Annotated in this window: 38 protein-coding genes (2 of these 38 cut by a window edge); 26 read left to right on the forward strand and 12 right to left on the reverse strand. The window is 74.2% G+C overall.

Annotated elements, in window-relative coordinates:
• The 17 genes from AC6H2I_RS18725 to AC6H2I_RS18805 form a co-directional block, all read left to right on the forward strand.
• On the forward strand, positions 1 to 777 hold the 3' end of the coding sequence (locus AC6H2I_RS18725) for a hypothetical protein (RefSeq protein ID WP_497502205.1). 1239 nt of this gene lie to the left of the window's left edge; 777 of the gene's 2016 nt are visible here — the last part of the coding sequence; its start codon lies beyond the left edge, outside the window; it ends in the stop codon at positions 775 to 777.
• A 34-nt stretch (positions 778 to 811) separates the two neighbouring features.
• The gene (locus AC6H2I_RS18730) at positions 812 to 1216 is read left to right on the forward strand and encodes a hypothetical protein (RefSeq protein ID WP_497502206.1); all 405 of its coding nucleotides are present in this window, start codon (positions 812 to 814) and stop codon (positions 1214 to 1216) included.
• Complete coding sequence (gene sctQ / locus AC6H2I_RS18735; RefSeq protein ID WP_497502207.1) at positions 1213 to 2283, forward strand: type III secretion system cytoplasmic ring protein SctQ; 1071 nt, start codon at positions 1213 to 1215, stop codon at positions 2281 to 2283. Before AC6H2I_RS18730 ends, sctQ begins: the two co-directional genes overlap by 4 nt.
• Positions 2284 to 2327: 44 nt before the next feature.
• On the forward strand, positions 2328 to 2972 hold the full coding sequence (sctR, locus tag AC6H2I_RS18740) for a type III secretion system export apparatus subunit SctR (RefSeq protein WP_497502208.1): 645 nt from the start codon (positions 2328 to 2330) through the stop codon (positions 2970 to 2972).
• A gap of 26 nt (positions 2973 to 2998) precedes the next feature.
• Positions 2999 to 3262 carry a type III secretion system export apparatus subunit SctS gene (gene sctS / locus AC6H2I_RS18745; RefSeq protein ID WP_497502209.1) on the forward strand — a complete coding sequence of 88 codons (264 nt, stop codon included), beginning with the start codon at positions 2999 to 3001 and terminating at the stop codon, positions 3260 to 3262.
• 13 nt (positions 3263 to 3275) lie between these two features.
• A complete protein-coding gene (gene sctT, locus AC6H2I_RS18750; protein WP_497502210.1) occupies positions 3276 to 4073 on the forward strand; it encodes a type III secretion system export apparatus subunit SctT in 798 nt (265 codons plus the stop codon).
• A gap of 60 nt (positions 4074 to 4133) precedes the next feature.
• Positions 4134 to 5273 (forward strand): type III secretion system export apparatus subunit SctU, encoded by a 1140-nt coding sequence (gene sctU / locus AC6H2I_RS18755; RefSeq protein ID WP_497502211.1) that lies wholly within the window; start codon positions 4134 to 4136, stop codon positions 5271 to 5273.
• Between the two features lie 320 nt (positions 5274 to 5593).
• Complete coding sequence (locus tag AC6H2I_RS18760) at positions 5594 to 6253, forward strand: hypothetical protein (protein WP_497502212.1); 660 nt, start codon at positions 5594 to 5596, stop codon at positions 6251 to 6253.
• 38 nt (positions 6254 to 6291) lie between these two features.
• Positions 6292 to 6939: a hypothetical protein gene (locus AC6H2I_RS18765; RefSeq protein WP_497502213.1), complete on the forward strand. Its 648-nt coding sequence runs from the start codon at positions 6292 to 6294 to the stop codon at positions 6937 to 6939.
• 43 nt (positions 6940 to 6982) lie between these two features.
• Positions 6983 to 7465, forward strand: coding sequence for a hypothetical protein (locus AC6H2I_RS18770; protein ID WP_497502214.1), 483 nt, complete (start codon positions 6983 to 6985; stop codon positions 7463 to 7465).
• Between the two features lie 99 nt (positions 7466 to 7564).
• Positions 7565 to 7831 (forward strand): hypothetical protein, encoded by a 267-nt coding sequence (locus AC6H2I_RS18775; protein WP_497502215.1) that lies wholly within the window; start codon positions 7565 to 7567, stop codon positions 7829 to 7831.
• Positions 7832 to 7866: 35 nt separating this feature from the next.
• On the forward strand, positions 7867 to 8382 hold the full coding sequence (locus tag AC6H2I_RS18780) for a hypothetical protein (RefSeq protein WP_497502216.1): 516 nt from the start codon (positions 7867 to 7869) through the stop codon (positions 8380 to 8382).
• A 55-nt stretch (positions 8383 to 8437) separates the two neighbouring features.
• On the forward strand, positions 8438 to 8818 hold the full coding sequence (locus AC6H2I_RS18785) for a hypothetical protein (protein WP_497502217.1): 381 nt from the start codon (positions 8438 to 8440) through the stop codon (positions 8816 to 8818).
• Between the two features lie 59 nt (positions 8819 to 8877).
• Complete coding sequence (locus AC6H2I_RS18790; RefSeq protein WP_497502218.1) at positions 8878 to 9237, forward strand: hypothetical protein; 360 nt, start codon at positions 8878 to 8880, stop codon at positions 9235 to 9237.
• Between the two features lie 130 nt (positions 9238 to 9367).
• Positions 9368 to 9856, forward strand: a complete 489-nt coding sequence (locus tag AC6H2I_RS18795) for a type III secretion system chaperone (protein WP_497502219.1) — start codon at positions 9368 to 9370, stop codon at positions 9854 to 9856.
• Positions 9857 to 9944: 88 nt separating this feature from the next.
• Positions 9945 to 10991: a hypothetical protein gene (locus tag AC6H2I_RS18800; RefSeq protein ID WP_497502220.1), complete on the forward strand. Its 1047-nt coding sequence runs from the start codon at positions 9945 to 9947 to the stop codon at positions 10989 to 10991.
• Between the two features lie 105 nt (positions 10992 to 11096).
• A complete protein-coding gene (locus AC6H2I_RS18805; RefSeq protein WP_497502221.1) occupies positions 11097 to 11585 on the forward strand; it encodes a type III secretion system chaperone family protein in 489 nt (162 codons plus the stop codon).
• A 305-nt stretch (positions 11586 to 11890) separates the two neighbouring features.
• Here the strand turns inward: AC6H2I_RS18805 and AC6H2I_RS18810 are convergent, their stop codons facing one another.
• The 7 genes from AC6H2I_RS18810 to AC6H2I_RS18840 form a co-directional block, all read right to left on the reverse strand.
• Positions 11891 to 12124 carry a transposase gene (locus AC6H2I_RS18810; protein ID WP_497502222.1) on the reverse strand — a complete coding sequence of 78 codons (234 nt, stop codon included), beginning with the start codon at positions 12122 to 12124 and terminating at the stop codon, positions 11891 to 11893.
• Between the two features lie 41 nt (positions 12125 to 12165).
• A complete protein-coding gene (locus AC6H2I_RS18815; protein WP_497502223.1) occupies positions 12166 to 12951 on the reverse strand; it encodes a thioesterase II family protein in 786 nt (261 codons plus the stop codon).
• Positions 12944 to 24919, reverse strand: a complete 11976-nt coding sequence (locus AC6H2I_RS18820) for an amino acid adenylation domain-containing protein (RefSeq protein ID WP_497502224.1) — start codon at positions 24917 to 24919, stop codon at positions 12944 to 12946. Before AC6H2I_RS18820 ends, AC6H2I_RS18815 begins: the two co-directional genes overlap by 8 nt.
• A gap of 1 nt (position 24920) precedes the next feature.
• Positions 24921 to 28325: an amino acid adenylation domain-containing protein gene (locus AC6H2I_RS18825; RefSeq protein WP_497502225.1), complete on the reverse strand. Its 3405-nt coding sequence runs from the start codon at positions 28323 to 28325 to the stop codon at positions 24921 to 24923.
• A gap of 23 nt (positions 28326 to 28348) precedes the next feature.
• Complete coding sequence (locus AC6H2I_RS18830; protein ID WP_497502226.1) at positions 28349 to 32887, reverse strand: type I polyketide synthase; 4539 nt, start codon at positions 32885 to 32887, stop codon at positions 28349 to 28351.
• The gene (locus tag AC6H2I_RS18835; protein ID WP_497502227.1) at positions 32884 to 38244 is read right to left on the reverse strand and encodes an amino acid adenylation domain-containing protein; all 5361 of its coding nucleotides are present in this window, start codon (positions 38242 to 38244) and stop codon (positions 32884 to 32886) included. The genes AC6H2I_RS18830 and AC6H2I_RS18835 overlap by 4 nt, the downstream gene beginning before the upstream one ends.
• A 66-nt stretch (positions 38245 to 38310) precedes the next feature.
• The gene (locus AC6H2I_RS18840; RefSeq protein ID WP_497502228.1) at positions 38311 to 38553 is read right to left on the reverse strand and encodes an MbtH family protein; all 243 of its coding nucleotides are present in this window, start codon (positions 38551 to 38553) and stop codon (positions 38311 to 38313) included.
• A gap of 310 nt (positions 38554 to 38863) precedes the next feature.
• Between AC6H2I_RS18840 and AC6H2I_RS18845 the strand changes: the two genes are divergently transcribed.
• Positions 38864 to 40207 carry a PepSY-associated TM helix domain-containing protein gene (locus AC6H2I_RS18845; protein ID WP_497502229.1) on the forward strand — a complete coding sequence of 448 codons (1344 nt, stop codon included), beginning with the start codon at positions 38864 to 38866 and terminating at the stop codon, positions 40205 to 40207.
• Positions 40208 to 40361: 154 nt separating this feature from the next.
• Complete coding sequence (locus tag AC6H2I_RS18850) at positions 40362 to 40880, forward strand: sigma-70 family RNA polymerase sigma factor (RefSeq protein ID WP_497502230.1); 519 nt, start codon at positions 40362 to 40364, stop codon at positions 40878 to 40880.
• On the opposite strand, the gene AC6H2I_RS18855 is transcribed toward AC6H2I_RS18850, so the two are convergent.
• Positions 40819 to 42543, reverse strand: coding sequence for a cyclic peptide export ABC transporter (locus AC6H2I_RS18855; RefSeq protein WP_497502231.1), 1725 nt, complete (start codon positions 42541 to 42543; stop codon positions 40819 to 40821). The genes AC6H2I_RS18850 and AC6H2I_RS18855 overlap by 62 nt on opposite strands.
• An 83-nt stretch (positions 42544 to 42626) precedes the next feature.
• On the opposite strand from AC6H2I_RS18855, the gene fhuF reads away from it, so the two are divergent.
• The 7 genes from fhuF to AC6H2I_RS18890 all read left to right on the forward strand — a co-directional run bounded on the left by fhuF (position 42627) and on the right by AC6H2I_RS18890 (position 53550).
• Positions 42627 to 43352: a siderophore-iron reductase FhuF gene (gene fhuF, locus AC6H2I_RS18860; protein WP_497502232.1), complete on the forward strand. Its 726-nt coding sequence runs from the start codon at positions 42627 to 42629 to the stop codon at positions 43350 to 43352.
• A 151-nt stretch (positions 43353 to 43503) separates the two neighbouring features.
• A complete protein-coding gene (locus AC6H2I_RS18865) occupies positions 43504 to 44571 on the forward strand; it encodes a GNAT family N-acetyltransferase (protein ID WP_497502233.1) in 1068 nt (355 codons plus the stop codon).
• A gap of 10 nt (positions 44572 to 44581) precedes the next feature.
• Positions 44582 to 45859, forward strand: coding sequence for a lysine N(6)-hydroxylase/L-ornithine N(5)-oxygenase family protein (locus tag AC6H2I_RS18870; RefSeq protein ID WP_497502234.1), 1278 nt, complete (start codon positions 44582 to 44584; stop codon positions 45857 to 45859).
• 119 nt (positions 45860 to 45978) lie between these two features.
• Positions 45979 to 48138 (forward strand): TonB-dependent siderophore receptor, encoded by a 2160-nt coding sequence (locus AC6H2I_RS18875; RefSeq protein WP_497502235.1) that lies wholly within the window; start codon positions 45979 to 45981, stop codon positions 48136 to 48138.
• Between the two features lie 25 nt (positions 48139 to 48163).
• The gene (locus AC6H2I_RS18880; protein WP_497502236.1) at positions 48164 to 49141 is read left to right on the forward strand and encodes an alpha/beta hydrolase; all 978 of its coding nucleotides are present in this window, start codon (positions 48164 to 48166) and stop codon (positions 49139 to 49141) included.
• A gap of 80 nt (positions 49142 to 49221) precedes the next feature.
• A complete protein-coding gene (locus AC6H2I_RS18885) occupies positions 49222 to 50826 on the forward strand; it encodes a serine hydrolase (protein WP_497502237.1) in 1605 nt (534 codons plus the stop codon).
• Between the two features lie 108 nt (positions 50827 to 50934).
• Positions 50935 to 53550 carry a DUF2339 domain-containing protein gene (locus AC6H2I_RS18890; RefSeq protein ID WP_497502238.1) on the forward strand — a complete coding sequence of 872 codons (2616 nt, stop codon included), beginning with the start codon at positions 50935 to 50937 and terminating at the stop codon, positions 53548 to 53550.
• Between the two features lie 24 nt (positions 53551 to 53574).
• Here AC6H2I_RS18890 and AC6H2I_RS18895 read toward each other — a convergent pair whose 3' ends face one another.
• The 4 genes from AC6H2I_RS18895 to AC6H2I_RS18910 all read right to left on the reverse strand — a co-directional run.
• Positions 53575 to 54888, reverse strand: a complete 1314-nt coding sequence (locus AC6H2I_RS18895) for a glycosyltransferase family 61 protein (protein WP_497502239.1) — start codon at positions 54886 to 54888, stop codon at positions 53575 to 53577.
• A 91-nt stretch (positions 54889 to 54979) separates the two neighbouring features.
• The gene (locus AC6H2I_RS18900; protein WP_497502240.1) at positions 54980 to 55873 is read right to left on the reverse strand and encodes an ABC transporter permease; all 894 of its coding nucleotides are present in this window, start codon (positions 55871 to 55873) and stop codon (positions 54980 to 54982) included.
• 13 nt (positions 55874 to 55886) lie between these two features.
• Entirely contained in the window at positions 55887 to 56879 is a 993-nt protein-coding gene (locus AC6H2I_RS18905; protein WP_497502241.1) for an ABC transporter permease, read from the reverse strand.
• Positions 56880 to 56937: 58 nt separating this feature from the next.
• Positions 56938 to 57671: the end of a peptide ABC transporter substrate-binding protein gene (locus tag AC6H2I_RS18910; RefSeq protein ID WP_497502242.1), read on the reverse strand. The gene runs 952 nt beyond the window's last position; the window shows 734 of its 1686 coding nt (coding positions 953-1686); the start codon falls outside the window, past its right edge; its stop codon occupies positions 56938 to 56940.

Below are 57671 nucleotides of genomic sequence, written 5' to 3' on the forward strand. Positions count from 1 at the left end.
ACCAATGGCGCCATGCCGGGCTACATCAAACCCCCGTTGTTCGACTTCAATCTGCCGCGCGACATGCAGCCGACGAAGCTTGGCGCCATGCAGGACGTGGTGGACGCGGCGCTGAACGAACTCAACGCGGTCGCCAGCCTGTCGGGCCACAGCTACGCGGACCAGGGCAACATCCCGATCGCCAACCTGATCAACGCCCTCGGCGGCACGACCTCGGAGTATCCATTTCTTAGCGCGACCACCGCGACCATCGCCGGCCTCAAGTCGATCGATCCGACGAAGGTGGATGATGTTCTGAACCCGGAGCCGCTGAGCGACCAGGAGGTCGCCGCCTACCACGCCCTGGGCGACCAGATCGCCATGCTGAAGGAGATCGCGGCGGCCGACCCGACGCTGGGATCGATGACCCTGTCGGAGATCGACACCCTGTTCGGCGGCTCCATCACCGGCACCCCGGTGGAGCAGGACTACGGCAGCGGAACGCCGACGTCGGCCGAACCCTACCTCGACGAGTTCAAGTACCGCTACGCCCAGGGCACCGACTTCGACGCGATCCTCAACCACGTGTTCACCGACCTCGGCTCGATGAAGGATCTCAAGGCGTCCAGTTTCCTCAACATCTCGAAAACGACCCGCGAGAACCTCGGCAACATGACCCAGTCGGTGATGCTCGACGTCAAGGCCGCCCAGGCCAACCTGGAGAACGCCATCGAGATGATGGACAGCGTGTTCGAGGACCTGAAGAACGCCATGCGCGACCTCTTCGCCAAATGGTGATGCCCGTGCCCGCGGCGCGAAAGGAACGAACGGAATGACAACGGTCGCGGACGGCGACGAGCCGATCGCCGCGCTGGAGGCCGTGCGCCGGCTGGTCGGGGCGGCCTTCCTGGCCGCCCACATGGGACGGCGCGAGGACGCCGAGCGCATCCTCGCCGGCGCCGCGGCGGCGCGCCCCGGGGCGCGCTACCTGCCGGTCGCCCGCGGCTACCTCCACGTGCTGTTCGGCGAGCCGGAGGAGGCGTTGCGCGACCTCGCCGGACTCGCCGAGGGAGACGACGAGCTGGCGGCCGATGCGCTGCGGGTGATCGCCCTGGCCGCGGCGACCGCCGGCTACACCGGGCGGGCCCAGGCCGCGGAGGACCGGCTGCGCGCCATCGCCTCCGACGGGTCCGCGTGGCTGCCGGACGGCGCGCCGCCGCCCCGCCGCCGCCCATGAGCCGGCTGCCCCTGGCCGCGGAGGCCCGCCCGCTGGCCCTGCCGCGGGTGGCCGACGCCGCCCGCAGCACCGCGCTGGCCCGCCTGGCCCACGCGGTGGCCGAGCGATTCGGGTTCGCCCTGGAGGGGGTGGCGGACCCGCCGCCCGCCAGCGGCTGGGACGTGGCATTGCAGGTCGGCACGGCGCGGCTGCGCCTGCGGGTCGATGCGGCGGGCATGGCCTGGGCGGCGCCGCGCGTCCTGGCGCTGGCCGCCGACCAGCCCTTCGACGCGCCGCTGCTCGACGCGCTGCTGGAGGTGTCCCTGGCCGCGGGGCTGGAGGCGGTCGAGGCGATGCTGGGCACGCCCGTCCGGGTGCTGGCCGTGAGCGAATCGGCCACCCCGGCCGGCGCCACCGGGTCGGCGCTCGCCATCGTGCTCGTCGAAGGCGGTGCCCGCCTGCCGGTGTGGGTCTGGGTGGACGACGCGGCCCGCCTGCCCGCCGCGACCGGCCGCTTCGCCGCGGCGGGCCGGCTGCGCCTGGCCGGCCGCGTGTCGGTGGGTGCGCGCACCCTGGCGTTGGGCCGGCTGCGGGCCGCGGCGCCGGGCGACGTGGTGGTGACGGATCGGCCGTTCGCGGCGCCCGACGGGCGGCGGGCGGCCACGGTGTGGTTGGCGCGGGACGTCGGTCTCGCCGCCCATGTGACGGACAAGGGAGAGGTCATGGTCGAACGCAGGATTCCCCGCAGCGCGCCGGATGGGGAACGGCGCGTCGCTCGCCCCGGGCCGAGCGACGGCGGCGAGACGCCGGTGACGGGAGCCGCGCCAGAGGACGACGCGGCGGCGTCCGAACGGCTGCTGCCCCCCCGCGACCTCGACTCCCTGCCCGTCCGGGTCGAGGTGGACGTCGGCGCGGTGGAGATCGCGGTGCGCGAGCTGCGCGAGCTGACCCCCGGCACGGTGCTGGCGCTGGGCCGGCCGGTCGACGGCCCGGCGATCCTGGTGGTCAACGGCAGCCGCATCGGCACCGCCGAGCTGGTCGACGTGAACGGCACGCTGGGCGCCCGCATCCTCACCCTCGTGCGCTGACCGCGCCCGGCCAACCGCACCGCCGCCCGTCCAAGGACCCCGGAATGGACATTCCCAGCCCATTGACCCTGATCGCCGCGGTCGGGATCTTCGCGCTCGTGCCGATCACCGTCACCATGCTGACCAGCTTCGTGAAGCTCGCGGTGGTCATGATGCTGCTGCGCAATGCGCTGGGCGTGCAGCAGATTCCACCGAACATGGCGATCTACGGCATCGCCATCATCCTCACCGTCTACATCATGGCGCCGGTGCTGGTGGACGCCCGCGCGGTGGTCGTCGACAGCGGCCTCGACCTCAACGACCTGCCGGCCGTCGCCCGCGCCGCGGAGCAGATCCTGCTGCCGTTCAAGGCGTTCCTGACGACCCATGTCGACCCGTTGCAGACCGACTTCTTCGTCGAGGCGGCGACCCATCTCTGGCCGGACCACCACACCCTGGTGCCCGAGCCGGACAGCTACCTGATCCTCATCCCCGCCTTCGTCACCACCGAGCTGACGAACGCCTTCGAGATCGGCTTCCTCATCTACCTGCCCTTCATCGCCATCGACCTGATCGTCTCCAACCTCCTGCTGGCGATGGGCATGATGATGGTGTCGCCGGTGACCATCTCGCTGCCGCTGAAGCTCTTCCTGTTCGTCATGATCGACGGCTGGTCGCGCCTCATCCACGGCCTGGTGATGACCTACTAGGCCGCGGGCAAGGACGGAGAACCGGGATGCAGACCGAGACCCTGGTCACCCTGACCACCCAGGCGCTGTACCTGGTGCTGATGCTGTCGCTGCCGGCGATCGTCATCGCCTCCGTCGTCGGCATCCTGGTGAGCCTGGTGCAGGCCCTCACCCAGGTCCAGGAGCAGACGCTGAGCTTCGCGGTGAAGCTGATCGCCATCATCATCGCGCTGATGGCGACGGCCAACTGGCTGGGCGTGTCGCTCTACGACTACGCCATCCGCATCTTCGATTCGATCCCGGAAATCTGAGCGGGGTGCCAGGATGATCGCCGGCCTGCCCTTCGACATCTGGCTCAAGGTCGCCGTGCTCGGCCTGCCACGGCTGACCGTGATGTTCTTCGTCATCCCGCTGATCGGCAAGGGCAACATGCCGATCTGGCTGCGCACCGCCATCATCATCTCGTTCGGCCTGGTGCTCGCCCCCGCGCTGACCGGCAGCGCCGCCGCGGTGCCCTTCGGCAAGATCGAGTTCCTGGTGATCGTGCTGAAGGAGGCCCTGCTCGGCCTCTTCCTCGCCTATCCGCTGGCCGTCGCCTACTGGTCGGTGCAGGGAGTCGGCTACTACATCGACAACCAGCGCGGCGCGGCGATCGCCGACACCATCGACCCGCTGAGCTCCGAGCAGACGTCGAGCCTGGGCGTCCTGTTCAGCCAGGCCTTCGTCGTCTACTTCTTCGCCATCGGCGGCTTCAACCAGCTGCTGGGCTTCATCTACGACTCCTACCGGCTGTGGCCGGTGGAGAACCTGCTGCCGGCCATGGACGAGCGGGCGGTGGAATTCTACCTGGCCAGCCTGTCCAGCCTGCTGCGGCTGGTCGTCCTGCTGTCCGCGCCGGCCATTCTGCTGATGTTCGTGGCCGAGCTGTCGCTCGCCCTGGTCAGCAAGTTCGCGCCGCAGCTCAACGTCTTCTTTCTCGCCCTGCCGATCAAGAGCGCGGTGTCGCTGTTCGTGCTGGTGCTGTATGTCCGCATCCTGTTCGACCACCTGACCGAAAGCAACTTCGTGTCGATGGCCGACCTCCTGAAGATCCAGGACATCTTCCGGGAGTCGGCGCCATGACCGGCCCGGCCGGGCCCGGCCGGGGCACCGCCGCCCGGCCGCAGCAGGAGGACGACCGCCATGGCCGATGAGGGCAAGGGCGGGCAGAAGAGCGAGCAGCCCACCCCCAAGCGCCTGCGCGACGCCCGCAAGAAGGGCCAGGTCGCCAAGAGCAAGGAGGTCGTCGCCGCCCTGCTGGTGGTCGCCCTGGTGCTCTACCTGTTCGGGGCCCAGGACTTCATCGTCGAACAGATGTCGGCGCTGATGCTGGCGCCGGTGCGGGCCATGGAGATCGGCGGGCCCGGCGCCGCGCTCGTCATGGCCCGCGCCTGCCTCGACGTGATGCTGTGGATCGTCGTACCCGTCCTGGCCGTGGTCTGCGTCGTCGCCGTCGGCGCGCACATCGTCCAGTTCGGCCTGCTGTTCAGCGTCGAATCGGTGAAGCCCAACCTCGACAAGCTCAACCCGATGAGCCAGGCCAAGAACATCTTCTCGATGCGCTCGGTGGTGGAGCTGGTGAAATCCATCATCAAGATCCTGGTGCTCGGCGGGTTCTGCTATTACTTCATTTCGATCAATCTCCAGGACATGCTGATGGCGCCGCAATGCGGCAGCGCCTGCATCGGCCGCGTGTTCGAGAACATCCTCAAGGGCCTCCTCGGCGCGACCATCGCCGCCTACGTGGTCATCGCCGTGGTCGACTACGGCTATCAGCACTTCGACTTCATGAAAAAGATGAAGATGAGCAAGGACGAGGTGAAGCGCGAGTACAAGGAGGTCGAAGGCGACCCGTTGATCAAACGCAAGCGCCGCGAGTTCCACCGCGAGTTGCTGGCCAGCGCCGGCGACCTCGACATCAAGAACTCCTCGGCGGTGGTCACCAACCCCACCCACTTCGCGGTGGCGCTGCACTACCAGCGCGGCGTCACGCCCCTGCCCATCGTCACCGCCCGCGGCCGCGACAAGGAGGCGTTGCGCATCCGCCGCGTCGCCCAGCTCTACGGCATCCCCATCATCGAGGACCCGCCGCTGGCGCGGAAGCTCTACCACAAGGACCGCGTCGGCGATTACATCAGCCGCGACCTGATGGCCGAAGTGGCGCAGCTGCTGCGGCGCGTGCGCCTGAACTTCGGAGACGCGCCCCTGCAGGAGCGCGCGACCTACCGACTCGGGCCCCTGCTCAGCCCGCTCGACCAGTTGTTCAACCGCCTGGACCGCTGAGCGGAGCACAACGATTGCATTTTTATGTCATTTTTGTGCCGCCCCGCCGTCATCAGGGAGTTTTGTAAAATATCTTCCAAACGAATCCGGCTGGGCCTGGGCCGCGATGCCACGGCATTACGGAGCTCAGGCTCCGCGTTTCCTTGCGCATGGGGTTGCGGCGCTGTTCCATGGGAATTTTTTGTGTTGATCGATTTCCGCGCTTCACAATTCGTGGGCATGCAGGGTAAACAGCGTGGAGTGAAAGCCGCCGCTGCGGCGGCGTCCCGTATTCCGCGTTCGCACGGCGCCCCGGGGGTGGCCGGCAAGGAGGCAACGACATGGCCGTGTCCCTCGACACCAGCGCCGCGCTCGCCAACAGCGCGCGCATGGAGGCGCAGATCAAGGAAACGAACCTGCGCGATCTGGCGACGCACAACCCCATCGCCGCCGTCCAGTACGTGATGGCGCAGATGGCCGACATCGCCCAGCTCATGCAGGTCGACACGGTGCTCGCCATGTCGAAGAACGCCGCGCTGCTGGAGGAGCTCGACACGTTCATCCGCGAGATGGACAGCGGGAAGTACGCCATTCCCGAGGCCGACACCGCGCGCGAACTGTCGATGCATCAATTCAATTCAACCTCCGACGTCACCAATCTTAAGAAAGACGATGACAATCACTTCTCCGATGGAACCCAGATTTTTGAAGCGTTCATCAAAAGTTTTTTGAGCGAACACGGCGTGACGATCGGGTCGGGTGACGTGTACACCCAACTGTCCAATTACTTCGGCATCACGCCGGCGATGACCAAGGACATGAAGTTCGACCAGTTCAACGTCAATCTGACGACACGGCGCAACACGCTGTCCCAGGAGGGCACGACGCTGAGCCAGGACCACCAGTATTCACGGTCCAACGTCGACAAGGTGAAGCTGCAGATGAAGGATCTGATGGATTCTGCACACAACCTGTTGATGCAGTTTGCCCGCCTGAACTGACCCTGGGGCCTGCCCCCGACCGACGCTGCGAGGTTCCCATGTCGACCCAGGTCACCGGCCACGCCTTCTCCCCAACCTGGGAGGAGAACAAGGTTCGCGACAAGATGTACGAGGCCTCGCTGGGCCGGGGCGACGTCCAGTCGGCCCTGCGCGAGGTCTTGCGGCTGTGGACCGAACTGTACGGCGTGGACCTGGCGAGCGAGAGCAGCGAGATCAACGCCCGCTCCGAGGACGTGGATTTCCTGCGCCAGGTGCAGGAATGGCTGGCCGACGACTCGCTGTCGGCGGAGGAGGTCGAGAAGAAGCTCCTCGAGGCGCTGGAGGCGGGGGGCGCCGCGTCGCTGGTGAACCTCCACGCCGCCGCGCAGGCCGAGGCCGCCAAGGCGCCCGGTTCGTCGTTGTACACACCGGTGGAAACCGCCCAGACGAAGTTCGCGGCGGCGATGGGCGAAACCGATTTCAACGGCCTGTTCGGCATGAGCTGGGAGTCCTTTTCGGACAAGCTGGCCGGCGACCGCGACGGGCTGGCCGACACCCTGCAGAACCGGATCGAAACCGAGACCCGGCTGTCCGACCAGCAGAGCCTGAAGCTGCAGGCCCTGGTGCACAAGCTGGAGGAGACCACGGCGCTGATCAGCGACCTGATCTCGCTGGAATCGCGCCTCAAGCGCCTGGTCACCACGTGACGCCCGCGGCACGGCGCGGGCGGGCAGGAGAAGGAGACGAGCGATGACCGGCTGGACCGATGGAGACGACACCCCCGGGCGCGACGCGGGCGCGCCACCGGACATCGCCCAGGCCAACCTGGCGCGGATCGCCCTGCGCGATCTGGAAAGCACGATGGAACGGCTGATCGAGGTCGACGGCCGGGCGCTGTCCCTGGCGGCGCGCGCCGGGCAGATGTTCCTCGACGGCCAAGTGCCGGTCGACCGCCAGGAGGAACTGGTGACGGCCATGCAGCAGGTGATCGACACCAGCGTCGATGCGCGGACCGTGATCAAGGACGTCGGCCGCATGGTGGGTGTCACCAAGGCGGTCGCCGGGCGGCTGCCGCCGGCCGGTACGCCGGACACGGACGCCGGCCGGGATGGCGGCCAGGATGGCGGCGGCGACCAGGCGGGGGGTGTCCGGGATGGTGGCGACGGCGCGGCGGCGGAGCCGCAGCGCGACGCCGCCAAGCGCCAGCGGCGGCTGGCCCGCATGCGCCTGTGACCCCTGCGCCGGTGACCCCGGCCGTTGTGGCACGGGACCACCACTCATCGACCACGGACCACCCGGGCGGAATGCCGCCCCTTCACGAGGAGAAGCACCATGGCGGCGGACGCGGCGGGCGGCACCAGCGCCCCGATGAACCTGTCGGAGCACATGGGTGAGATCTACAACACCCTCCTGCCCCAGTACGAAAGCAGCTACGAGCAGATGATGGCCGAAGTCGGCAACCTCGACATGATGGACCCGCGCAGCATCCTCGACCTCCAGGTGATGTCGTCGATGGTGGCCAAGCCGCTGGAAATCGCGTCCAACCTGATCTCCAAGTTCGGCGAGACGTCGAGCCGTATCATCAACAACTACAACTGAGGCCGCGGCAGGCGGACGGATCGGCGGAGGACTTGATGGACGTCACACGCACGGGCACCACGGCCGACGCGTCGACCTGGGACGCGTTCCAGAAGCAGGCGGTCGAACGCGGCGACTACCACGCGATCGTCACCCGGATGCTGGCGACCTTGTCCCGGCAAACGGCCGAAAACGCCCAGTACCGTGGCCTGGCGGCCGACGACCAGCTCGCCGAGGCCGATCTGCTGCGCTCGCTCAAGGGCTGGCTCGCCGACCCCCAACTCGACGCGACGGCCATCAAACAACGGCTGGTGGAGGCGACGCGGGACGATGCCGGGCTTCTGGCCAAGGTGACCGGTGGCGACCTGGACGCCTTCGTCGGCGCCGTCGCCAGCGACCGCGACGCCACGCTCGACCGCATCGGCAACGATCTCGCCGCGGCCACGCGGGTGTCGGACCAGGGCATCCTCTTCATGCAGACCATCACGAACTCCCACCAGGAGCTCGACGTCATGCGGAGCACCATGATCGACAGCATGCGCAACCTGAACAAGATCATTCTCGGCGCGTGACGCCGGGGCCGCGGCGGCAGCGCACCACCTCCCCCAGGAACGGACGGGCCTTGGAATGAGCGAAGCACAGGACGACGGCGCCGCGCGGGCGCAGGCGGCGGTCATGCGGATGGCGGCGCGCGAGCTGACGGCCGACATGGACCGCCTGCGGGAGATGGAATCGCGCCTGCTCGCCGCCGCCGCGGCGGCCGGCGAACGGTTCCTCGACGGAGCCCCCGGCGCCCCGCACCCGGCCGAGTTGATCCCGCTGCTCGACGCGGCGCTGGAGACCAGCACCGCCACCCGCAGCACCCTCGCCGAGGCCGACCGGCTGGCGCGGCGCTTCACCGCCGCGACCCGCCCCCTGGCGGGGGTGGACGGCCCCTCCCCGGATGGTGCGGCGGCGCCGGAGAAGTCGGTGCGCCACCGCATCCACCTGTCGCGCATGCGGCTTTGACGGCCGACGCGCCGGCGCCTCCCTGGGCGCCGCCACCGACCTTTTCCTAGGATCGAGCGATGAGCGACCAAGCTTCCCATGCCGCCCCGGGCGCCCCGGCCACCGCTGGGGACGCCGCGTCCCCGGCCACGCCCGAGGGCGTGACCGCGCTGGCGGCGGCGCTGCAGACCCTGATCGAGGTCGACGGTCGTGCCCTTGCCACGGCGGCGCGGGCCGAGCAGCTGTTCAAGGACCCGCGCGTTCCCGCCACCGTGCGCCAGCAGATCGCCGAAGCCATGACCGCGATGGTCGACACCAGCCAATCGGCAAACCGTCTGGTGGAGGATCTCAAGCGGGCCCTCGACGGTGACTCCGCCGATGCCCCGCCGCGCAAGGACGCGACCCGACGCCGCCCGGCCGGCCCGCGGGTGCGGTTGTAGCGGCTGGCCGGCCGCCGCCATTGCCCGGTCACTTGCCCCCTGACAACGGCAATGCTACGTGTGCGACGTCGATGGCTTCGTTCCCATCGGGTGTGCCGCCAACCGGCGCGCGCCCACGACCACATCCCGCATGAGGAAGTACGGTGTGCACAGTTCCGAACGCCTTGACCTGATCCGCTCCGTCCTTGGCCTTCCCCAGCTGGAGTTCGACACCAACGGCCTCTGCGCCGTGGAAGCCGACGGCGGCATCACCCTGGCCTTCGTCGACGCCCCGGCGGAGATGAAGGTCTACTGCGTTCCCGTGACCCGGCCGGAATACGAGGGGATGGCGGACAAGACCGGGTTCCTGGAGATGCTTCTGGCCCTCAACTTCGCCGGCGATTTCACGTCGGCCTCGTTCCTCAAGACGTGCTTCCTTGAGGACGCCGGCGTGCCGGTCGTCGCGGGCACGCTGGCGCCCGGTGCCCTCACCGCGGAATCCCTGACCCGGCTGGGGCAGGACCTGCACACCATCGCCCGCCTGGTGCGGGCACGGGTCGTCGACGGTGCGATGGCGGTCGCGGCCAAGGACACCACCGCCAGGGACGTGCCGATCGACAGCCACGTCCTGCGGATCTGACGCCCCTCGCCGCACCACAGCCGCCACACCAGCCACGCCCGCCGCGGACGCACCGCACGCGTCCCGCCTGACCTGAGGATCTCGGCCCATGTCCCCTTCGCCCATCAACGCGCAGGCCTTCCTGAACCGGACGCAGCACCTGCCGGAGGAGACCCCGCTCGCCACCCTGACGCGGTCGGGCGCGGCGAAATCGGAGTCGAAATCGCCGCTGGCGGGTCTCTTCCGCATGGGGGGACGTTCGGCGGTCGAGCCGTTGCAGGTGATGACCCAGGCGCTGATCCAGAGCCGGACGCCGTCGCGGAAACTGCCGGAGGACGCCATCCACACCATGGCCGCCAACATTCTGCTCGATTTCGAGGCGCTCAACGGGGGTCCGGCGGAAACCCTGGGTGACCTGCGCACGCTCGTTGCCGCCACGACCGACGCCGCGGCGATGCGCGTGCTGACCTCTGGGGACATCTACTCGCAGGACCAGGCGCGCGGGATGGTCAGCGAAGCGATGGGCACGTTCGAACAGGTCCACGGCCACCAGCCGCGGACGGTCGAAGAGGTGGACCAGTTCATGCAGCCCATGGGGTTGCGCAACGACTTCATGCGCATCGCGCAGCAAAACGCCAACAACCAGCAACAGCAGCCTGTGAACGGCAACCGGGATTCGGCCGAATCGCTGTTCCTCCGGCATGGTGCCGAGATGCAGCGGGAGGCCCTGTCCTTCAAGGCGGAGCAAGCGCGGGTGCAGCAGCCGCAGGTGCAGACATTCCAGCAACAGACGCGGTTGCAGGAGCAGGTTGCCCCGGCGCCCCGGCCCGTCACCAGGGATGACGAGGGGCTGGGCATTCTGAACGTCGGGCCGCCCGAGACGGAGAGCCTGCGCTCGGAGGACGTCGGATCGCGGGCGGACGATTTCGATCACCTGGACGAGTCCCGGCTCAGCGAGTTCCTGACGCCACTGCCGGAACACGACCTGTTCGGGCGTCTCGATGGCGAGGATGACGACATTCCGCCGCCACCGCCGCCGCTGTCCGAGCTGGGCTCCGAGGACGGGAAATCCCTCGATGATGACTCGCTGCCGCCGCCGCCGCCGGGCCCTCCTCCCGGCAACGGCAACGCGCCCCGCGCAAACACCAACGGCTGACGCGGGCGCCCACCCGCAGCCCCTGCCCCCGGCGGTCAGACCGATGCCCGCCCGGGGGCAGGACCGCCTTAGGCCCCGGAATCCCGCACAGGACGGAAGGCGACGATGGATCGATCGGAACTTGAGGCGGTCATCGGGGCGGTGCTGGGCACCGGCGTGGCGGCGTTCGACGCGGACGGACTGCTCAGCGTCCAGGCCGATGACGGCATCGCCCTGACCTTCGTCGACGCCGCGCCCGAGCTGAAGGTCTACCGCGCCCCGCTGTCCCGCCCGGAATACGAGGCGATCGAGGACAAGCTGGGCTTGCTGGAGTCCGTCCTGGCCCTCAACTTCGCCGGCGAGACCGGAGGCGCTGCCTTCCTCAAGGCCAGCTTCCTCAAGGAGCTCGGCATCCCCATCGTCTCGGCCGGCCTGCCGGCTGGCGCCGTGACGGTGGACGGGCTGGACACCCTGTGCGGCGACCTGCACGCCATCGCGGTCGCCGTGCGCGGGGCGATCCTCGGCGAACCGATGAACGCGCCGGCACCAGAGGATGGTGCTGCGGCCGCGGCGACCGCCGATCCGGTCATGGAGTCCTTCCACCTGCGCCTCTGACGCCCAGGGTCCCGTCGCACGCGCTCCGGATACAAGGCCCCGCAAAACCCTCAGCTGGACAGCTCCCGCCGAGGCGCCGGATGACCCGCCGAGCATCCCCCGGGAGAGTGGACCGGATGATGCCGCCCGAATCTCGGCCTGCTCTGGCCGGACGGGGACACATCCAGGGGGTCGCACAAAATGCGCACCGGGCCCTCGTCGCGGCAGTCCTCAATGATCCGGACCCTCATTTCAGAGGCCCCGGGAAAATGGATACAGTTTTTTTGATATGTTCCGTTCCATGCGCACGCGATCAAGCTCGCGCTTCAGTCGAGCGATTTCCGCCGACGGATCGCCGACGGACAGGGGGGCGCCGCCTGCTTGCTGGGGAGGCTGCGGCGGCGCCCCTGTCCCGCCAACCCGCCGACGCCAGTTGCGCAGCATCGCGGGCTGATACCCGACTCCTTCGCCACGTGCTCCAGCGGCCGACCGCTGCTCTCCAGCAGCGCCACCGCCTCCCCTTTGAACTCGTCCGTGAAGAAGCGCCGTTTCGTCGTCATCGTCCACCTCTCCGCTCCCAGCGGGAGCTCGACAGAGGTGTTCACTGATTCGGAAGAGGGTCGGCGGCGACCGTCCCCAGCATGGCAGACACCCGGCCCAGGACCGCGGCGCGCCGCTGCGACAGGAAGAAGTGCCCGCCGGGGAAGAGGTCGACGGAGCAGCCGGCGCCGGTGATCGCAGCCCAGCCGTGGAGCGTGTCCCGCGGCGTCTCCGGGTCATCCACACCGCCGAACGCGGCGACCGGCACCGCGAGGGGGGCCGCCGGCGGGGCGTGGCCCCAGCTTTCCACCAGGGCGAAGTCGGCGCGCAGTGTCGGCATCAGCAGCGCGATCAGCTCCGGCGCCTCGAACACCGCGTCGGGCGTGCCGCCCAGCGCCCGCACACCGGCCAGGAACCCCCGGTCGTCGCGGTCGTGCAACCGGGGCGTCCGGCGGGGCTGGCCGGGCGCGCGCAGCCCCGACACGGCGAGCAGGCGCAGCCGCGCCGCCGCCGGTGCCGGCAGGGCGCCGGACAAGGCGTACGCGATGGCCGCCCCCATGCTGTGGCCGAACAGGGCGAAGGGACGGTCCATCACCGGCCCGAGCACGGCCAGCAGGGCCGCCACCAGGGGTTCCATCGCCGCGAAGGGCGGATCGCCGATGCGCTGCTCCCGGCCGGGAAGCTGCACCGGCACCACCTCGAGCCCGGGGGGCGACGCCTGCACCCATGGGCGGTAGTGGTTGGCACCGCCGCCGGCGTGGGGAAAGCAGAACACCCGGACCGCGGCATCGCCCCGCGGCGGGCCGAAGGGCAGCCACGGGTTCAGGGGCACGGTCCCGTCACGCATCGCTCAACACCCGCTCCGGCACGGCCAACGCCGCCGCCACCCCATGGACCAGCGCCCCGCTCCGCATGATCGCGAAATGGTCGGCCGCGACGGTGTCCGTCCGCCCCGATGGCCGGGCGATCTGCCGCCACAGGGCCGCCCGGTCGGCCGCCGGACGGGCGGCGGCCCACCAGCACCACGGCGACGCCCGCAGCGGCGCCAGGGCCGGCGCCGCCAGGGAGAGCGCCTTGAGCCGGCGGGCGACCAGGAAGACACGGGCGAGTTCGACGCCATCCATCGCCTCATAGGGGCCCGCTGCGGCGCCCGCCGGCCGGTTCGCCCGCAGACCGTCGAAGAACCCGGCCAGCGCGGCCTCCTCCCCGTCGCCCTCACCCGCAGGAGGCGGCATCGTCCCCGCCAGGGGCGTGCCGGGCAGCACCACGGACAGGAACCCGGCGAGGTCCTGCCGCCACTCCCCCTCCCCGTCCGCGGACGACGCCGGACGCCCGCCCGGCGGCACGTAGCTGTCCACCAGGCCGAGGAAGGCCACCGTCTGCCCCTCCCCCTCCAGGCGCGCGGCCATCAGGGCGGCCAGGGTGCCGCCCAGCGACCAGCCCAGCAGATGGTAGGGCCCGTCGGGCTGGGCCGCCCGGACCATGCGCACGTAGTCGGCCGCCATGGCGTCGAGGGAGGTGTCCCGGTGGCCGGGATCGGTGATCATGCGGCAGGGCAGGCCGAGGACCGGGCGCGTCCCCTGGAGGTGCCGGGCCAGCGGCTGGTAGTCGAAGACGGTGCCGAAACCGGCGTGGACGCAGAACAGCGCCGGCGCACCGGCGGCACCGGCGTTGAGCGGCACCGCGGCGTGCCCGGGGCCCGGGCCGCCTTCCAGCCCGAGCAGGCCGGCGATGGTCGGCCGCTTCAGGAGGTCGCGCAGCTTGATGTCGATGCCCGGGTCGCCGAGCGCACGGATGCGCCCGATCACCTTCAGGCTGAGCAGGGAATCGCCGCCCAGCTCGAAGAAGTTGTCGGTCTCGCCCACCCGCTCCACCCCCAGCACCTCCTGCCAGACGGCGGCGATCCGCCGGGCCCGGGGCGTCGAGGGTGGCACGTACGCCGTCCCCGTCTCCGGCGGCGGCGGCGGCAGGGCGGCCTGGTCCAGCTTGCCGCTGATCAGCCGCGGCAGGGACGGGACCGGCACGATGTGGGCGGGCCGCATGTGCTCCGGCAGCGCGCCGGCGAGGTGGTCGCGCACGCGGCGGGCCACGGCGGCCGCCCCCGGCCCCGGCGCCGGGACGACGTAGGCGGCCAGCCGGCGGCCCCGGGCGTCCTCCTGCACCACGACGGCGGCGTCCTGCACCCCCGGCGCCGACCGCGCCCGCGCATCGACCTCGCCGAGCTCGATGCGGAAGCCGCGAATTTTCACCTGATGGTCGGCCCGGCCGACGTATTCGATGTTGCCGTCCGCCATCCACCGCACCAGGTCGCCGGTGCGGTAGAGGCGCCCGCCGGGGGGGCCGAAGGGGTCGGCGACGAAGCGCTCGGCGGTCAGGCCCGGGCGGTTCAGGTAGCCGCGGGCCAGGCCGTAGCCGCCGATGTGCAGCTCCCCCACCACGCCGACCGGAACCGGCTGCAGGTCGCCGTCCAGCACATGGGCCGTCCGTTCACCGACCGGCCGGCCGATCGGGGCGTACGCGCTGGTGATGGCGGCGTCGGCCGGCGTCTTCCAGATCAGCGGCGTGACCACCGTCTCGGTCGGGCCGTAGCCGTTGATCAGCCAGCGCGGCGCCAGGTGGCGGCGCACCCGGTCGTAGGAGGCCCGCGGCATCGCCTCGCCGCCGAACACGTACAGCTCCACCGGCGGCGGTGCGCCGTCGCCCTCCGCCACCCATTCGGCGAGCTGGTTGAGGTAGGCCGGCGGGAAGGCGGCGACGGTGGCGCCGCTGCCGGCCAGCCGGGCGCAGGCCTGCCCGGCGGTCCACAGCTCGTCCTCGCGCAGCTCCAGCCGCGCCCCGGCGCCCAGCGCCGTCAGCCAGCGCTCGTGGGCGCCGTCGAAGGAGAAGGACATGAAGTGGAGTTCGCACGACTGCGGCCCCATGGCGTAGAGCGCCGCGGTCGCCGGGCAATGCATGGCCAGCGGCCCGTGCGCCACGGCGACGCCCTTGGGCGTCCCGGTGGAGCCCGAGGTGTAGATGACGTAGGCCAGGGCGTGCTCGTGCACCGGCACCGCCGGGTCATGGGCCGGCCAGGCGCCGTCGTCGGCCGCGTCGAGGCGGACCACCGGCACGCCCGCGGGCACCGGCACGTGCGCCCCGGCCCCGTCGGCGAGCAGCAGGGACAGGCCGCTGTCGCGCACCAGGAAGGCGAGGCGCTCCACGGGATAGGCCGGGTCGAGGGGCAGATAGGCGGCACCCGCCTTGAGGACGGCCAGGAACGCCGCGAGGATGCCGGGCGAGCGCCCCATGGCGACGCCGACCAGAGCCCCCGGCCGCACGCCGGCGGCGATCAGGCGGTGGGCCAGCCGGTTGGCCCGGCGGTCGAGCTCCCCCCGGGTCAGGGCCGAACCGTCCATGCGGACGGCGACCGCCGCGGGCTCCTGTCCGGCCAGCCGGGCGATGCGCCGGTGCATGGGCTCGTGCCTTCCCACGGCCGGAAGGTCCCGGGTGCCGTCGACCGCCGCCAGGGCCCGCCGGTCCTCCTCGGCCAGCCAGCCCAGCTCGGCCACCGGAGCCTCCGGCCGGGCGACCATGGCGCGGATCAGGTGCTCCATCTGGCGGCGCAGCGCGTGCACGTCTTCGGCCGCGAAGGCGGCGGTGGCGTAGCAGTATTCGATCTCCAGGGTCTCGCCGACGACGACCTGCAGGTCCATGGCGTAGCCGGTCAGGCCCTGGCTCGCCGGCGTCCCCAGGGTCAGGCCGTAGCGCCCGAGGTCGTCGAGGGCGCGGTCGACGGGAAAGTTCTCGAACACCAGGATGCTGTCGAACAGCGGCCGCCCCTGGGAGCCGACCCAGCGCTGGATGTCGGCGAGCGCGGTGTGCTCCACCTCGCGCAGCCGCAGGTTCAGCTCCTGCACGGCGCGCAGGTGGTCGCCGACCGTGCGCCGGCCCGCCGGCGGCACCGGCACGGGAATGGTGTTGATGAAGAGGCCGAGGATGCCGTCGGCCCCGTCGAGGTCGGGCGGGCGACCGGCCACGGTGGCGCCGAACACCACGTGGTCACTGCCGGTGCGGCACTGGAGCACCAGCGCCCACGCGGCCTGGACCACGGTGTTGAGCGTCACCCGCTCGCGCCGGGCGAAGGCCTGCAACGCCGCGGTCTCTCCCGCGTCGAGGCGGGTGTAGATCTTGCCGTAGGCCGGCCCGGGCGGCGGGGCCTCGGGCGGGCGCATGGCCGCGGCGAGCAGCGTCGGCCCGGCGAAACCCGCCAGCTCCCGCCGCCACGTCCGCTCGGTGGCCACCGGGTCGCAGCGCTCCAGCCAGCGGATGAAGGCGCCGTAGGCCGGGCCCGGCGGCGGCAGCGTCTCGCCGGCGTAGAGGCGCAGCCACTCGCCGACCAGCCGGGATTCCGCCCAGCCGTCCATCAGCATGTGGTGGCGCGTCCACACCAGCCGGTGCCGGCCGCCGCCGACGGCGACGATGGCGAGCCGCGCCAGCGGCGGCGCCAGCAGGTCGAAGGGCCGGGCCAGCTCCCGCTCCGCCAGCGCTGTCAGCTGTTCCTCAGCGTCCTCCGCGCCACCAAGGTCGAGGTGGATCACCTCGGCCGTCGCGGTGCGCCGGACCACCTGGAGCGGACGGTCCATGCCGGTGCGCCACAGCACGGCGGTGCGCAGCACGGGGTGGCGCGCCACCAGCGCCCGCCACGCGCGGTCCAGCCGCTGCGGGTCGAGGCCGCCGACCTCCACGCAGAGCTGGTTGACGTAGAGGCCGCTGCCCGCGGATTCCAGGGCATGGAACAGCATGCCTTCCTGGGTCGGCGACAGCGCGTAGGCGTCCTCGATGTCGGCCGGGTCGAGGCCGGGGGTCGCCAGGACCTCGGCGGGCAGCGGATCGGCGGGCAGCGGATCGGCGGGCAGCGGATCGGCGGGCAGCGCGCCGCCGGCCGGAGCCGCCGCCGCCGCCATGGCGGGGCCGTCCCCGCGCGCGACCGCGACCGCGGCCAGCTCGGCCACCGTCTGCCGTTCGAAGACCTGCCGCGGCGAGACGATCCAGCCGGCCCGGCGCAGACGGGCGACGATCTGCAGACTGAGGATGGAATCCCCGCCGAGCGCGAAGAAATTGTCGCGCCGCCCGACCCGGGGGAGGTCGAGCACCTCGGCCCAGACCCCGGCCACCAGGGTCTCCAGCGGTCCCTCCGGCGGTTCGTCGGCGGTGCCGGCGGGGCGTTCGGGCGCCGGCAGGGCCGCCCGGTCCAGCTTGCCGTTGGGGCTGAGCGGCAGGCGCTCCAGCACCGTCAGCGACGCCGGCACCATGTGGTCGGGCAGGGCCGCGGCCAGATGGCGGCGCACCGCCGCCACGTCCACCGTGGCCCCCGCCCGGGCCGTGACGTAGGCCGCCAGGGTGGCGCCGCCCGGCCCCGGGCGGGCGACCACCACCGCCTCCCGCACACCGGCCGCGTCCAGCAGCCGCGCCTCGATCTCCCCCAGCTCGACCCGCATGCCGCGGATCTTCACCTGGTGGTCCAGCCGCCCGAGGTACTCGATGACCCCGTCGGCCCGCCAGCGCGCCCGGTCGCCGGTGCGGTAGAGCCGTCCGCCGGACGCGTCGAACGGGTCGGCGATGAAGCGCTCCGCCGTCAGGCCGGGCCGCCCGAGGTAGCCGCGCCCCAGGCTGTCGCCCCCCAGGCACAGCTCCCCGGCCACGCCCATGGGCACCGGCTCCAGGGCGGCGTCGAGGATGCGCGCGGTGACCCCGGCGATCGGCCGGCCGATCGGCACCGCCGCTCCCCCCTCCTCCACGCAGGTCCAGTGGGTCACGTCGATGGCCGCCTCGGCCGGGCCGTAGCAGTTGTGCAGGGTCACCCACGGCAGCCGCGCCATGGCCCGCCGCCGCAGGTCCCCGGACAGCGCCTCGCCGCCGCTCAGCAGATGGCGCAGGGTGGCGCAGGCACCGCCGGCGATGGCGTCCCCGGCGTGGTCGAGGAAGGCCTGCAGCATCGACGGCACGAAGTGCACCACGCTCACCCCGTGGCGGCGCATGGTGTCGGCGAGGCGGGCGGGGTCCCGGTGCGCGCCGGGGGCGGCCAGGGCCAGCCGGGCGCCCTGCGCCAGCGGCCACAGGAACTCCCACACCGACACGTCGAAGCCGAAGGGCGTCTTCTGAAGCACCGTGTCCCCCGGCGCGATCGCGAAGGTCCGCTGCATCCACGCCAGCCGGCCGTGCAGGGCCCGGTGCCGGTTGCCCGCCCCCTTGGGCCGGCCGGTGGAGCCGGAGGTGTAGATCACATAGGCGAGGGTCTCGCCGTGCACCGCCACCGCCGGGTCATCGGCCGGGTCACCGGCCGGGTCGTCGGCCGGGTCGTCGGCGGCGTCCACCCCGTCGAGGTCGAGCACCGGCACCGCGGCCTCCGGCAGGCGGTCGCGCGCCGCCCCGTGGGTCAGCAGCAGGGCCGCCCCGCAATCGCCCAGCATGTGGGCCAGCCGCTCCGCCGGGTAGTCCGGGTCCAGCGGCACGTAGGCGCCGCCCGCCTTCAGCACCGCCAGCAGCGCCACCACCAGCGCCACGGAGCGCTCCAGGGCCAGCGCCACCCGCACCTCCGGCCCCACCCCCAGCCGGCGCAGCCGGTGCGCCAGCCGGTTGGCCCGCCGGTTGAGCGCCCCGTAGGACAGCCGCTCGTCCCCGAACAGCAGGGCGTCGGCCTCGGGCCGCGCCGCGGCTTGCCGCTCGAACAGGCGGTGGACCGGCTCCGCCGGGCCGGTGTCCTCCCCGTTCACGCTCCACCGCTCCAGCGCGGACCGTTCGGCCGGGGCGAGCGGCGACAGGGCGCCGACCGGCCGCAAGCCGTCGGCGGCGATCTCCTCCAGCAGGCGCACCACGCGGCCGGCGATGGCCGCCACGGTGTCGGGGTCGAAGGCCGCCCGCTTGTAGCCGAAGGCGAGGCCCAGCGTCGCCCCCGGCGCGACGGTGAGGGTCATCGGGTAGTGCGCCTCCTCGTGGTGGCGCACGTTGGCGAACCTCAGCCCGCCGGGCGCGGCCTCGCCCAGCACGGCGTCCAGGGGATAGTTCTCGAAGACGAGGATGCTGTCGAACAGCCCCTGGCCGCTCCGCCCGGCCCAGCGCTGGACGTCGGGCAGCGGCGTGTGCTCGTGCTCGCGCAGCGCCAGATTCCGCGCCTGCAGGTCGCGCAGCCAGGCGCCCACGGCCTGCGCCTCGGGCACCGGGCAGACCACCGGCAGGGTGTTGATGAAGAGGCCCAGCGCCGCATCCATTCCAGGCACCGCGGCGGGACGGCCGGCCATGGTGGCGCCGAACGCCACCGTCGCCTGCCCCGTGCAGCCCCGCAGCAGCAGCGCCCAGGCCGCCTGCACCAGGGTGTTGAGGGTGGTCCGCTGGGCCCGCGCGAAGGCACCCAGGCGCGCCGTCGCCTCCGCCGGCAGGACGACACGGTGGACGGCGTGCCCGGCCCCCCCGGCGGGCGGCGGGACGGCCTTGGCAAGGTGGGTCGGCTCCTCCAGCGGGGCCAGCGCGCCGCGCCAGAACGCCTCGTCCACCGCCGGCGGCCGCGCCCGCAACCACGCGACGTGGTCCCGGTAGGCCGCCCCGGCCTCCGGCACGGGCGCGCCGGCGTAACGGCGCACCACCTCGCCCAGCAGCCGCGACGTGCTCCAGCCGTCGAGCAGCAGGTGATGCACCGTCCAGATGACGTGATGGCGGTCCTCCGCCGTGCGCGCCAGGACGAAGCGCATCAGCGGCGGCCGCGCCAGGTCGAAGCCGCGGGCCCGCTCGGCCGCCGCCACGGCGTCGAGGGACCCGGCGGGGTCGCCCTGGCCGCGCAGGTCCGGTTCGGCGAAGGGCAGTGCCACGGCCCGGGCGACCCATTGCAGCGGCGGGTCGACGCCGTCGAGGACGGCGCTGCGCAGGATGGCGTGGCGGTCCGCCGCCGCCTGCCACGCCGCGCGGAAGCGGCCGGTGTCCATGCCGGCGACATCGACGCGGAGCTGGCTGACATAGGCCCGGCTGTCCGCCTCGTAGACGCTGTGGAACAGCAGGCCCTGCTGCAGCGGCGCCAGGGGGTAGAGGTCCTCCACGGCGGCGGCGGGGACCGGCAGACGGTCCAGCTCGTCCTGGCCCAGCGGCGCCAGCGGCACGTCGGAGGGCGTCAGCCCGCCGGCGGCGGTCCCGCAATGGACGGCCAGCGTGTCAAGTTCGCGTGACCAGTCCGCCGCCAGCCGCTCCATGGTGCCCCGGCGGTGCCGCACCCCGCTGAAGGTCACGGTCAGGGTCAGCCGGCCGCCGACCACGTGGGCGCCGGCCGACAGCGGGCGGTCGAGGGGGGCGTCCGCGTCGCGCTCCGCCCCCACCGGCTCCGGCGCCAGCGACCACCCCGCGCCGTCCTCCCCCAGGGCGAACTGGCCGAGATAGTTGAAGACCACCTGCGGGCGCGGCAGCGCGGCCAGCGCGGCGCGCTGGTCCGGCGTGCCGAAGCGCGCCAGCACGCCGAAGCCGAGACCCCCGTCGGGCACCCGCCGCAGGGTCTCCTTCACCCGCTTCACCGCCGCGGCCGGCGGCCCCAGGGGGTCGAGCGCCACGGGATAGAGGCTGGTGAACCAACCGACGGTGCGCGACAGGTCGACGCCGTCGACCAGCGGCTCGCGCCCGTGCCCCTCCAGCTCCACCAGCAGCCGCGCGTGGCCCGACCAGCGGCACAGCGCGCGGCCCAGCGCCGTCACCAGCAGGTCCACCGCCCGCGTGCGGTAGGCGGCGTGGGCGCCGCGCAGCACCGCCTCCGTCGCCTCCGCGTCGAGCGTCACCGCCACGCGGTCCTGGTCGCGCGTCCATCCGCCGCCGTCGGACTCCTCCCCCGGCAGGTCCGCCGGCAGCTCCACCGGCACGCCGGCGAGCTCCCGCCAGCGGTCCAGTTGCCCCGCCATGCCGGCGGCGCGGTCCCGGAGGAGACGGCCCCACTCCGCCACGCCGCAGCCGACCGGCGCCAGCACCACCGGCCGGCCGGCCCGGCGCTGCTCATAGGCCGTGCGCAGGTCGTCCAGCAGGATGCGCCAGGACACCCCGTCCACCACCGCGTGGTGCACGGCCAGGAAGAGGCGCCAGCCCGGCCCCTCCGCGCCGTCGCCGTCGCCGTCGCCGTCGCCGTCGCCGTCCGGCGCGATGCAGACGCCGCGCAGCAGCGGCCCCGTTTCCAGGGACAGGCTGCGCTGCGCGGCGTCGCAGAGCGCGGTGACGGCCGCGGCGTCGCCGGCGCGGCGGTGCCAGAGCAGATCGGCGGGGGGCTCCGCCGGCCCCGGCACCGCCCGCCAGCCCCCGTCCTGCCGGACGAAGCGGACCCGCAGCGCCGCGTGGTGGCGCACGACGGCGGCCAGGGCCTCGCCCAGGGCGGCCGCGTCCACCGGCGCGCGGCTGCGCAGCAGCACCGACTGGTTCCAGTGGTCGCGACGCGGCATCGGCCGTTCGAAGAAATCGGCCTGGATCGGCAGCAGCGGCGCGCCCGACCCGTCATCCGCGGTCGCCGCGGCCGCGACGGACGCGCCGTCATCGGCCGGCACCGCGACGGCGGCGAGCTCGGCCACGGTCTGGCGCTCGAACATGTGCCGCGGCGTCACCACCCAGCCCGCCTGGCGGGCCCGCGCGACGATCTGCAGGCTGAGGATGGAATCGCCGCCCAGCGCGAAGAAATTGTCGCGCCGGCCGACCCGCGCGATCCCCAGCGCCGCCGCCCACACCGCGGCCAGGGCGGTTTCCGCGCCACCGCGGGGGGCGTCGTATGCGGCGCCGGCGTCGACGTTCGGGGCCGGCAGCGCGGCGCGGTCGATCTTGCCGTTGGGGGTCAGCGGCAGGGCGTCCAGCGCGACGATGACGCCGGGCACCATGTGGTCGGGCAGCCCCGCCGCCAGCCCGGCGCGCAGCGCCGCGGCGTCCACGGCGCCCGTCCCGCCGACGACGTAGCCGACCAGCATCGCCCCGCCCGGCCCGCTGCGCACGGCGGCGGCGGCCTCGCGCACGCCGGGCAGGCGCAGCAGGTGGTTCTCCACCTCCCCCAGCTCGATGCGGAAGCCACGCACCTTGACCTGGGCATCGGCCCGGCCGAGGTATTCCAGCTCCCCGTCGGAACGCCAGCGCACGAGGTCGCCGGTGCGGTAGAGCCGCCCGCCGGCCTCGTCGAACGGGTCGGGAACGAAGCGCTCCGCGGTCAGGCCGGGCCGGTCGAGGTAGCCGCGCGCCACGCCCGCACCGCCGAGGTAGAGCTCGCCCGCCACGCCGGCGGGCACGAGGTTCAGGTCGGCGTCCAGGACGCGGGCGGTGCGGTCGCCGACCGGCCGGCCGATGGGCATGTTGGCGCTGGCGAAGGAGGCGCCGGGGCCGGCCTTGGCGATCATCGGGGTGACGACGGTCTCGGTCGGTCCGTAGCCGTTGATGATGCGGGGCGGCCGCAGCACCGCCTGGACCCGCTCGAAGCTCGCCCGCGGCATCGCCTCGCCGCCCACGGTGTAGGAACGGATCGGCAGGCCGCGCGCCGACTCCCCCATCAGTTCGGCGATCTGGTGGAGATAGCCCGGGGTGAAGCAGGCGATGGTGATGCCGTGGCGGGCGATCTCGGCGCAGGTGCGCTCCACCGACCAGACCTCGTCGTCGCGCGGCATCAGCGCCGCGCCGAAGGCCAGCGGCACCCAGGTGCGCTCGTGGGCCCCGTCGAAGCTGATGGAGGCGAACTGCAGCTCCCGGTCGTCGGGCCGCATCCCGTAGGCCTCGCCGATCGCCCGGACATGCATGGCGAGCGGCCCGTGCGCCACGGCGACGCCCTTGGGCCGGCCGGTGGAACCCGAGGTGTAGATGACGTAGGCGAGGCTGCCGCCGTGCAGCGGCACGCCGGGGTCGTGCGCCGGCTCCGTCCCCAGCTCCGCCCCGTCCAGGTCGAGCACCGGCACCGCGGTGGCCGGCAGGCGCGCCGCCGCGCCGCCGCCGGTCAGCAGCAGCGCCGCACCGCAGTCGCCGATCATGAAGACCAGCCGCTCGGCGGGGTAGCCGGGATCGAGGGGCACGTAGGCGCCGCCGGCCTTCAGCACGGCGAGCAGCGCCACCACCATCTCGACCGAACGCGCCACGGCGACGCCGACCCGCACCTCCGGCCCCACGCCCTGCCGGCGCAGCCGGTGGGCCAGCCGGTTGGCGCGGCGGTTGAGCTCGCCGTAGCTCACCCGCACGTCGCCGAACAGCAGGGCGTCGGCGTCCGGCCGCTCCCGCGCCCGCCGCTCCACCTGGCGGTGCACGAGGTCGGCGTCCGGCACCGGCGCGTCGGGGCGGGCCCAGCGGTCCAGCAGCACCCGCTCCCCGTCGTCGAGGATCGCCACCTCGCCGAGGCGGGCCTCCGGCGTCGCGACCAGCGCCCGCAGCAGGCGCCGGTAATGGCCGGCCATCCGGTCGATGGTGGCCGGCTCGAACAGCGCGTCGGCGCAGGTGAAGACGACGTCGACGGCGCCGTCGGCGCGCTCCACCGTGTCCAGCACCAGCTCGAACTGCACCGCCTGGTCGCCGGCGTCCATCGGCTCCACCGTCAGTCCGGGCAGGCGGCGCAACCCGTCGCCGTCGTCGCGGCGGTGGTTGTGCATCACCTGGAACAGCGGGTTGTGGCCGAGGCTGCGGTCGGGATGGAGGGCGTCCACCAGATGCTCGAACGGCAGATCCTGGTGCTCCTGGGCGCCCAGCGCCGCGGCGCGGGCCTGGGCCAGCAGCGCGTCCAGCCGGGTGCCGCCGTCGACACGGGCGGCCAGCACCTGGGTGTTGACGAAGAAGCCGACGACGCCGGCCGTCTCCGGGCGGTGGCGGTTGGCGATGGGCACGCCGACCCGGATGTCCACCTGCCCGGTGTGGCGGTGGAGCAGCCCCTGGAAGGCGGCGAGCAGCAGCATGAACAGGCTGGCCCCGGCCGAGCGGGCGCGACGGCGCAGGGACTCCGCCTCCTCGGGCGGCAGCACGACGGCGTGGGCCCGCCGGCGGTGCGCCGCGCCGTCGCGGGGATGGTCGGCGGGCAGCTCCAGCACCGTGCGGGCGTCGCCGACATGGGCGGTCCAGTGGGCGAGCTGGCGCTCCGCCTCCCCGGCCTCCAGCCACTGGCGCTGCCACGCGGCGTAGTCGGCGTAGCGGATCGGCGGCGGCGGCAGGTCGACCGGGCACCCGTCGACCAGCGCGGCGTAGCGGGCGGCGAACTCGTCGGCGATGATGCGCACGGACCAGGCGTCGGAGACGATGTGGTGCATCACCACCGCCAGCACATGCTCGGCCTCGTCCAGGCGCAGCAGGGACAGCCGCAGCAGCGGCCCGCGGGCGAGGTCGAAGGGCCGGCCGTTGAGGTCGGCGATGGCGGCGGCGACCCCGGCCTCGCGCCCGTCCGGCGGCAGATCGGCCAGGTCGGTCAGGGGAATCCCGACCGGCCCGGGGGGCAGGACGACCGCCTCCACCCCGTCCCCGCGCCCGTCGCCGACACCCTCGCGAAAGACGGTGCGCAGGGAATCGTGGCGCGCCACGATGGCCTCGAAGGCGGTGCGCAGGGCCGCCACGTCGAGCCGGCCGCGCAGGCGCAGGGCGCCGGCGATGTGGTAGGCGGTGCTCGCCGGGTCGAGGCGCCACAGGAACCACTGGCGCTGCTGGGCGTAGGAGGGCACCGACACGCCATCCGCGCCGTCCGCGCCGTCGCCGGCGGGCAGGATCGGCATCTGCGCCAGCGTCAGCCCCTGCGCCCGCATCTTGACGTAGACGGCGCGGCGCTGGTCAGCGGACAGCGCCGCGAAGCGCTGCGCCACGCGGTGGGCAACCGGCAGGTCCATCTCAGCTCTCCAGGGTGTCGATGAAGGCGTCCAGGTCGTGCAGCGCCTGTGCGGCGCCGGCCGGCGGGGCGTCGCCGCAGCGGCCCTGGAGGTGGGCGGCGAGTTCGGCGAGCGTCTGCGCCCGGAACAGCTCGTCGATGGCGACCGTCAGGCCGAGGGTGGCGTGGATGCGCGCCGCGACCTGCATGGCCAGCAGGGAATGGCCGCCGAGGGCGAAGAAGTTGTCGCGTCGGCCGATGCCGCCGCGGCCGAGCACGTCGGCCCAGATGGCGGCAAGATCGCTCTCCAGCGGCCCCTGCGGCGGCTGGCCCGGCGGCCGGGGGACCGCGGCGGTCTCATCCGGCGCCGGCAGGGCCGCCCGGTCCAGCTTGCCGTTGGGGCTGAGCGGCAGGCGCTCCAGCACCGTCAGCGACGCCGGCACCATGTGGTCGGGCAGGGCCGCGGCCACGTGCCGGCGCACCGCCGCCACGTCCACCGTGGCCCCGGCCCGGGCCGTGACGTAGGCCGCCAGGGTGGCGCCGCCCGGACCCGGGCGGGCGACCACCACCGCCTCCCGCACACCGGCCACGTCCAGCAGCCGCGCCTCGATCTCCCCCAGCTCGACCCGCATGCCGCGGATCTTCACCTGGTGGTCCAGCCGCCCGAGGTACTCGATGGCCCCGTCGGCCCGCCAGCGCGCCCGGTCGCCGGTGCGATAGAGCCGCCCGCCGGCCGCGTCGAACGGATCGGCGACGAAGCGCTCCGCCGTCAGGCCGGGCCGCCCGAGGTAGCCGCGCCCCAGCCCGACGCCCCCCAGGTGCAGCTCCCCGGCGACGCCGGCCGGCACGGCGTTCAGCCCGGCGTCGAGGATGCGCGTGGTCACCCCGGCGATCGGCCGGCCGATCGGCACCGCCGTTCCCCCCTCCGCCACGCAGGTCCAATGGGTCACGTCGATGGCCGCCTCGGTGGGGCCGTAGAGGTTGTGCAGCGCCGCCCACGGCAGCCGCTCCGCCGTGCGCCGCCGCAGCTCCTCCGGCAGCGCCTCGCCGCTGCACACGAGGTGGCGCAGGGTGGCGCAGGCACCGCCGGCGATGGCGTCCCCGGCGTGGTCGAGGAAGGCCTGCAGCATCGACGGCACGAAGTGCACCACGCTCACCCCGTGGCGGCCCATGGTGTCGGCGAGGCGGGCGGGGTCCCGGTGCGCGCCGGGGGCGGCCAGGGCCAGCCGGGCGCCCTGCGCCAGCGGCCACAGGAACTCCCACACCGACACGTCGAAGCCGAACGGCGTCTTCTGAAGCACCGTGTCCGCCGCCGTCAGGCCGTAGGCCCGCTGCATCCACGCCAGGCGGTTGTGCAGGGCCCGGTGCCGGTTGCCCGCCCCCTTGGGCCGGCCGGTGGAGCCGGAGGTGTAGATCACATAGGCGAGGGTCTCGCCGTGCACCGCCACCGCCGGGTCATCGGCCGGGTCACCGGCCGGGTCGGCGGCCGGGTCGGCGGCCGGGTCGTCGGCGGCGTCCGGCCCGTCGAGGTCGAGCACCGGCACCGCGGCCTCCGGCAGGCGGGCGCGCGCCGCCCCGTGGGTCAGCAGCAGGGCCGCCCCGCAATCGCCCAGCATGTGGGCCAGCCGCTCCGCCGGGTAGTCCAGGTCCAGCGGCACGTAGGCGCCGCCCGCCTTCAGCACCGCCAGCAGCGCCACCACCAGCGCCACGGAGCGCTCCAGGGCCAGCGCCACCCGCACCTCCGGCCCCACCCCCAGCCGGCGCAGCCGGTGCGCCAGCCGGTTGGCCCGCCGGTTGAGCGCCCCGTAGGACAGCCGCTCGTCCCCGAACAGCAGGGCGTCGGCCTCGGGCCGCGCCGCGGCTTGCCGCTCGAACAGCCGGTGGACCGGCTCCGCCGGGCCGGTGTCCTCCCCGTTCACGCTCCACCGCTCCAGCGCGGACCGTTCGGCGGGAGACAGCAGGTCGAGGGCGTGAAGCGCCCGCTCGGGGGTGTGGGCGAGGTGGTCGAGGATGCGGGCGTAGCGGTCGGCCAGGGCCGCCACCGCCTCCGGCGTGAAGAGGTCCGCGTCCCAGGTGAACGTGGCGTCGATCCGGCCGTCGCCACGCTCCGCCGTGTCCAGCGCCAGATCGAACTGGGCGGCGCGGCGCAGGTCGGCATAGCCGCGCAGCCGCAGCCCCGGCAGGGACTCCAGTGCCCCGTGGTCGTCCTTCAGGTGGTTGAACATGACCTGGAACAGCGGGGTCCGGCCGGCCTCGCGGGGCGGGTTCAGGGCCTCGACCAGCCGTTCGAAGGGCAGGTCCTGGTGGGCCTGGGCCTCCAGCACGGCGTCGCGGGTGCGGTCCAGGGCAACGGCCAGCGTCGTCTCCCCCGCCAGCTCGGAGCGCAGGACCAGGGTGTTGACGAACAGCCCCACCACCTCCTCGGTGCCGGCGTGGTGGCGGTTGGCGGTGGGCAGGCCGACCCGGATGTCGGGCTGCCCGCTCTCGCGGTGCAGCAGCGCCAGGAACCCCGTGAGAAGCACCGTGAACAGGCCGGTGCCGCGGGCCCGTGCCCGCAGCGCCGCGGCCAGCGCCGGCGGCAGCGCCATCACATGCCGCCCGCCGCGCCGGCCGGCCGGCCGCGGCCCGCCGCCGCCCGAGCCCAGCGCCAGCACCGGGTGCTCGGCGCCCAGCCGCCGCGTCCAGTGATCGAGCTGGCGCTCCGCCTCCCCCGCGGCCAGCCAGGCGCGTTGCCACACCGCCACGTCGGCGTAGGTCACCGGCGGCGCCGGCCATGCCGGTGGCCCCTCGCCACGGCAGCGGGCGGCGTAGGCGGTGGCGAAGTCCCGCAGGATGATGCCGCGGGACCACGCGTCGCCGGCGATGTGGTGCATCGCCACCGCCAGCCGGTGGTCGTCCTCGTCCAGCCGGATCAGGGCGGCCCGCAACAGCGGGCCGCGCGTCAGGTCGAAGGGGGCTTCGGCAAGATCGACGGCCAGGCGGTCCGCCGCCGCCTCCCGTGCCGCGGGCGGGCGGTCGCGCAGGTCGCTGCGGGCGACCACCACGGCGGCGGCCGGCTCCACCCGCTGGGTGGGCTGCCCGTCGGCGTCCTCGGCGATGGTGGTGCGCAGCGCCGGGTGGCGTGCCACCACGTCGTCCAGCGCCGCCTGCAGGGCGGCGGCGTCGAGCCGCCCTTCCAGGTGGATCGCGGCACCGAGGTGATAGGCCGTGTCCGCCGGGTCGCGGCGCCAGGCGAACCACAGACGCTGCTGGGCGTAGGACAGCGGCGCCGGGCCGTCGTCGGCGCGGCGCGCGATGGCCGGCCGGGCCGGCGTGGCGGCGGCGGCGTCGTCGGTCCCGGCGCCGCCGCGCAGCCGGCGGGCCAGCAGGGCCTGCTGGTGCGGGCTGAGCTGGGCGCGCCGGCGGGAGAGGTCGTCGAGCTGGGTCATGGCGTGTCCATGAGGGGAAACGGTCACTCGGCCGCGGCGGCCGGGTCCGCCCGCTCGATCTCGTCGAGCAGGCGGGTCTCGACCAGCGTGGCGAGGGCGGCGACGGTGGGTCGCTTGAGGAAGGGGGCGGGGTGCAGGTCGACCGCGTAGCGCGCCCGCACCCGCGAAAGGAGCTGGATGCCCAGCAGGGAATCGCCGCCGAGGTCGAACAGGTTGTCGTGAACGCCGATCTCGGCGATGCCGAGCATGTCGCGCCAGATCGCGGCGATGCCCTCCTGCAGCGCGTCCTGCGGCGCCTCGAAGGGGGTGGCGAGCGCCGGCCGGGCGTGCCCCGCGGCCCGCGGCAGGGCGTCCGCCGCCGCCTGGGCCAGGGGCTGGGCCAGCAGGTCGCCGCGCACCTGCTCCAGCCGCGCCTCCAGGTCCAGGGTCGAGACGATGACCTCGGCGGCGGTGCCGGCGACGGCCAGGCCGGCGAGGATGCGGGCGAAGGCGTGCGCACCCTCGGCGGGGGCGATGCCGACGCCGTCGGGCATGGCCATGTGGCCGGCCATGCCGACCTCGCGCCAACTGTCCCAGCCCACCGCCACCACGGGATAGGGCAGGCTGCCGGCGGCCCGCCGTGCGACGGCGTCGAGATAGGCGTTGGCCGCCGCGTAATCGGCCTTGCCCAGGCCGCCGGCCACCGTCGACAGGGAGGAGCACAGCAGGACGAAGTCGGGCGGCGCCTCGGCCAGCGCCGCCAGCAGCGCGTCGGTGCCGTGCACCTTGGCGGCGAACACCCGGTCGGCGCGCTCCGGCGTCGCCTCGGCGATCAGCCCGCCGCCCGCCTCGCCGGCGGCGTGGATCACCCCGTGCAGGGCACCGAAGGTCGCACGGGCCTGCGCCACGGCGTTCCGGACCTGGGCGGCGTCCGCCATGTCGGCCCGCAGCACCAGAACCTCGCTCCCCTCGGCCCGCACGGCGTCGACCGCCGCCCGCCGGGCGGCGTCGGGCGCGGTGCGGCCGACCAGCACCAGCCGTGCCCCCGCGCTGCGCGCGAGGTGGCGCGCCAGCACCAGCCCGACGCCGCCGAGGCCGCCGGTGATCAGGTAGACCCCGCCCGGCCGGACCGGCGCGGCCGACGGCTCCGGACGGCGGACGGGGGCGACGCCCTGCACCCAGCGGTGCACGCCGCGGTGGGCGACCACCGGCGCCGTTTCGCCCGACCAGACCTCGGCGGCGAGGCGCGCCGCAGCCGCCGCGTCGGGATCGGCCGCGGCGTCGACCAGACGGCAGGTGAGGTCGGGATATTCCTGGGGAATCACCCGGCAGGGTCCCAGCACGGTGGCGCGGGCCGGCGCGATGGGCTCCTGCCCGGTCACGCGCTCCACCCCCGCCGCCACCACGGTCAGCGCGACCGCCGTGTCGCCGCCGGCGCGGTGCAGCGCCTCGGCCAGCCCGCACAGGGTGTGGAAGCCGCGGGCCTGGGCGTCGGCGAAGGCGGCCGGCGCGTCCGGCGGGGTCAGCAGCCAGAGATGGACCGCGGCGGTGACCCGCCGCCCGGCACCGCCGACGGCGTCGAGCAGCCGCTCCAGGTCGGCGCGGTCGCCGGGTCGCACGGTGTACCCGCCGTCCGGGCGCGGCGCGAAGCCGTCGCCGGCGTGGACCACGACCGCGGCACCCGGCGCCGCCGCGGCCACGGCGGCGGTCGCCGCGCCGTCGTCGCCGAACACCAGGGCGACGCCCCCGGTCGCTCCCTCGCCGGTCGCCCCGTCACCGGCCGGCGCGGCGTCGGCGCGGCGCCAGGACGGCACGTAGAACCAGTCGTCGAGCGTCCGCGCGGCCGGGCCGGCGGCCGCGGAACGCGCCGGCGCGGACGCCGCCTGCGGGTGCACCCAGTAGGATTGCCGCTCGAACGGATAGGTCGGCAGCGGCACGCGGCGGCGCGGTGCGCCGCCCTGCACCGCCGGCCAGTCGACGGCGGCCCCGGCCGCCCACAGCCGCCCCAGCGCCAGCGGCAACCGGTCGGCCTCGGCCGCCGGGGTGGCGGCGCGCGGCTGGGAGGGGATGATGACGGCCCCGGCCGCCGCGGGGTGGCGCGCCGCGAGGCGGGCCAGGGTCTCGCCCGGGCCGACCTCCAGCAGCACGCGCCGCGGGTCGGCCAGCGCCTCCCCCACCCCGTCGGCGAAGCGCACGGTGCCGCGCAGGTGGCGGGCCCAATACTCCGGGTCGGTGGCCTCGGCGGCGGTGATCCAGGTGCCGGTGACGTTCGACAGGAAGGGGATGGCGGGCGGCCGGCGCACCGTGCCCGCCACCAGCGCCCGCAGCCCCTCGCAGGCGGGTGCCACCATGGCGGAGTGGAAGGCGTGGGACACCGCCAGCCGCTGCGCCGCGACGCCGTGCCCGGCCAGCGTGCGCTCGCAGGCGGCGATGGCGTCGGCCGGGCCGGCGAGCACGCAGCGGTCGGGGCCGTTCACGGCGGCAAGGTCGCAACCGCCGCCGACGAAGGGGGCGATCTCGGCCGCGCCCAGGTTGACCGCGAGCATGGCGCCGTCCGGCAGGTCCTGGAGCAGCCGGCCGCGGGCGGCGACCAGCCCCAGGGCGTCGTCGAGGGAGAACACCCCGGCGAGGCAGGCGGCGACGTACTCGCCGATGCTGTGGCCCAGCATGGCCGCGGGCCGCACGCCCCAGCTCATCCACAGCCGGGCCATGGCGTATTCCACGGCGAACAGGGCGGGCTGGGTCAGGGCGGTGCGGGCGAGCTGCGCCGCGGCGTCGGCCGCCGCCTCCGGGGAGGCATGGACCAGCGTGCGCAGGTCGACGCCGAGGTGGGGCCGCAGGCCGTCGCAGCAGCGGGCGAACGCCTCGCGGAACACCGGCTCCCCGTCGTAGAGCTCCCGCGCCATGCCGACGTGCTGGGCCCCCTGGCCGGGAAACAGGAAGACCACCGGCGCGGTCTCGCCCGCCGCGCCGTCCGCCCGGCACAGCCGGCCGGGCACCCGCCCGTCGAGGACGGCGCCGGCGTCCTCGCCGTCGCGCACCAGGGCGACGGCGCGGCGGGCGAAGGGCTTGCGCCCGACCTGGAGGGTGTGGGCGACGTCGGCCAGTGCCGCGTCCGACCCGCCGTCCAGATGGTCGCGCATCCGCGCCAGCGCCGCGTCGAGCGCCGCCGGGGTGCGCGCCGACAGCGGCAGCAGGTGCCAGGGCCGCGGCGCCGGGGCCGGGGCTGCGGCCGGCGGCGCCTCCTCCAGCACCACGTGCACGTTGCTGCCGCCGATGCCGAAGGAGCTGACGCCGGCGCGCCGCGGCGTGGCGCCGGCCGGCCAGGGGCGGGCCTGGGCGTTGACGTAGAAGGGGCTGGCGGCGAAGTCGATCCGCGGGTTCGGCTCGCGGAAGTGCAGGCTGGGCGGCAGGGTGCGGTGCTTCAGCGCCTGCACCGTCTTGATCAGCCCGGTGATGCCGGCGGCGGCGTCGAGATGGCCGACGTTGCTCTTGACCGAGCCGATGGCGCAGAACCCGGTCCGCGCGGTGCCGGCCCGGAACGCCTGGGTCAGGGCGGCGATCTCCACGGGGTCGCCCATGGTGGTGCCGGTGCCGTGCGCCTCGACGCAGGTGATGGTGTCGGGCGGCACGTCGGCCATGAGCTGGGCGGCCAGGATCACCTCCGCCTGGCCGTCGACGCTGGGCGCGGTGTAGCCCACCTTGGCCGCCCCGTCGTTGTTGAGGGCGGAGCCCTTGACGACGGCGTGGACCGTGTCGCCCTCGGCCAGCGCGTCGGCCAGCCGCTTCAGCACCACCAGGCCGACGCCGCTGCCGATGACCGTGCCGGCGGCGGCGGCGTCGAAGGGCCGGCAATGGCCGTCCGGGGACAGGATGCCGCCGGGCTGGTGGCGGTAGCCGCCGTCGTGCAGCAGGTTGAGCCACACCCCGCCGGCCAGCGCCATGTCGGAGTCGTGGTTCAGCAGGCTGCGGCAGGCGGCGTGGACGGCTGCCAGCGAGGTCGAGCAGGCGGTCTGCACGGTGACGCTGGGGCCGCGCAGGTTCAGCTTGTAGGAGACGGTGGTGGCCAGCGAGTCCTTGTTGTTGCCGTTCATCAGCGCCTGCAGCGCGGCGATGTCGCCGAAGTCGCCGAAGCGCCCGTCGGGCATCAGGTTCAGCAGCAGGTAGGTGTTGACCCCGGTGCCGGCGTAGACGCCGATGGGGTGGGGCCAGGACGGCGCGTCGTAGCCGGCGTGCTCCAGCGCCTGCCACGCCGTCTCCAGGAGCAGGCGGTGCTGGGGGTCGGTCTCCTCCGCCTCACGCGGGGTGTAGCCGAAGAACGCGGCGTCGAAGCGGTCCATGCCGGGCAGCACGGCGCCGGCCTTCACGTAGAGCGGATCGTCCAGCAGTCTGTCGGGCACGCCGCGGGCGCGCAGCGCCTCGTCGTCGAAGCGGGTGATGGATTCGACGCCGTCGCGCAGGTTGGCCCACAGGGCGTCGACGTCCTCGGCCCCGGGAAAGCGCCCGGCCATGCCGATGATGGCGATGTCGGTGGGAGCGGTGTCGGTGGAGGCGGTGTCGGTCGCGGAGGAGATGTCGCTCATGACTGCAGCGTCCGTGTGAGGGTCGGGCGTGGAAGGAAATGGCCGCGCTGGCGCCGGGCACGGTCGCGCACGCGCTCCGCCGCCAGGGCCACCGCGTCGGTGCCGTCGCCGAGATGGGCGGCCAGCGCGGCGACGGTGCTGTGGCGGAACAGGTCGACCAGCGCCACCCGCAGCCCCAGCCGCTCCACCAGCCAGCGGTGCAGCTTGATGAGCAGCAGGGAGTTGCCGCCGAGGTCGAAGAAGGTGTCGTTGACCCCGACCCGCGGCAGGTCCAGCGCCTCGGCCCACAGGGCGGCGATGGCGGTCTCCAGCGCCGTCGCCGGGGCGGCGGCCCCGGTGTCGAAGACGGGCGCCGGCAGGGCCTGCCGGTCGACCTTGCCGTTGGGCGTCAGCGGCAGGGCGTCGAGGACGACGAAGGCGTTGGGCAGCATGTAGTCGGGCAGCGTCGCCGCCAGCCCGGCGCGCAGGGCGGCGGGATCGGCCGCGGCCCCGCGGTGGGGGCAGACATAGGCGACGAGCCGGCCGCCGTCGCTGCCGGCATGGACCACCACCACCGCCTCGCGCACCCTCGGCAGGGCCAGCAACGCCGCCTCGATCTCGCCGAGCTCGACGCGGAAGCCCCGCACCTTCACCTGGTGGTCGAGGCGGCCGAGGTATTCGAGCTGGCCGTCGGCGCGCCAGCGCACGCGATCGCCGGTGCGGTAGAGGCGCCCGCCGGCGGGGTCGAAGGGGTCCGCCACGAACCGCTCCGCCGTCAGGCCGGGCCGGCCGAGATAGCCGCGCGCCACCCCGACGCCGCCGACATAGAGCTCCCCGCAGGCGCCGCGCGGCACCGGGTCGAGGTCGGCGTCGAGGACGTGGAGGGTCCGCGCCCCGACCGGCCGGCCGATCGGGGCGTAGCCATCCTCGACCTCCTGCCCGGCCCCGCCGACCCAGGCGGTCGGCGTGATGATGGTCTCGGTCGGGCCGTAGGCGTTGACCAGCCGCGCCCCGGGGAAGGCATCCCGGGCGGCGGCGTAGTCGGCCCGCGACCAGCCCTCGCCGCCGACGACGCAGGCGCGCAGCCGCAGGCCGGCCGTCGCCGCCAGGGGCGCCACCAGCCGCAGGTAAGCCGGCGGCACGTGGATGGTCGTCACGCCGTGGGTGGCGATCAGCGCCACGAAGCGGTCGCCGGCGAGCTGGTCGCGGCTGGACAGCACGATGGCGCCGCCGCCGCACAGGGGCGTCATCCACTGCTCCGCCGCGGCGTCGAAGCTGAGGGAGAAGAACAGGAGTTCCCGGTGGCCCTCGGCGACACCGTAGAGCGGCGCGATGGCCTCCAGGTGCATGGCGAGCGGCCCGTGGGCGACCGCCACGCCCTTGGGCCGTCCGGTCGATCCGGAGGTGTAGATGACGTACGCCAGGGACTTCCCGTGCAGCGGCACGGCCGGGTCATGGTCGGCCCCCGGCGCGTCGGCCCCCGGCTGGGGGGCACCGCCGTCGACCGCGATCACCGGCACACCGCCGGGCACCGGCAGCAGCGGGCGCAGCGCGGCCTGGGTGAGCAGCAGGGCGATGCCGGCGTCTCCCATCATGTGGGCGAGGCGGTCGGCCGGGTAGTCCGGGTCGAGCGGCACGTAGGCGGCACCGGCCTTGAGCGTGGCCAGCAGGCACACCACCATGGCGACCGAACGCTCCACGGCGATGCCGACCCGGGACTCGGGGCCGACGCCGTCGGCGATCAGGCGGTGGGCCAGCCGGTTGGCGCGGCGGTTCAGGTCCCCGTAGGTCACCGTGACACCGTCGTGCACCAGGGCGACGGCGTCGGGCCGGCGTCGCGCCCACGCCTCGAACCGGTGGTGCATCGGCGCCGGCGTGCCGGCGGTGGCGGCGGGAAGCGTGCGGAAGCCGGCGACCACCGGATCGTCGGCCAGGGCCACCGCGCCCAGCGCGCCCTCCGGCCGCTCGGCCAGCGCGCGCAGCAGGCAGAGGTAGTGCCGGGCCATGGCGTCCAGGGTCGCCGGCTCGAACAGGTCGGCGGCGTAGACGAAGGTGCCCCGCACCCCGTCCGCCGATTCCCGCGTCTCCAGGGTGAGCTCGAACTGCACGGTGTGCTGGAGCGCGTCGTCGACGGCGGCCCCCAGTCCGCTCAGCCGCGCGAAGGCGGAGAGGTCCTCCACCAGATGGTTGGCCGTGACCTGCACCAGCGGCGTGTGGCCGAGGCTGCGGTCGGGCCGCAGCATGTCCACCAGCTCCTCGAACGGCAGGTCCTGGTGGGCCAGCGCCTCGCGCAGGGTGCGCGCGGTGGCGTCGAGCAGACCGCCCAGGCGGGTGCGGCCGTCAAGCTCCGCGCGCACCACCACCGTGTTGACGAACAGGCCCACCACCCCGGCCGCCTGCGCGTCGGGACGGTTGGCGACGGGCAGACCGACCCGCAGGTCGGTCTGCCCGCTGTAGCGGTGGAGCAGCGCCTGGTAACCGGAGAGCAGGGCCGCGAACAGCGTCGTCCCGGCCGCCGCCGCCCGATGGCGCAGCCCGGCCAGCACGTCGGCCGGCACGACGAAGGGGTGGCGCCCGGCGGGATGGCTCGCCTCGGCCCGGCGCGGCCGGTCGGCGGGCAGCGCCAGCACCGGATGGGTGTCGCCGAGCCGGGCGCGCCAATACGCCCGCCGGGCGTCGCCCGCCCCGGCGGCGGCGCCCGCCGCCTGCCGGGCGGCGTGATCGGCGTGGCTCATCGCCGGCGCCGGCAGCGGGACGGCGGGCGCCTCCGGCATCCGGCGCGCCCGGTAGAGGCCGGCCAGCTCGTCGATGAGGACGCGCATGGAGACGCCGTCGCTGATGATGTGGTGCATCACGAACACCAGCCGATGGCGGTCGTCGGCCACCGGGATCAGCGCCAGCCGGAACAGCGGGCCCGTGACGAGGTCGAAGGGCTGCCCGTTGAGGCGCAGCGCGGCGTCCCGGGCGAAGGCCTCGCACCCGCCAGCGTCGAGGGCGGCGTCGAGGCCGCCCGGCCGTTCCATCACCACCAGCCCGGCCGCGGCGGTGGGCAGCACCCACTGGTCCACCGCGTCACCGGGTCCGCTGCGGAACCGGGTGCGGAGGGCGTCGTGGCGGGCGACCAGGTCGTCCAGCGCGCCGCCCAGCGCGGCGATGTCCAGGGGTCCGTCCAGCGCCAGGGATGCCGCGACGTGCTGCACCGTCCCGGCCGGGTCGAGCCGCCACAGGAACCACTGCCGCCGCTGCGCCGGCGACAGCGGCACGCCGCGCCCGGCGCGGTCGGCCAGCGGTGCCGGTGCCGGCCTCCCCCCGCCGCCGGCCGCCGCCGCCGCGCGCCGGGCGATCTCGGCGGCGCAGTCGGCCAGCCGGGGGTGATCGAACAGGACCGACACGGGAAAGGCGATGCCCCAGCGCTCGGCCACGCCCGCCGCCACCCGCATCGCCGCCAGCGAGTTGCCGCCGGCGGTGAAGAACTGGCTGTCGCCGTCCAGCGCCGCGGGGGCGGGGCGGCCGGCCTCGCGGCCGATCGCCTCGGCCCACAGCTCCGCCAGGGCGGCCTCCGTCCCGCCCATCGGCGGCGGAACCGCGGCGGCGGGCGGCGGCGCGTCGTCACCGCCCAGCAGGAAGCGGCCGCGCTCCCACACGGCGTAGGCGTCCAGCCCGCCGTCCCGCCAACCGTCCCGCCAGCCGGCGCGGCAGGCGCTGCGCTGGACCTTGCCGCTGGACGTCTTGGGCAGGCCGCGGGGATTCAGCAGCACGACCACCGCCAGCGGCTCGCCGCACGCCGCGCCCACGGCCTCGCTCAGGGATCGGACCAGGGCGGCGGTGGAGGTCCGCTTGCGGATCACCCGCGACACCTCGGCGGCGATGCCGATGCCCTCGCCGTGGGGCGTGTCCACGGCGAAGGCGGCGACACGGCCCTGCCGCGCGGCCTCGACGGCCCGTTCGACCGCCTGCTCGAGATCCTGGGGATAGACGTTCTGGCCGCGCAGGATGATCAGGTCCTTGCGGCGCCCGGCGATGTGGAGCTCGCCGCCGTGCAGGAAGCCGAGGTCGCCGGTGCGCAGCCAGCGCACGCCGTCGCGTTCGACGAAGGTCTCGGCGGTCTCCTGCGGCCGCTGCCAGTAGCCCAGCGTCACGCTTGGGCCGCTCAGCCAGATCTCGCCGACCCGGCCCGCCTCCAGGTCCGCCCCTCCGTCGGGATCGACGATGGCGACGCGGTGGCCGCTGCGCGCCCGGCCGCACGCGGCGATCGGTGTGCCGTCCGGCTGCGGCTCGGCCCGTCCCGCGGCCAGTGCGGTGGGCGAGAATCCCGTCACCGTGGCCCCCGCCCCCGCCGCGCCGCCGGTGGCCATCAGCGTCGCCTCGGCCAGGCCGTAGCAGGGGTGGACCGCGCCGGCGGCGAAGCCGGCCGGGGCGAAGCGCTCGATGAACGCCTCCAGGGTGTCGCGCCGCACCGGCTCGGCGCCGGAATAGGCTTGGCGCCAGCGCGACAGGTCGAGCCCGGCCAGGCGCCCGGCGGTGGTCCGCTCGACGCACAGGCGGTAGGCGAAATCGGGACCGCCGCTGACGGTGCCGCCGTGGCGTGCGATCGCCTCCAGCCAGCGCAGCGGCCGCTCCAGGAAGAAGGACGGGCTCATCAGCACGGCGGGGATGCCGCAGTGGAACGGCAGCAGCAAACCGGCCACCAGCCCCATGTCGTGATAGAGGGGCAGCCAGGAGACGAACACGTCGTCGCCGCCCATCGCCCACGCCTCGGCGAGGACGCGCTGGTTGGCCATCAGGTTGCCGTGGCCGACCATCACGCCCTTGGGCGCCGCGGTCGAGCCGGAGGTGTATTGCAGGAACGCCACGTCGTCCGGCGCCGGCCGGTGGGGCACCCAGCGCGCCGCCGCCCGCGGGTCGACCGCGTCCACCGCCAGCGCCACGGCGCCGCCCGGGAGCGGCGAGCCGGCCGACAGGAGGCCGAGCCCGGCGGTGGTGCCGAGGACGCCCGACGCCCGGCAGTCGGCGGCGATGCCGGCCAGCCGTTCGAGGTGGCGCTCGCGGCTCGAACTCGGGGGAAAGACGGTGACGGCGATGATGCCGGAGTAGAGGCAGGCGAAGAACGCAACCACGTAGTGGACGTCGTTGTCCAGCATCAGCATGACGCGCTCGCCGGGGGCGAAGCGGGCCTGCAGCTCGGCCGCCAGGGCCCGGACCCGGCGGTCCAGCGTCGCGTAGTCGTGGGCGGTGTCGCCGCCGGCGTCCACGGTGACGAGCCCGACGTCGCCCGGCCGGCCGGTGGCCAGGGTCCGCAGACGGTCGGCCATGGTGAGGGCGTGCGGCATGGGCGCGCGGGGGGGCGCCGTCGGGCGCAGCTCGGACGTGTCGGTCATCGTGCGTACCGATGCGAAGGTGGCGGGTTTTAAGGCGTCCGGCGATCCGGAGCGGTGCTGCGGCGGCTAGGCGCCGGTGCCGGCCGGGACGGCATCCCGGCCGTCCATCCAGCGGCGCAGCGACGCCGGGCGCATGTCGGTCCAGACCGTCTCGATGTGCTCAAGACAAGTCTTCTTGTCGCCGAGCACGCCGGTGTCGCGCCAGCCGCCGGGCACGGCCTTCCATTCCGGCCAGATCGAATATTGCTCCTCGTGATTGACCAGCACGCGGAACCGGGCGTCCTCGCGGTCGAAGCAGCTTGTCGACACGGCACTTCCCCATGGCTGAAACGGGGCGGGGGTCGCTTCGCGCCCCGCACAACCAATGAGACGAACCAGCCGACGGGACGTTTAGGGGATTCCCGTCGCCGCCAGCGGCCATGGCGAGCGGCCGCGTCGCGGCGGCGACAGCCTGCCCGATGAGCAATTGATTCTCATAATCATTCGCATTATGGTGCGCGGGCACATCCCCCGGGGGATTTTGTGGTGGCGGCCCCATCCGTTGCCTGCCGCGGCGAGGGACCTGCCGTTTCGGGAGCGCGCACCGGTGTCCAACAAGACAATCAAAGCATGGTGCTTCGTGCACACATGGAGCAGCCTGGCCTGCACCGTGTTCCTCCTGATGTTGTGCGTCACCGGCCTGCCCCTGATCTTCTACGAGGAGATCAGCCACGCCACGGGACGGGCCGCCGATCCTCCCCTGCTGGCCGGCCCCCCGTCACCGCTCCCGTTGGATTCTCTCGTTGCGGCTGCGCGCTCCCGTCGCCCCGGCGAGGTGCCCCAGTACCTCGGCTTCAACAGCGACGGCGAGCCGCTGGTCTATGTGACCACCGCGCCCTCGGCCGGCGCGCCGGCCGAGGATGCCCATGTCCAGACCCTCGATTCGCGCACCGCCGCCACCATCGACGTGCCGCCGTTCGACGAGGGGATCATGTGGATCCTCTACACGCTGCACCGCGATCTGCTGGTCGGGCTGCCGGGCATGCTGCTGCTCGGCGTCGTCGGCCTTCTGTTCGCCGTGTCGCTGGTGTCCGGCGTGGTGGTCTACGGTCCGTTCATGCGGCGACTGCCTTTCGGCACCGTCCGCCGCCAGCGCAGCCGCCGCCTGGCATGGCTCGACCTGCACAACCTGCTGGGCGTGACCACAGTGGCCTGGGCCCTGGTGGTGGGGATGACGGGCGTGGTCAACACCCTGTCCACCCCCATCCTGGCGCTCTGGCAGAACGACCAGCTTCACAGCATGCTTGCGCCCTACCGGGACCAGCCGCCGCCGGTGCGCCTCGCCTCGGTGGACGCGGCGGTGGCCACGGCGCGCGCGGCGGCGCCGGGGATGGTCCCGTCCTTCGTCGCCTTTCCCGGCACGCCCTTCACCAGCGCCCACCACTACACCGTGTTCCTGCGCGGCGAGTCGCCGTTCACGGCGCGCCTGCTGACGCCGGCGCTGGTGGACGCCGGGACCGGCGCGCTGACCGACCTGCGCGCGCCGCCCTGGTACGTCTCGGCCCTGCTTCTGTCGCAACCCCTGCATTTCGGCGACTACGGCGGGCTGCCGTTGAAGATCCTGTGGGCGGTGCTCGACGCGGTCGCCATCGCCGTGCTGGGCAGCGGGCTGTATCTGTGGCTGGCGCGGCGCGGCGGCCCGGCATCCCAGGCGCCCGACGCCTCGGGCGTCGCGGCCGGAGCGGTGCCGCCGTCAAGGCCGGCGGACGGGCCGCAACGCTTCCACCACGTCTTCAGGATCCCCGCGGCACTCGCCGCCACCAGCGTCGTCGGCCTGCTGGTCGCGCTGGTCGGCGACGGCGCGCTGGACGCCGCCTCGTGGCTCACCCTGTCGGTCCCTCTCGCGGTGATCGCATGGGCCCTCGGGCGGGGCGGCGGGCGGGGCGGCGGGCGGCGCACCACCGTTCAACCGCACAAGTCGTAGGGGTTTATCCCGAGGGGCGCATCAGCGGCCCCACGGCGTCATACGCGGGTATGGATGCCCGAGGGTTCAATTTTTCTTGGTGGCGCGGCCCGCACCCGCGCTGTAAAGTGCGACTAAGAATCATTTGCATTTCGCGACGCCAGGAGGTGCTTTCGTGCCACTCGACCGCGACATCCCCGATCTCGCCGAAACGTTTCTTGGCAACCGCCCGCAGCTCTGCCGCGCCGCGCGCAAGATCGTCGGAACCTGGGAATCGGCCGAAGACGTCATGCAGGAGGCTTATTTGAAGGTGACGGAGCGGGCGCACAGCGGCGCCCGCCAGCCGGTCGCCTTCTGCTTCCACGTCGTGCGCAACCTGGCGATCGACCACTGGCGCCGCCAGGCCCTGGAGTCCAACGTCTTTTCCGAGGAGGACGAGGGCCAGCACACGCCAGCCCGCCAGGGCACGCCGGAGCAGATCGTCATCGACCGCCAGGCCCTTCTCCTCGTCGGTCAGGTGCTCGAGGGCCTACCCGCCCGCACGCGGGAGGCCTTCGAGATGCACCGCCTCAACGGACTGACCCAGCGGGACATCGCCGTCCAACTCGGCGTGTCGCCCACGCTTGTCAATTTCATGATCCGGGATGCCCATGACGCGCTGGCCCGCCTTCGCCGCCAGGTCCTGGCGGAATGAGCGCCCAGGCCGCCGGGCCCGCCGCCCTGGCGACACCGGGGGCGGCCGTTTCGACGGCCACGACCTGCCCCTCCTCCATGCGGATCAGCCGGTCGGCCTGGTCGAAGTAACGGTCGTCGTGGGAGATCACCAGGACGGTGCGGCCAGCCGCCTTCAGGTCGGGCAGGATGGTGCGGTAGAACACCTCCTTGAACAGGGGGTCCTGGTCGGCCGCCCATTCGTCGAAGACCAGGAAGGGGCGGTCCTCCAGGCAGGCCTCGACCAGCGCCAGCCGCTTGCGCTGTCCCTGGGACAGGTCGCGGGTGGTGAACGCACCGTCGCGGACCGCCACCTTGTGCTGCAGTTGCAGGGCCGCGATCAGGCGGTTCGCCCGCGCGTCGCGCGCCGCGCCGCCAACGCCGAGCAGCCGGTCGAACAGATGGAAGTCGGCGAAGACCGCCGAGAAGGTCTGGCGGTAGCGGTCGCGGCCGGCGTCGTCGACCATCGCGCCGTTCAGCAGGATCTCGCCCCCCTCGGGGCGGTACAGCCCGACCAGCAGCTTGGCCAGCGTGGTCTTGCCGCTGCCATTGCCGCCCACCAGGAAGACGACCTCGGCAGGGTCGAAGGACAGGTCGACCGGGCCCAGGGCGAAGACCTCGTTGTTGCCCTCGTGGAAATAGCGGTGGCGCACCCCCCGCAGAGCCACCCGGACCGAGCGGGCCGGCGCCGGCGCCGCCGGCGCCCCCTCCTCCCCGCCGGGGGCCGCCGGCATCTCCCGGGTGATCGCGTCGATCCGCGCCGCCGACACCTTGGCCAGGTTGGCCCGCGGCAGATAGAGCAGCAGCGATTCCAGCGGGGTCATGAGGTAGACGAAGACCAGGGCGAAGCCGGTCATGACGTGGGCCTGGTCCGGCACGGTGCCCACCAGCGCGAACAGCACCAGCCCGATGAAGGCGTAAACCAGGAACGTCCCCCAATTGGCGGAGATCAGGAAGATCGACATGCCGGTGGTGCGCCGCCGCCGCACCGCCTCGATGGTGCGGTCCAGCACGTCGCCGGCGAACGCCTCGCGCTTGGCACGGCTCAGCCGCAGCTCCTTGGCGCCGTCGACCAGGGAACGGAAATGGCCGAACAGCCGGTCCTGCTCCCGGGCCGCGGCGTCGAGGTGGCGGATGGCCACGAGATGGGCGGCGTGGTAGCCGAGCGAGCCGACGACCAGCACGCCCAGCGCCGCCAGGAACACCGTCCAGGACAGCCATGCCATGTAGACGAGGCAGCCCAGCACCACCACGGCGTTGATCAGGATCACCGGCGCGGTGGCGAAGAACGCCGCCACGTTGGCGCTGTGCTCCGACAGGGCGGAGTGCACCCGCGGCCCGCCGATCTCCTCCAGCCGCCGGAAATCGGCGGCGACCACCCGCGCGGCGATGAAGCGGCGGACGTCGGCGTGGGCCTGCTGGCCCAGGCGCTCGAACAGGACCGACGAGACCATGCGGCTCACCACCGCCGCCACGACCGTCACGGCGAAGGGCGTCAGCAGGGCGAGGCGCGCGTCCGCGCCGCCCGCCGTGAGCGCCGTGTTGATCTGGGCGACCAGCAGCACGCTGCACACGCCCGCGACCACACCCGCCAGGGCCGCCCCCAGCAACAGCCGACGGGACCGCTTGATCAAATACGCGAGCACGGGACGCCTCCGGGAAAGGGAACACACCAAGGCGACGAACCGCGCCCGGGAATGTTTACCGCCCGACGGCCGGGCGACCGCCCGTGATCGCGCTGCTGGCCCCGGTGTTCCGCGGCGCCTGGGCGCCCTATGGCGAGACGCTGGCCTGCGCCGCGGCGGCGCCGGAGGACGCCCGGCCGGTGTCGGCCCTGCTCGACGAGTCCCCCCGGCTCGGCCTCCTGCTGGCGCGGCACGCCCGGTTCCTCGGCGGGGGCGACCCGCGGGCGGTGGCCTCGGCGTGGAGCATGGCCTACCTCCACGCCCTGCTGCCGCCCGTGGTGGCCGCGCTCGCCCTGCTCCGGCACGCCGTTCCCTGCACCGCCGCGGAGATGCGCGTGGCCTTCGACGGGGACGGCCGCCCCGCCGGCTTCCACATCGCCGACCTCGGCCGCCCCCGTCCCGGGACGGACACCCCCACCCGCTTCTCGCCGCTGCTGCACGGCCACCTCCAGCCCGTGTTCGCCGCGCTGGCACGGCAGAGCCGGCTGCCGGCGAAGGTGGCGTGGTCGAACGCGGCCCGCGACGTGGCGCTGATCCTCGACCACCTGCTGGCGGAGCACGGCGACCACCCCGGCCTGCTGGAGGACCGCCGCCATCTGCTGGACGTGCCGGTCTGGCCGGACGGCCGGGCCAATCCCCTGGGCGCCGCGCCGCGCGACGGCGCCGCGGCGCCGCCCCGCCACCGTCACTGCTGTCTCTACCACCGGCTGCCGGGACGGTCCCGGTGCCCGGCGTGTCCCCTCGCACCCGAGGCCCGCACGCGGCGGTGACAAACGGCCTAAACAACGCGTCCGGTCATTCGTCATACACCAGGGAGGGCGTGGCGCCGGTCCAGGCGGCCCGCCCCCCTTCGCCCGAATCCGACCGATCCGATTGACGGGAGTGCCTGCGCCGGTGGTCAGTGCGATTGCTTCATCTCCGGTGACCGCGGCCACGGGGGCACCGTTCCTGTCCTTCCCGGACGGGCGGCGCGTCCACGCCGTCGCCGACGCGGACGGCGTCACGGTGCGGTCGCCGGACGGCGCGGCGCGGCGATGGACCCTCGCCGCGGTCGCCGGCGGCGGGCCGCGCCGCCCTCCCCTGCTGGCGCCGGCAGCCGCGGCCGGGCCGCCCGACACCGGCGAGGCGCTGGCCGCCCTCGACGCCGCCTTCGCCCGCCGGCCCGACATCCCGGCGCTGGCCCTCGACCTGCCGGACACCCTGCTGGCCGAGCTGGCGGTCGCCGGAGTCGCGACGGACGAGGGCCGCCCCGCCACGGTGCACCAGGAGACCTTCTTCCAGCAGCCCGGGATGTGGCTGCCGGCGCCGCGGCCCCCCTACCCAGTGCGCCACGTCACCACGCCGGCACGCCGCCATCCGGTGCGCGGGCCCAAGCCCCGCGGCACCGTCTACCGCCGCCACATCCCCTGGCTGGGCGCCACCTTGACCCTGCGGACGGTGGACCCGGAGCGCGATCTCGCGGATGTCCACCGCTGGATGAACGACCCCTTCGTCGCCCGTTTCTGGGAGGAGGCGGGCGACCTCGCCCGGCACCGCGCCTACCTCGAGGCCAACGCCGCCGACCGCCACACCCTCGGCCTGATCGGGTGCTTCGACGACCGGCCCTTCGGCTATGTCGAGGCGTACTGGGCGCGCGAGGACCGCATCGCCCCGTTCTGCGACGCCGCCGACCACGACCGGGGCTGGCACGCCCTGGTGGGCGAGCCGGCGTTCCGCGGCAAGGCCTTCGTCGCGGCGTGGATGCCCTCGGTCTCCCACTACCTCTTTCTCGACGACCCGCGCACCCGGCGGATCGTGATCGAGCCCCGCGCCGACAACGACCGCATGATCCGCAGCCTTGCGACCTGCGGCTATGCCCTGCTCAAGGAATTCGACTTCCCGCACAAGCGCGCCATGCTCGGCGTGCTGCTGCGCGAGCGCTTCTTCTTCGAGCGGCTGTGGGTCCCGCGCGGCGCCGTCGCGCCGCCACCCCCGCACCCTTTTGCCTGAGGACCTCGCCATGCATGTCCACGATCTCGTCGGAATTGGCTTCGGCCCCTCCAACATCGCCCTCGCCATCGCCCTCGAGGAGTTGGCCGCCGCCGGCCATCCCATCGACGCCGTCTTTCTGGAGAAGCAGACGGAGTTCGTCTGGCATCGCAACATGCTGCTCGACGACACCCATCTCCAGATTTCCTTCCTCAAGGATCTGGTCACCCTGCGCAATCCCCGCAGCCGCTTCACCTTCATCAACTACCTTCACGACAAGGGGCGGCTGCAGGACTTCATCAACCTGAAGACCTTCTATCCGAGCCGGCGGGAGTTCAACGACTACCTCGGCTGGGCGGCGGCACAGCTCGACGACCACTGCGTCCACGGGGAGGAGGTGATCGAGGTCCTGCCGGAGGAGCACAACGGGGTGGTGTCGGTCCTGCGCGTGCGCAGCCGCGACCCGGACGGCGCGGTGCGCGAGCGCCGCGCCCGCAACCTGGTGGTCGGCATGGGCGGCGCGCCGAGCGTGCCGGCGTGCTTCCATCACCTGAAGGACGATCCCCGGGTCTTCCATTCCAACGCCTACCTCGCGGAGATCGCCGGCCATGCCGCGGCGAAGCGCATCGCCATCGTCGGCGCCGGCCAGAGCGCCGCGGAGATCTTCATGGACCTGCACGGGCGCCCCGGCGCCCCCGCCGTCGACCTCATCATGCGGGCGCGCGCCATCCGGCCCTCCGACGACAGCCCCTTCGTCAACGAGATCTTCAACGCCGAGTTCACGGACTACATGTTCAGCCGCGACGCCGGGGAGCGGGCGGCCCTGCTGGACGAGTTCTGGCACACCAACTACGCGGCACCGGACCTGCCCCTGATCGAGCGGATCTTCGACGTCTTCTACCAGCAGCGGGTGACCGGCGGGGACCGCCACCGCTTCCGGCGCCGCCACGAAGTGGAAAGCGCCGACGCGGCGGAGGATGGCATCCACCTCGCGCTGCGCGATCTCAACACCGGCCGCCGGGTGACCGCCGCCTACGACGCGGTGATCCTGGCGACCGGCTACGCCCGGGACGGCCACGCCACCCTGCTGGCCCCGCTGTCCGGCCATCTCGACGGCATGGAGGTCGACCGGACCTACCGCCTGAAGACCCGCCCGGGCTTCCAGCCCGCCATCTTCCTGCAAGGGGCGTGCGAGAGCAGCCACGGGCTGAGCGACACGCTGCTGTCGGTGATGGCCGTGCGCACCGGCGAGATCGGCGAGGCGCTGCGATCCGGCCCACGCGTCGCGCACGCCCAGGCGGCCGAGTAGTCGGCGGCCGAACAGTCAACGGACGCCACGTCCCCATTTCCCTGAACCGGCAGCCGTCCCTGCCAAGACGATCCTTGAGGTTGATATCGATGCGTACAGTTCCTGCACCGCGACGGGTTGTGACCTTCACCCTGGGGGCGGCCCTGCTCGGGTCCACCGCCGTGACGCCCGTCCTCGCGCAATCGTCCGGGCCGACGCCGAACGGGGCGATCACCCTGCCGCCGGTCAGCGTGACCGGAGACGCGCCCAGGGAATCCGCCACCGGCCCGGTGGTCGGTTACACCGCCACCCGCAGCGCCACCGGCACCAAGACCGACACCCCGCTGGTCGAGACGCCCCAGGCCGTCTCCGTGGTGACCCAGGACGAGATCAAGGCGCGCGGCGTCACCAACCTCAAGGAGGCGGTCGCCTACACCCCGGGCGTCGTCCCGTCCGCGTCCACCGATCTGCGCGAGGATCTCGTCACCTTCCGCGGCTTCCCCTTCGACTGGGCATCGTTCTACCTCGACGGCTTGCAGATGCCGTCCTCGACCTACGCCATCAGCACGGTGGAGCCCTACGGGCTGGAGCGCGTCGAGATCCTGAAGGGACCGTCGTCCATGCTCTACGGCCAGAGCTCGGCCGGCGGCATCCTGAACGCGGTGTCCAAGCGGCCGCCCCAGTCACCCCTGCGCGAGGTCGAGCTGACGGTGGGCAACCACAACCGCTACCAGGGGGCCGCCGACGTCGGCGGCCGCTTCGTGGAGGGCGGTGACCTGTCGTTCCGCCTGACCGGGATGATCCGGCGCGCCGAGACCGACATCGACTACGTGCGCGACGACCGCATCTACATCGCGCCCTCGGTGTCCTGGCGCCCGTCGGAACGCACCACCGTGACGGTGCTCGGCAGCTACCAGTACGACGATCTCGGCGACAGCGGCGGCACCCAGGCGTTCCTGCCGGCCTCGGGCATCGCGCTGTACAATCCCAACGGCAAGATCGACCGCTCCACCTACGGCGGCGAGCCCGACTTCGACTTCTATAAGAAGAAGCAGTTTTCGGTCGGCTACGAGGTCGACCACGCCTTCGACGACACCTGGTCGATCACCCAGAACCTGCGCTACCGCAAGGTGGACGTGGACTACCAGACGGCCTATGGCGGCACCCTCGACCCCGCCGACGCCAGCCGGCGCACCCTGAGGCGCAGCGCCTTCGGGTCCTTCGGCGGCGCCGACTCCCTCGGCGTCGACACGCGCGTGCAGGCCAAGTGGCAGGTCGGGCGGGCGGCCAACACCAGCGTGGTCGGCGTCGACTACCGGCACACCAAGGTGGAGGAGCGCAACTACTTCGGCCCCGGTCCGTCCATCGACATCTTCTCCCCCGTCTACGGCGCGCCGATCGCCCTGCCCGCCCGGCCGAGCACCGACCAGACGGTCAAGAGCGACCAGATCGGCATCTACGTCCAGAACCAGACGAAGATCGACGAGCGTTGGCTGGTCACCCTCGGCGGCCGCTGGGACAAGGCCGAGACCGACGTCACCGAGCGCTCCACCCCCTACGCCTACAGCAGCACGGACTACGCGCTGACCGGCCGGGTGGGTCTGGGCTACCTGTTCGACAATGGCGTGTCGCCCTATGTCAGCGCCGCGACGTCCTTCACCCCGACCCTGGATCCCAACGCCTACGGCGATCCGTTCGAGGCGCGCACCGGCCGGCAGTACGAGGCCGGCGTCAAGGTGCAGCCGCCCGGCACCGACAGCCTGTTCACCGCCGCGGTCTTCCACCTGACCCAGCAGAACGTGCTGACCGACGATCCCGACCAGGTGAACCATCCCTTCGGCAAGGTGCAGACCGGCGAGTACCGCTCCCGCGGTCTGGAACTGGAGGCCAAGGCGTCCGTGACCGACGAGCTGCGGGTGATCGCCTCCTACACCTTCGTCGACGCGGAATACACCGAGAGCAACTCCACCAACCTGGGCAACGCACCCAAGGGCATTCCGCGCCACAGCGGCGCGGTGTGGCTGGACTACGCGATGCCGGAGGGGCCGGTCCAGGGGCTGTCGATCGGCGCCGGCGCCCGCTACGTCGGCGAGCGTCCCAACACGGACACCACCGCCGGCCGCTTCATGCAGCCGAGCTACACGCTGTTCGACGCGGCGCTCCGCTACGATTTCCAGGAGTCCCAGCTGGCGCTCAACGTCAACAACCTGACCGACAAGGAATATTACGATTGCTGGGCGGCGCGGTGCTGGTACGGCCAGGGGCGGACGGTGCTGCTGACCCTGCGCCACCACTGGTAGACGACCGGAAGCGGGAGATCGCCCGGTGCCCCTGCATCCCGACCTGGCCGCGTTTCTCGACCTCGCCGCGGCCGGCATGGCCGGCGGGCAGATGCCCCTCCACCTGCGTCCGGTGGCCGACGCCCGGGCCGCCTACGACGCGGCGAGCCGGGCGTTCGACGACGGTCCGCCGGCCGGGGTGACGGTCCGGGACCTGGTCCTCGACGCCGCGGCCGGCGTGGCGGGCCGGCTGTACCGCCCGGCCGGCGGCGCGGCGGAGGGGGCGCCGGTGCTGCTCTACTTCCATGGCGGCGGCTACGTGCTCGGGGGGCTGGACTCCCACGACGGGCTGTGCGGCGGCCTCGCGCGGCACGGCGCCTTCGCCGTGCTGTCCGTAGCCTACCGGCTGGCGCCCGAGCACCGTTTCCCGACGGCCTTCGACGACGCCCGGATGGCCCATCGCTGGCTGCTCGACCACGCCGGCGACCACGGCCTCGACCCGCGGCGGATCGCCGTCGGCGGCGACAGCGTCGGCGGCACCCTGGCGACGGCCCTGGCCATCGCCGCCCGTGACACGGGCTGGCCGCTGCCGGTGGCACAGGCCCTGCTGTATCCCTGCACGGCCGCGTGGCAGGACAGTCCCTCGCACCGCGCCCTGGCCCGCGGCCACCTGCTCGAGGCGGACACCCTGCAATGGATGTTCGCCAGCTACCTGCGCGGCGACGCCGACCGGCTCGACTGGCGCTTCGCGCCGCTGCAGGCCGACGACCTGGCCGGCCTGCCACCGGCCGTCGTTACGCTCGCCGAGTACGACCCCCTGGTCGACGAGGGACTCGCCTACGCCCGACGCCTGGAGAGCGCCGGTGTGACGGTCCGGGTCCGGGTCTATCCCGGGATGACCCACGACTTCGCCCGTCTCGGCCAGATCGTCGAGGACGCCGACCAGGCCCGGCGCGACATCGCCGGCACCGTGGCCCAGGCGTTCCGCGAGGCCGGCGGCGCCGGTTCCACCCCGACCGGTTAGCGCCCGGGCGGGGGCGCCGTCCTTGCGAACGGCGGCCGGGTCCCGGACAATCGCCGGCGAACCGAGGACAAGGATCCGCCATGCGCCGCCGCCGCCCCTTCTTCGCCACCCTGCTGCTGTTCGCCGCGGCGCTGACGCCGCCGGCCGCCGCGGCCGATCCGGCCGGCGCCCTGCGGCCGACGCCGCCGGCCTTCGTGCCGCCGCTGGCCGGGCCGGAGGCGGTCGCCGGCGCGGTCGCCCGGCTCGACGGCATCGTCGCCGACGCCATGGCGCGCACCGGGGTTCCCGGCGTCGCCGTGGCGGTGGTGCACGCCGACACCGTGGTCTACGCCAAGGGCTTCGGGGTGCGCGCGGCGGGCCGGCCGGAGCCGGTGGACCGCGACACCGTCTTCGCGCTGGCCTCGGTCTCCAAACCGATCGCCGCCACCATCGTCGCCGCCGAGGTCGGGCGCGGCCGGCTCGCCTGGGACGAGCCGGTGCGCCGCCATGTGCCCGCCTTCACGCTGGGCCCGCCGCAGGTCGCCGCAACGGTGTCGGTGGCGGACCTGCTGAGCCACCGCTCGGGGCTGCGCACCAGCTCGGGCGACCTGCTGGAGGATCTCGGCTACGACCGCGCCTACATCCTGGACCACCTCGGCCAGCAGCCCCTCGACGCCTTCCGGTCCAGCTACCACTACACCAACTTCGCCTTCACCGCCGGTGCGCTGGCCGCCGCCGCCGCCGCCGGCACCGACTGGGAGACGCTGGCCGAGACCGCCCTGTTCCGGCCCCTGGGGATGACCCGCTCCAGCTTCCGCCACGCCGACCACCGCGCCCGTGCCAACCGGGCCCGGCTGCACGTGCGCCGCGGCAGCCCCGACGCGCCGCGCTGGGAGGCGGTGCACGAGCGCGACGCCGACGCCCAGGCCCCCGCCGGCGGCGCCAGCGGCTCGATCGACGACCTCGCCCGCTTCCTGCGCCTGCACCTCAACGGCGGCACCGTCGACGGCGTGGCGGTGGTCGACCCGGACGCGTTGGCGACCACCCACCTGCCGCACCAGCGCACCGGGCCGCCGCGCGCCCCCCTGGGCCGCCCCGGCTTCTACGGGCTGGGCTGGAACGTCGGGTACGACGACCACGGCCGGCTGACGCTCGGCCATTCCGGCGCCTTCTACCTCGGCGCTGCGACCCATGTGTCGCTGATCCCCGGCGAGGGGCTGGGGATCGCCGTCCTCACCAACGGCGAGCCGGTCGGCGTGCCCGAGGCGATCGCCCGGGCCTTTCTCGACACCGTCGACCACGGCGCCCCGACGGTCGACTGGCTCGGCCTGTTCGGCCGGAGCTTCGCGGCGATGCGGGCCGCCGAAGCGGCCGCCTTTCCCTACGGGCCGCCACCCGCCGATGCCCGCCCGCCGCGGGCCCCGGCGGGCTACGCCGGCCGCTACGCCAACCCCTACTACGGACCGGCGCGGGTGGCCGAGGCGGAGGGCGGCCTGGTCCTGACCCTCGGCCCCGAGGCGGCGCCCACCGCCTTCGCGCTCACCCACCATGACGCCGACACCTTCACCTTCGCGCCGATCGGGGAAAACGCCGTCCCGCGCGCCGGCGTCGCCTTCCGCCGCGCCCCGTCGGGCGCCGTGGCGGCGCTGACCATCGACTTCTACGACCGCACCGGCCTCGGCACCTTCGTGCGCGAGGTCCCCTGATCCGGCCCCCGATCCGCCGCCCGGTCCCGCCACCCTGATGACCGCCGCCGTTGCCGGCGCGGGCGGCGGCGGGCAGGATGGCGCACACGCACCGCCGCGGGGAGGCCCATGGAGCTCGTCGTCCTGATCGCCATCGTTCTGGCCGCCGTGGAGCTGCGGCGCCAGCGGGCGCGCCTGTCGCGGCTGGAGCACGCCAACGCCGAGCTGCGCGCGCGGCTCGACGCGGTGGTCCCCGCGCTGCCGGACGACGCGGCGGCGGCGGGCCACCCGGCCGGCGTCGCGCCTCCGTCTGAAGCACCGCGGGCCGACGCGGAGGGGACGGAAGCGGAGGGGACCCGCCCCGTGGCGAGCGGCGCGGTGGCGGCGACGGAGCCGGCCCCCACCACCGCCCCGGCGCGCGACGGCTTCGGCGGGCTGGAGACGCGGCTGACGGGGCGGTGGCTGGTGTGGATCGGTGGCGTGGCGCTGGCGCTTGGCGGCGCCTTCCTGGTCCAGGTCTCGATCGAATCGGGGCTGCTGTCGCCCGGCATCCGGATCGCCCTCGGGCTGGCCCTGGCGGCGGGCATGGTCGGCGTGGGCGACTGGCTGCACCGCCGGCCGCCGGCGCGCGGCGTCGGCCCGGTCGGCGCCGGCCATCTCGCCCCGACCGTCACCGGGGCCGGGGTGGCCGCGGCCTACGCCGCGGTGTGGGCGGCCCATGGCCTCTACGGGCTGGTGGCCCAGACGGTCGCCTTCGCCGGGCTGGCCGGCGTCTCCTTCGCCGCCCTGGTGCTGGCGCTGCGGCACGGCCAGGCCATCGCCGCCCTGGGGATCGTCGGCGCCTACGCGGTGCCGGCGGTGGTCGGCGGCGACTCCGACGACGGGATGGCCCTGTTCGCCTACCTCGCCACCGTGTCGGCGGTGGCGGGGCTGACCGCTCGCTGGCGGGGGTGGAGCTGGGCCGTCCCCACCCTGCACTGGGGTGGCGCGGCCTGGGTGCTGGTCTGGCTGGTCAGCCGCGGCGGCGACGGTGCCCCCTGGCCGGCGGCGCTCTACGTCGTGCTGGCCACCGCGCTGGCGGCCGGGCTGCGGCGGCGGCCGGCCCCGCCCGACGGCGCCGCAACCGGCTGGTGGACGCGGCTGCGGCGCCTCGACGGCGCCGGCCTGTCGGTGGCGCTGGCCGCCCTGGTGTCCGGCGCCCTGGTGATGGTGGCCGCCGACGACGACGCGCTGGCCACGGTGGCGCCGGCCGTCGCCCTGGCGGCGCTGCTGCTGGCCGACGACCGGGCCGGTGCCCGCGCCACCGGCGGCGGGGCGATGGCGGTCCTTCTGCTGCTGCTGGCCGGCGGCATCCTCGACACCGACGGGGCCGGCGGCATCGCCTACGCCCTGTGCGCCGCGGCCGGGCTGACGGCCGCCACCTTCGTCGCCGCCCACGGCAGCGCGCGTGCCGGCTGGTTCACCCTGGTCGGCGGCGCCGGCAGCCTGCTGCTGGTGGCCGCCGGCTACGGGGTGCACGCCGCCGGGGAGCCCGATGCCGACTGGGCCCTGGCCGCCGCCGCCCTGGCCGCCCTGCACACCGCGGTCGCCGGCTACGCCGCCCGGCTGCGCGACCACCCGCCCTGGGCGGCGGTGCTGGCCGGCTACGCCACCGCCGCGCTGGCCGCCCTGGCCCTCGGCGCGGCCCTGCTGCTGCGCGACGTCGGCCTGACGGTGGTGCTGGCCTGGACCGTCGCGGCGGCGGCGGCGGTGCACCGCAGCGTCCCGGTCGCCGGGCTGCGCGGCGTCGCCCTGGCGCTGGCGGCGACCGTCATCGTCCGCCTCGACGCCAACCCCGAGGTGCTGTCCTACGCGCTGGACGGACCGCTGGCGGGGCTGCCGTGGATCTGGACCGGCTACGGCCTGTCCGCCGTGGCGTTCGTCGCGGCGCGGGCCGGCTTCGCCGGGGCGCCGGCGCCGCTGCTGCGCACCGTGCTGGAATCCGGTGCGCTCAGCTTCGCGGTGCTGCTGGTCAGCCTGCAGATCCGTCTCGGCGTGGCCGAGGGGCCGCTGGACCGTCCGGGCTACGACCTGCTGGAACAGGGGCTGAACGCGGTGTGGTGGCTGGCGGTGGCGCTGCTGCTGTACGTCCGGGCGACGCCGGACGCCGGCCCCACCACCCGCTACGGCTGGCGGGTGCTGGGGGCGCTGGGCGCGGCCCAGGTTCTGGTGGGCACCATGGCCGTGTCCAACCCGCTGTGGACCGGCGAGCCGGTGGGCGAGACGGCGATCGTCAACGCCCTGCTGCCGGCCTACCTGGTGCCGGCGCTGCTGGCCGCGGCGTTCGCCGGGCTGGCGGCGCGGCGCGGCCAGCGCGGGCTCGCCCTCGCCGTGGCGGCCGGCGCCTTCGCGACCGTCTGGATGTGGCTGTCCCTCACGGTGCGCCACGCCTTCCAGGGCGGCCGTCTCGACGGACCGGGCTGGGCGGACGGCGAGCTCTACACCCTGTCCGTGGCCTGGCTGGCCTACGGCGGCGCCCTGCTGGCCGTCGGCCTGTGGCGCGGCGCGCTGGCGCTGCGCTACGCCTCGCTGCTGGTGGTGCTGGCGACCGTCGCCAAGGTGTTCCTGGTCGACATGGCGGAGTTGACCGGGCTGTGGCGCGCGGTGTCGTTCCTCGGCCTGGGCGCGGCGCTGATGGGCATCGGCTACGCCTACCAGCGCTACGTCCTGGTGCGGCGCCCGCCCGCCGAGGCCGCGCCGGGGTGACGGCGGCGCTCACCCGCCGGCCCGTCAGGCGATCGCCGGTGCCACCTCGCGGAGCGCGGCCAGCACCGGCTCCACAGCGATGCGGAAGTCCTGGTGGGCGTCCATCAGCCCGGGCGCGGCGCCGGTCACCGCGCCCTCCACGGCGCGGTGCGGCAACCCCGCCACCGCCGCGATGGTCTCGAAATGGCGCTGGCGCGCGCCGGCGCACAGCTCGACCACCGGCGTGCCCGGCTGGCAGAACACCAGGTTCGTCAGCGCGGCGCCGTGCACGCCGACCACCACGGCGGCCTCGGCGAACGCCGCGGCCTGGGCGGCGAACGGCAGGGCCGACGCGCACACCACCTCGAATCCCAGCGGCCCCAGCCGATCCAGCAGGGCGTCCTCGTTGACCAGGCGGCGGCGGTCGGCGTCGCGCCGCGACACGTAGAGTCGTCGCGCCGGCGCCGCGCCGGACGCCGGCCGGATGGCGCGCAGCAGCCCGACCCTGGCCCGCACCGACAGGGTGGTCGCGACGTGGAGCCCGCGGGCGCCCAGCATCGGCGCACCGGCGGGGGGCGGGACCACCGGCAGATGGTCGAGCCCGAAGCGCCGCTGGAAGGCGGCCAGGGAGTCCCGCTGGAAGGGGTGGTCCTGGGCGGCAAGCACGGCCCGTGCGCTGTCGCGGCAGGCGACCGCGGCGTACAGGTTCGGCAGGCCGTCGAACAGCCAGTGGTAGTAGTTGGCCTCCCGGCTCACGGCGACCGCGCCGTCGGGGGCGGCGGGCGCGTCCTCGGCGGCGCGGGCCGCGGCGTGGGCGGCGCCGGAGAACAGGCCGAGGTGGCGGTCCAGCCGGCGGCGGTGAAAGTTGACGAGATCGCCGCGCCCCGCGACCACCGGGACCATGTGCTGCGTCCACAGCGCCGCCCGGTCGAGCCGCAGCACCGCCGCGGGACCGCCCCGCGCGTCCTCGAGATCGGTGTCGACCACGGTGATGCCGGCACCGCCCTCGCGGCGCAGGTCGGCGGCGGCGATGTGCCGGCCGGCGCGCAGGTCCTCGCCCGCCAGGCTGCCGACCGCGGCTGCGGCGCGGGCGAAGCAGGCGCTCGCCCCGGCGTAGTGGCCGCGCGCGTGCAGGGTCAGGCCGAGGGTGCGCTGCGCCGCCGCACCGCCCGCCGGACACGCCGCCTCGGCGAAGCGCTGGCTCTCGGCCAGGCGGCCGACGCCGCGCAGCCCCTCGGCGATGCGGATCAGCGTGTCCGCCTGCCCGGCGTGCTGGCCGAGCAGCGCGTCCAGGTGCTCCACCGAACAGTCCGCCAGGGTCAGAACCGGCGGCCCGCCGCCGGTCGTCGTGCTGTGCATGGCGTGGTCCCTCCGGCACCGCTGGCCCGTCGGGGCGCATCATTAGGCGTTGGGCCGGCCCGCGGCAAGCCCGGCACGCAGGCCCGGGCCGTCAGCGCCGCCCCAGGGTGCGCGGGTCCAGCGCGTCCTGCAGCCCGTCGCCCAGCAGGTTCACGGCGATCACCGTGACGAAGATCAGCAGCCCCGGCCACACCGCCAGCATCGGCGCCAGGGCGATGGTCTCCTGGGCGCCGGTCAGCATGTTTCCCCAGCTCGGCAGAGGCGGCTGGATGCCCAGCCCCAGGAAGCTCAGCACCGATTCCAGCAGGATCACGTTGCCCACGGTCAGGGTGGTCGCCACCACCGCCGGCGCGGCCACGTTGGGCAGGACATGGGCCAGCATGATGCGCCCGCTGCCGGCGCCCATGGCCACCGCGGCGCGGACGTAGTCGCGCTGGCGCGCCGACAGGGTGGCCCCGCGCACCAGCCGGGCCACGGTGGTCCAGCCGAACAGCGCCACCAGGACGACGATGCGCGCGAGACTCGCCCCCTCGCCGCCCGCCATGCCGGGCGGCAGCCCCAGCCGGGTCAGGTCGACCGCCGCCAGCACGATCAGCAGCGGCAGCAGCGGCAGGGCGATGACGGCGTCGGTCAGCCGCATCAGCACGGCGTCGAGCCGGCCGCCGTGGAACCCGGCGACCAGGCCGACGGCGGTGCCCAGCAGCCCCGCCGCCAGCGCCGCCGCGAGGCCGACGAACAGCGACACCCGCCCGCCGTGGAGCAGGCGCACCAGCACGTCGCGCCCCAGCTCGTCGGTGCCCAGCGGGTGGGCCGCCGATGGCGGGCCGTAGCGGTCGAACAGGCTGATGGCGGTGGCATCGACGCCCAGCGCCGCCGCGACCGCGGGCGCCCCCACCACGGCCACCCCGAGCACGGCCAGCACCACGGCGCTGGCCAGCGCCAGGCGATGGCGGGCGAAGCGGCGGGCGAAGCGGCGGGCGGTCACGCGCGTTTCCCCGTCACCCGACGTCTCCCGGCCGCCCGGCGGCGCCGCGGAAGGTGATGCGCGGGTCGAGGGCGGCGTAGGCGACGTCGGCGGCAAGGTTGGCGGCGAGCGTGGTGGCGGTGGCCAGCAGCAGCGCCACCAGGGCGACGTTGTAGTCGTTGCCCATGACGCTGTCGTAGATCAGCTTGCCCATGCCGGGCCAGGCGAACATGGTTTCTGTCACCAGCGCGCCGGAGAACAGCGCGCCGAACTCCAGGGCCACCACGGTGACCACCGGGATCAGCGCGTTGCGCAGGGCATGCCGCCACACCGCGCGGCGCTCGCCCAGCCCCTTGGCCCGGGCGGTGCGGACGTAGTCCTGGCGCAGCTCCACCAGCATGGCGGCCCGCACGTAGCGGGTGTAGCCGCCGACGCTGGCCAGCGTCAGGGTGGCCACCGGCAGCACGTAATGGGGCAGCCGGGCCCACCAGCCGGCCTCCTCCACCCGCCCCACCGGGCCCATCCCCGACGCCGGCAGCCAGCCCAGCGACACGGCGAACAGCAGGATCAGCAGCAGGGCCAGCCAGAAGGGCGGCACGGAGATGCCGGCGAAACAGGCGAGGTTGACGGCGTCGTCGGCCAGGGAATGGGGACGCCGCGCCGCGTACACGCCGAGCGGCAGGGCGACCGCCACCGACAGGACGAAGGCGGCGCCCAGCAGCGCCAGCGTGTTGGCCAGCCGCGGCCCCAGCACCGCCGGGACCGGCTGGGCGTAGAGGCGCGAATAGCCGAGGTCGCCCCGCAGCGCCGCGCCCAGCCAGTTCAGGTAGCGGTCGTGGAGCGGCTGGTCGAGGCCGTGCAGGGCGCGCAGGCGGGCCGCGCCCTCGGCGCCAAGGGTGGGGTTGGCGGCGATCATCAGGTCGACGGGGTCGCCCGGCATCAGCCCGATCAGCACCGTGATGAGCACGCTCATGGCCAGCAGCACCACCAGCGCCTGCAGCAGCCGGTCGACGACCACGCGGGTCATCGGCACCCCCGCTGCCGGCGCCCCCGCCGCCAGGGCCCCCGCCACCAGCGCCGGCGCATCACGGCTCCGCCCGCCACCGTTCGATCCACAAGGTGGTCGGGTACTGGTGCCCGGTGGGTTCCACCCCCGTCAGCCAGGGCGGCAGGATGTGCGCGTCGGCGCGGAAGTAGAGCGGCAGCGCCGGCAGGTCCTCGGCGTAGAGGGTCTGCAGTCGGCCCCACAGGGCGCGGTTGGCGGCGGGGTCGCAGGTCACCTCCAGCGAATCCAGCACGCCGTCCATGGCGGCGCTCCGGTAGCCCGTGTAGTTCTGCCCCGCCCAGCCGTTCTCGGCCGCCGGGACCATGCCCGAATGCAGGATCGTGCGCGGGATGTTCTCCGGCGAGGACAGCCAGGCGAACAGCGCCATGGCGTCGAAGCGGCGTTCCCGCAGGGTCTGGCCGAACAGCACCCGCGGCGGCTCGTTGGCGATGCGCAGGTCGACGCCGACCTGCCGCCATTGGGCCTGCAGCACCTGCTGCACGAGCTCGCGGCTGCGGTTCCCGGCGGTGGTCATGATGGTCAGGCGCAGCGGCGCGCCGGCCGCGTTGCGGCGCACGCCGCCCGGCCCGGGCGTCCATCCCGCCGCGTCGAGCAGGCGCGCCGCCGCCGCCGGGTCGTATCCGTAGGTCGGGTAGCCCGGCACATGCACGCGGTCCAGCGGGTTCACCGTGTTGTGGGCGACCGGCTGGCGGCCGTCGAAGAGCTGGCGGCTGATCGCCTCGCGGTCGATGGCGTGCAGCAGGGCGCGGCGCA

This window comes from Azospirillum sp. NS33 (assembly GCF_059703765.1).

What these genes read in the sequence shown, in the direction of transcription:
- sctU (WP_497502211.1), top strand. Translation starts at nt 4,134, where the DNA reads ATGGCCGATGAGGGCAAGGGCGGGCAGAAGAGCGAGCAGCCCACCCCC.
- AC6H2I_RS18780 (WP_497502216.1), top strand. Translation starts at nt 7,867, where the DNA reads ATGGACGTCACACGCACGGGCACCACGGCCGACGCGTCGACCTGGGAC.
- AC6H2I_RS18810 (WP_497502222.1), bottom strand. Translation starts at nt 12,124, where the DNA reads ATGACGACGAAACGGCGCTTCTTCACGGACGAGTTCAAAGGGGAGGCG.
- AC6H2I_RS18775 (WP_497502215.1), top strand. Translation starts at nt 7,565, where the DNA reads ATGGCGGCGGACGCGGCGGGCGGCACCAGCGCCCCGATGAACCTGTCG.
- AC6H2I_RS18870 (WP_497502234.1), top strand. Translation starts at nt 44,582, where the DNA reads ATGCATGTCCACGATCTCGTCGGAATTGGCTTCGGCCCCTCCAACATC.
- AC6H2I_RS18730 (WP_497502206.1), top strand. Translation starts at nt 812, where the DNA reads ATGACAACGGTCGCGGACGGCGACGAGCCGATCGCCGCGCTGGAGGCC.
- AC6H2I_RS18820 (WP_497502224.1), bottom strand. Translation starts at nt 24,919, where the DNA reads ATGGACCTGCCGGTTGCCCACCGCGTGGCGCAGCGCTTCGCGGCGCTG.
- AC6H2I_RS18825 (WP_497502225.1), bottom strand. Translation starts at nt 28,325, where the DNA reads ATGACCCAGCTCGACGACCTCTCCCGCCGGCGCGCCCAGCTCAGCCCG.
- AC6H2I_RS18905 (WP_497502241.1), bottom strand. Translation starts at nt 56,879, where the DNA reads ATGACCCGCGTGGTCGTCGACCGGCTGCTGCAGGCGCTGGTGGTGCTG.
- AC6H2I_RS18885 (WP_497502237.1), top strand. Translation starts at nt 49,222, where the DNA reads ATGCGCCGCCGCCGCCCCTTCTTCGCCACCCTGCTGCTGTTCGCCGCG.
- sctS (WP_497502209.1), top strand. Translation starts at nt 2,999, where the DNA reads ATGCAGACCGAGACCCTGGTCACCCTGACCACCCAGGCGCTGTACCTG.
- AC6H2I_RS18815 (WP_497502223.1), bottom strand. Translation starts at nt 12,951, where the DNA reads ATGCGTGACGGGACCGTGCCCCTGAACCCGTGGCTGCCCTTCGGCCCG.
- AC6H2I_RS18765 (WP_497502213.1), top strand. Translation starts at nt 6,292, where the DNA reads ATGTCGACCCAGGTCACCGGCCACGCCTTCTCCCCAACCTGGGAGGAG.
- AC6H2I_RS18785 (WP_497502217.1), top strand. Translation starts at nt 8,438, where the DNA reads ATGAGCGAAGCACAGGACGACGGCGCCGCGCGGGCGCAGGCGGCGGTC.
- AC6H2I_RS18770 (WP_497502214.1), top strand. Translation starts at nt 6,983, where the DNA reads ATGACCGGCTGGACCGATGGAGACGACACCCCCGGGCGCGACGCGGGC.
- AC6H2I_RS18830 (WP_497502226.1), bottom strand. Translation starts at nt 32,887, where the DNA reads ATGAGCGACATCTCCTCCGCGACCGACACCGCCTCCACCGACACCGCT.
- AC6H2I_RS18835 (WP_497502227.1), bottom strand. Translation starts at nt 38,244, where the DNA reads ATGACCGACACGTCCGAGCTGCGCCCGACGGCGCCCCCCCGCGCGCCC.
- AC6H2I_RS18790 (WP_497502218.1), top strand. Translation starts at nt 8,878, where the DNA reads ATGAGCGACCAAGCTTCCCATGCCGCCCCGGGCGCCCCGGCCACCGCT.
- AC6H2I_RS18895 (WP_497502239.1), bottom strand. Translation starts at nt 54,888, where the DNA reads ATGCACAGCACGACGACCGGCGGCGGGCCGCCGGTTCTGACCCTGGCG.
- AC6H2I_RS18760 (WP_497502212.1), top strand. Translation starts at nt 5,594, where the DNA reads ATGGCCGTGTCCCTCGACACCAGCGCCGCGCTCGCCAACAGCGCGCGC.
- AC6H2I_RS18800 (WP_497502220.1), top strand. Translation starts at nt 9,945, where the DNA reads ATGTCCCCTTCGCCCATCAACGCGCAGGCCTTCCTGAACCGGACGCAG.
- sctR (WP_497502208.1), top strand. Translation starts at nt 2,328, where the DNA reads ATGGACATTCCCAGCCCATTGACCCTGATCGCCGCGGTCGGGATCTTC.
- AC6H2I_RS18805 (WP_497502221.1), top strand. Translation starts at nt 11,097, where the DNA reads ATGGATCGATCGGAACTTGAGGCGGTCATCGGGGCGGTGCTGGGCACC.
- sctT (WP_497502210.1), top strand. Translation starts at nt 3,276, where the DNA reads ATGATCGCCGGCCTGCCCTTCGACATCTGGCTCAAGGTCGCCGTGCTC.
- AC6H2I_RS18795 (WP_497502219.1), top strand. Translation starts at nt 9,368, where the DNA reads ATGAGGAAGTACGGTGTGCACAGTTCCGAACGCCTTGACCTGATCCGC.
- AC6H2I_RS18890 (WP_497502238.1), top strand. Translation starts at nt 50,935, where the DNA reads ATGGAGCTCGTCGTCCTGATCGCCATCGTTCTGGCCGCCGTGGAGCTG.
- sctQ (WP_497502207.1), top strand. Translation starts at nt 1,213, where the DNA reads ATGAGCCGGCTGCCCCTGGCCGCGGAGGCCCGCCCGCTGGCCCTGCCG.